Source organism: Streptomyces sp. CWNU-52B, assembly GCF_047444975.1.
Taxonomy (GTDB): Bacteria; Actinomycetota; Actinomycetes; order Streptomycetales; family Streptomycetaceae; genus Streptomyces.
Genome location: NZ_JBLFJV010000007.1, coordinates 1 through 57,474 on the forward strand (window position 1 = coordinate 1; position 57,474 = coordinate 57,474).

Here is a 57,474-nt window from a genome sequence, read left to right on the forward strand (position 1 = left end):
GATTTCCTCGGTGCTTTCCAGGTTTTCGCTTTCGCGTTTCCCTTTCCGGCGGTTCCGACTCTACCAGAACCTTTCGGGCCTGATTCCCAGTCGAAGTGGGCTGTCCTCCCGGCTGTTGGGCCGTTCCGACGAGTGAGACTTTAGCGGAATCCTGGCCCCCGAGCTAATCGGGGTTGCGCCCTTTCGAACGCGGATTCCTCATTCGCAAACACACATCAGAACGAACCGACGACGGATCGTCGATCGCTCTCTGCTTGTTGCGGAATGGCTGTCCGGGGACCCACCGAAGCAGGCACTCACGTCGGACAACTCGGAGGACACTACGCAGGGGTCAAGGGCGTGTCAACTTGAGGCCAGGGACCACTCCGGAGGCGTAGCCTGGCTGTCATGACTACACACGCGTGCACCCAACTGTGGTGGGCCGCCTGACGGCGGCCGTACATACGCGTGTACTCAACGGCCGCCGCCTCGGCGGCCGTTCTTGTCTCTCCTTCCTGGAGCGCCGGCCGGCGGTGGTGGCGGTCCCGACCAGGAGGTAGCGGAATGAAGCGGGTCTTCAGCGGGATCAAGCCGACCGGGCATCTGACACTGGGCAACTACCTGGGGGCGATGCGGCGCTGGAGCGCGGTCGACCAGCACGAGGCCGACGCGCTGTTCTGCGTCGTCGACCTGCACGCGCTGACCGTGGACCACGATCCCGGGCGCGTACGCAGGCTCAGTCGGCAGGCGGCCACCCTGTTGCTGGCCGCGGGGCTCGATCCTGCGCTGTGCACCCTCTTCGTACAGAGTCATGTGGATGAGCACGCGCGGCTGTCGTATCTGCTGGAGTGCGTGGCGACCGACGGCGAGATGCGCCGGATGATCCAGTACAAGGAGAAGGCGGCCGCCGAGCGGGCCCGCGGCGGGAGTGTGCGGCTGTCGCTGCTGACGTACCCCGTGCTGATGGCGGCGGACATCCTGGCCTACGGGACCGACGAGGTGCCGGTGGGGGACGACCAGTCGCAGCATGTGGAGCTGACCCGGGATCTGGCGGTGCGGTTCAACCAGCGGTACGGGCAGACGTTCGTGGTGCCGCGCGCCACGCATCCGGAGGTGGCCGCCCGGGTCATGAACCTCCAGGACCCGACGTCGAAGATGGGGAAGTCCGACGACGTGGGGCCCGGGGTCGTCTATCTCCTCGACGAGCCCGACGCCGTCCGGAAGAAGATCCTGCGGGCCGTGACGGACAGCGGCCGGGACGTCGCCTACGACAGGGCGGCCCGGCCCGGGGTCGCGAACCTGCTGGAGATCCTCGCGGCCTGCACGGGCGGGGACCCGGACGGCCTCGCCGGTGCGTACGCGTCGTACGGAGCCCTGAAGAAGGACACCGCCGACGCCGTGGTGGAGCTGCTGCGGCCCGTGCAGCGGAGGCATCAGGAGCTGTGCGCCGATCCCGCGTATGTGGAAGGGGTGCTGCGGGAGGGTGCCCGGAAGGCCAGGGACCTGGCGCGGCCCAGGGTGGACGCGGCGTACCGGGCGATCGGGCTGCTGCCTGCCGGTGATCTCTAGCTGTTGCCGGAGGCCAGCTCGCGGCTGCGGTCGCGGGCGGCTTCCAGGGCGGCGATGAGAGCGGCTCGTACGCCGTGGTTCTCCAGTTCGCGGATGGCGTTGATCGTGGTGCCCGCGGGTGACGTGACGTTCTCGCGGAGCTTCACGGGGTGCTCGCCGCTGTCGCGGAGCATCACGGCGGCGCCGATCGCGGACTGGACGATGAGGTCGTGCGCCTTGTCGCGGGGCAGGCCGAGCAGGATGCCCGCGTCCGTCATGGCCTCGACCAGGTAGAAGAAGTACGCCGGTCCCGAGCCGGAGAGCGCGGTGCAGGCGTCCTGCTGCGACTCGGGGACGCGGAGCGTCTTGCCGACGGCGCCGAAGATCTCCTCGGCGTGGGCGAGGTGCCCGGCGGTGGCGTGGCTGCCGGCGGAGATGACGGACATGGCCTCGTCGACTAGGGCGGGCGTGTTCGTCATGACGCGGACGACGGGGGTGCCCGGGGCGAGGCGCTCCTCGAAGAATGAGGTGGGGATGCCCGCGGCGCCGCTGATGACCAGGCGGTCGGCGGGGACGTTCGAGGCGAGTTCGTCGAGGAGGGTGCCCATGTCCTGCGGCTTGACGGTGAGGATCAGCGTGTCCGCCGACTTGGCCGCCTCCTGGTTGGTGACCGCGGTGACACCGTGGCGCTCCTCCAGTTCCCTGGCGCGCTCGGGGCGGCGGGCCGTGACCAGCAGGTCGGTGGGGGCCCAGCCGGCTCGGATCATTCCGCTGAGCAGGGCCTCGCCGATCTTGCCGGTGCCGAGCACTGCGACTTTCTGGGTCATGTTCGGTTGCCCTCCGGGGTGCGTCGTCCGGGGCCCATCCTCGCACCGGGGCCCGGGTGCGGGCCGTGGTGTCCGCTGGGCGGGACACGTTTCTCCTCCGGAGCCGGGACCGGAACCGGGGTCAGGTCGTGCGGCGGCGGAGCGTCGCCGCGCCCAGGGTCAGCACGAGGACGGCGCAGGCCGCGACGATCAGGGCGTCACGGATGAAGTTGGCCGTGACGTCGGTGTGCTTGAGAACCTCGTTCATGCCGTCGACGGCGTACGACATGGGCAGGACGTTGGAGACGCCCTCCAGTACGGGGTGCATGGCGGGGCGCGGGGTGAACAGGCCGCAGAGGAGCAGCTGCGGGAAGATCACGGCCGGCATGAACTGGACGGCCTGGAACTCCGAGGACGCGAACGCCGAGACGAACAGGCCGAGAGCGGTGCCGAGCAGGGCGTCGAGCAGGGCGACCAGGAGGAGCAGCCAGGACGAGCCCGTGACGTCGAGTCCCAGGGCCCACACGGCGAGACCGGTGGCGAGGACGGACTGGACGATGGCGATCGCCCCGAAGGCGAGGGCGTAACCGGCGATGAGGTCGCCCTTGCCGAGCGGCATGGCGAGGAGGCGTTCCAGGGTGCCGGAGGTGCGTTCGCGCAGGGTGGCGATGGAGGTCACCAGGAACATCGTGATGAGCGGGAAGATGCCGAGCAGTGAGGCGCCGATGGAGTCGAAGGTGCGCGGGCTGCCGTCGAAGACGTAGCGGAGCAGCAGAAGCATCACGCACGGGATGAAGATCATCAGCGCGATGGTGCGCGGGTCGTGACGGAGCTGGCTCAGGACCCGGGTCGCGGTGGCGGTGGTGCGGGCGAGGCTGATCGCGCTCGGCTTGGAGCGCGCGGCCGGGCCCGTACGCGCGGTGGTGGTCGTGCTGCTCATCGGGCGTGCTCCTTGCGTGGCTGGTGGCCGGCCGCGATCGCTTCGTCGACCAGGTGGAGGAAGGCGGCCTCGACGGTGTCGGAGCCGGTCCGGGCGCGCAGGGCGTCCGGGGTGTCGTCGGCGAGGATCTCGCCCTCGCGCATCAGGAGCAGGCGGTGGCAGCGCTCGGCCTCGTCCATGACGTGGGAGGAGACGAGGAGGGTGGCGCCCCGGTCGGCGGCGATGGTGTGGAAGAGCTGCCACAGGTCGCGGCGGAGTACGGGGTCGAGGCCGACCGTGGGTTCGTCCAGGACGAGCAGTTCCGGGGTGCCGAGGAGGGCCACGGCGAGGGAGACGCGGCTGCGCTGGCCGCCGGAGAGGTTGCCCGCGAGGGCGTCGGCGTGGGAGCCGAGGTCGACGTCGGAGATGGCGTGCGTGACGTTCTCGTGGCGGCGGCCGGCGGCCGTGTGGCCGGGGTCGAGGATCGCGGCGAAGTAGTCCAGGTTCTGGCGGACCGTCAGGTCGTCGTAGACGGAGGGCGCTTGGGTGACGTAGCCGATACGGGAGCGCAGGGTGGCGTGGCCCGCGGGGAGGCCGAGGACGTCGAGGGTGCCGGTGACCTTGGCCTGGGTGCCGACGATCGACCGCATCAGGGTGGACTTGCCGCACCCGGAGGGGCCGAGCAGGCCGGTGATCTGGCCGTGGGGGACGTCGAAGTCGAGTCCGCGGAGGACCTGGCGGGGGCCTCGGACGACGGTGAGTGCGGCGGCGTGGATCGCCGCGGCGTGGTCCGGATTCGGCTCCGGGCCCGGGTTCTGCGGTGTGGGGTCCGGGGGCCCGGGAGGATTATTCATCATGCGATGAATAATCCTCCCGGGCGCTGGAGCCGTCAAGCCTGGGCGCCGTGTCGTTTCAGGGGCGGCTCGGGTCCGGGTCAGGAGCGGCTCGGGTCCGGGTCGGGTCCGTGTCCGTGTCCGTGTCCGGGTCAGGAGCGGGGGACGACGAGCAGGACGACCTCGTACCTCTCCTCCACCAGGCCGTCCGGGAAAACCCTCAGCAGGTGTTCGCGCTCCTCGGCGAAGAACGCGGCCGTCGCCTCTTCTCCCAGGACCAGGAAGACCGAGTGGCTGCCGATGTTGGCCAGGTGGGTGTCCAGCGGCACGGTCCGGCTCCAGCGGACTTCGTACCGGGTGCACGGCGGTACGTACGGGGCATCGGCGAAGACGACCTCCGTACGGGCGCGCCGGCCGGAGGCCCGCCGCTCGGAGACGTCACCGCCGATGAACTCCTCTATGCGCAGGCTCTGTTCCGCCTGCCAGGGGACGTCGGGGGAGGACATGTTCCACCACAGGGCCAGCGCGCCGGTGGGGCGCAGCACGCGCATGGCCTCCGGGAGGGAGCGGGCCGGAGCCGTCCAGTGCCAGGACTGGGCGTACGTGACGAGGTCGACGGAGCCGGTCGCCAGGGGCAGCGAGTCGCCGTCGCCCCGGACGATCGGGATGTCGGGGAGCCCCTGGCGGAACTGGGCCGCCATGCCCTCGCCCGGCTCGACGGCGATGACCTCCGCGCCGCGCGCCCGCAGGAGGGCGGTGGAGATGCCCGTACCGGCGCCCACGTCCGCGACCCGGGCGCCCTTGAGGGGACGGGCCGCCGCTCGCTCGACCGTGTCGAGGAGCGCGGGGGGATAGGAGGGGCGGTTGGCCGCGTACTGGGCCGCTGCGGTGTTGAAGGAGTGGGCGTGGGCGGTGTGCGAGGGGGAGGCGGTCATGGATACATCGTGACCGGGGTGCGGGGGTGGGGACAGTGGGGCGTACTCGGCTGTCCGGAGCGGTGTGACCGGCGAGGGGGTCCGGCGAGGGGGTGTCCGGCGGGGAAGCCGGCCCCGTCAGGAGTTGCGGCCGTAGGGCGGCTTCCCCTCAGCGGCGGGAGTTCTTGCGGGAGTCGCGGCGGGACGTGCGGCGTTCGTACGCGGTACGGGCCGTCTCGTACTCGGTGCGGTGGAGCCGCTCGCCCGGGGCCTCCGACAGCGTGCGGAGGAAGTACGCGGCGAGGGTGCCGACGAACCCGATGGCCAGCAGGCCCCGCAGGGCGGACCGGGTGTCCGGGTCATGGCGCCGTGAGTAGCCCGCCCAGGTGTGCCGGAACGCGAGCACGCCGCAGACGGCGAACATCACCACGACCAGCAGGGCGACGAAGCCGCCCACGGCCGCGATCTCCAGACCCTCGTACGCGAGGCGCAGGATCAGGCAGCTGACCGCGATCGCGACGAGCGAGCCGAAGGACACGGCCGCCCGGCGGGCCGCGTAGCCGCCGTCGTGGTCCACCCAGGTCGCTCCGAAGAAGCGGATCGGTTCGGGGCGGGGGCCCACGGCGGGACCGGCGGCCGGGGCGGGGCCGTGGCCCGCGGGGGTGGTGTCTGGTTCGTCGCTCACGGCTCGATTGTCGCCTCGGGCCGCCGGCGGCGACGCCCCGGCCCGCCGTTTCGCGGTCGGTGGGCCGGGGCGCGCGGTGGGATCAGGCGCAGCGCGGGGCCACGTAACCGTCGCTGCCCGTGCGGACGTACGCGTCGGAGACGTACTGGCCGTTCGCGATGTTGTCCCAGATGTTCGTCGTGCCGTACGTGCCGGTCACCCACTCGCCGGGCTTCTGGCAGTTGATCGGGACGCTGGCGTCCAGCGGCAGCACCTTGATGAGCTGGTACTGCGTGCCGGGGCCGCTGCGGACGTTCAGCCGGACGCCCGGAGCCACCGGGTAGCGGACCGCCAGCGTCCCCACGCCGGCGGTGCTCTCGGCGCTGTCGGCGCTCTGTGTGTTCCCGGCGGTCCCGGTGGTCTCGGTACTCCCGGTGGTCTCGGCTCTTTCTCCGACTGTGCTCGTGCCTTCGTCAACAGCCATGGCTGCTCCCCCAGTTGGTGTCGTTCCTGCTCGGTGATCTCCTGCGTTTCGCGGTTCTCACCCGCGACCCGCGCAGGCTAGCAAGCGCGTCCGACATCAACCGCACCATCGACTAGGCTCCGTGCGTCGCGCTTGGCGGACACAGACACGGGGGTGGGCCATGGCCCCGCTGCGCAGTTTCGGACCCGGACCAGAAGCGGAACACCCGGACCACGCCGGGCAGTACCGCCTGGAGTCCTGCCTGGGCGCGGGCGGCATGGGAGTGGTGCACCTCGCGACGTCCGCTTCCGGGCTACGGCTCGCGGTCAAGGTCGTGCACGCCCAGTACGCGGCGGATCCCGAGTTCAGGGCACGCTTCCGGCAGGAGGTGAGCGCCGCCCGGCGGGTGAGCGGGGCCTTCACCGCCCCCGTGGTGGACGCCGACCCGAATGCCGAACTGCCGTGGATGGCGACCCTGTTCATCCCCGGCCCCACCCTCTCCGAACAGGTGAAGCGGAACGGCGCGATGGAGTCGCGCGAGCTGCGCAGGCTCGGGGCAGGACTGGCCGAGGCGCTCCGTGACATTCACCGGGCCGGCGTGGTCCACCGCGATCTGAAGCCGAGCAACGTGCTCCTCGCGCCCGACGGCCCCAAGGTCATCGACTTCGGCATCTCGCGTCCGACGGACAGTGATCTGCGTACGGAGACCGGGAAGTTGATCGGCTCGCCGCCGTTCATGGCGCCCGAGCAGTTCCAGCGGCCGAGGGAGGTCGGACCGGCCGCCGACGTGTTCGCGATGGGTGCCGTGCTGGCCCACGCGGCGACCGGCCGGGGCCCGTTCGACTCCGACAGTCCGTACATCGTCGCGTACCAGGTGGTGCACAACGAACCGGATCTGGCGGGCGTCCCGGACGACCTGGTGCCGTTGATACTGCGCTGCCTCGCGAAGGATCCGGACGAACGGCCCCTGCCGGCCGAGGTGATGGACGCCCTGCGGCAGCCGGTGCCGGCCCCCGTGCCCGCTTCGGGACCTGGCTCCGCGCCCCGCATACCGGCCCAGCGACGCCCTCCGGAGGAGACACACCTCACCGGGAGACCGCCGCGGGAACCGGCGGACACGCCGGCCGACGCATCGGCCGGCCCGGCGGGCGAGGCGCCGGTCGCCGTGGCGCGTGCCCGCCGCCGCCTCAGAGCCGGCCTGCTGGTCGGCGTCGCACTGGTGCTGACCGTCACGGGTGCCCTCAGCCTCCAGGAGCTGACCTCCTCCGGCACGCCCGCGGCCGATTCCGCCAAGGCGGGCCCCGAGGACTTCCGGCCCTGGAGCACGTCACTCGACGGCGCGGCGGCGGCCGGGGCACGGGACACACCGCCTGTCTGTACGTCGGGTGGGGGCGCCCTCTACTGCTCGGCCCCCGGGATCCGGGCGGCGCGGCTCGACCCCGCGAACGGCCGGGTCATGTGGTCGTACAAGTCCGAGGGCGCCACGGACGCGGCGGGCACCGGCGGCGGTGCTGTCGGCAGCGGTGCCGGTTCGGCCGAGACGAAGGCACCGCCTGCGGTGTCGGGCGGACTGCTGCACGTCACGAGCGGCGACCGCCTCGAAGCCCTCGATCCCCGGTCGGGGGAACCGCGCTGGGACGTGGACGTGTCCGCGTACGCGGCCGTCGTGCACGGTGCGGACACCACGCTCCTCGTCGGTCAGCACGGCGCCGTGCGGGCGTTGGGCAGTGCGACGGGCAAGGAGCGCTGGAGCGAGCGGATCGGCGGCGTCGGCACCCAGTGGATCGGCGGCCCGGCCGGGTCGGGGGTCTTCTACGCGGTGACGCCCTCCGACGACGGGACCAGCACGCGGGTGAGCGCGGTGTCCGCGGAGCGCGGCGCGGTGCTGTGGACGAGGTCGGCGGCCGGGAACCTGAGCCCGTTCTCCGCGCCGGCGGGGGCCCTGTACCTCCTGTCGACGAACGGCGCCCAACTGGTCGACGCGGTCGTCCGGTTCGACAGCGGGAAGCGGACAGCCCGCAGGGTGTCCCTGCCGACCCCGCTCGACCGGGCCTCCGCCGCACAGAGCGGCGGAGTCGTGTACCTCAGCGATGTGGGCGGCTCGCTCGTGGCCGTCGACACGGGCCGGGGCGGGCCGGGCTCGGAGCTGTGGCGGCTGGAGACGTCGGTGAGCCGCCCGTCGCGGCCGGTGGTGTCACTCGCGGGCGACCAGGTGTACCTCACCGCTCCTGACGGCCGCCTGCTCGCCACGGACGCCCGCAACGGTGAGCCGCTGGGCCAGACCCGCCCCCGCCTGGGCGGCGACACGGCACGGGTCGTGTCCGAACTGCCCGTGCCGGTGGTCATGGCCGACAAGGTCTTCGCAGGCGCCCCGGACGGCACGGTCTTCGCCTTGACCGACCACAAGCCCGCCGACTGGTAAACGGGAATCCGAGCACGCGGGGAATTGCGCGACCAACCCTCACCGCGGCAATCCGAGCAGCGGCCCCGCCCCGTCAGGGGCGCGAGGAACTACGCGACCAGCCCCCACCGACCCGCACCCTCAGACGACCACCAGACGACCACGAACCCGCCGCCCGGTACACCGGAATCAGCACCCCGCCCAGCCCCGTCAGGGGCGCGAGGAACTGCGCGACCAGCCCCCACCGACCCGCACCCTCAGACGGCCAACCCCGCGGCGCGGCACGGCAGCGCTCAGCCGAGCTTGGAGACGTCGCGGACCGCCCCCCGGTCCGCACTCGTCGCCATCGCCGCGTACGCACGCAACGCCGCCGAGACCTTGCGCTCGCGCGCCACCGGGGCGTACACACCCCCGAGCGCCTCGCGTCGCACGGCCAGTTCCTCGTCGGAGACCAGGAGCTCGATACTGCGGCCCGGGATGTCGATACGGACGCGGTCGCCGTCCCGGACGAGGGCGATGGTGCCGCCGGACGCCGCCTCGGGCGACGCGTGCCCGATGGACAGACCGGACGTGCCACCGGAGAAGCGTCCGTCGGTGACCAGGGCGCAGGTCTTGCCCAGACCGCGGCCCTTCAGGAACGAGGTCGGGTAGAGCATCTCCTGCATACCGGGGCCGCCCCTGGGGCCCTCGTAGCGGATGACCACGACGTCGCCGTGCGTGATCTCCTTCTTGAGGATCTTGTCGACGGCCTCCTCCTGCGACTCGCAGACGACCGCGGGTCCCTCGAAGGTCCAGATCGACTCGTCCACCCCGGCCGTCTTCACGACACAGCCGTCGACGGCGAGGTTGCCCTTGAGGACCGCGAGGCCGCCGTCCTTGGAGTACGCGTGCTCCGCCGAGCGGATGCAGCCGCCCTCCGCGTCCTCGTCGAGGGCCGCCCAGCGCTCGGACTGGGAGAAGGCCTCGGACGAGCGGACGCCGCCGGGCGCCGCGTACCACAGCTCCACGGCCTCCGGGGAGGGCGAGCCGGCGCGGATGTCCCAGGTCTTGAGCCAGTCCGAGAGGGAGGGGCTGTGCACCGCGTGCACGTCCTCGTTCAGGAGGCCGGCGCGGTGGAGCTCGCCGAGCAGGGCGGGGATGCCGCCGGCCCGGTGCACGTCCTCCATGTAGTACGTACGGTCCTTCGCCACGTTCGGGGCGACCTTGGCCAGGCACGGCACGCGGCGCGAGACCGCGTTGATCTCGTCCAGGCCGAACGGGACGCCGCCCTCCTCGGCGGCGGCCAGCAGGTGCAGGATCGTGTTGGTCGAGCCGCCCATGGCGATGTCGAGGGCCATGGCGTTCTCGAAGGCCGCGATGGTGGCGACGTTGCGCGGCAGGACCGACTCGTCGTCCTGCTCGTAGTAGCGCAGGGTGATGTCCATGACCGTGCGCGCCGCGTCCTCGTACAGGCCCTTGCGGGCCGTGTGCGTGGCGAGGACCGAGCCGTTGCCGGGGAGGGACAGGCCGATGGCCTCGGTCAGGCAGTTCATGGAGTTGGCGGTGAACATGCCGGAACACGAACCGCAGGTCGGACAGGCGTTCTCCTCGATACGGAGAATGTCGTCGTCCGAGATCTTGTCGTTCACGGCGTCGGAGATCGCGTCGACCAGGTCGAGCGTGCGGACCGTGCCGTCGACCAGCGTGGCACGGCCGGACTCCATGGGGCCGCCGGAGACGAAGACCGTCGGGATGTTCAGGCGCAGGGCCGCCATCAGCATGCCGGGGGTGATCTTGTCGCAGTTCGAGATGCAGATCAGGGCGTCGGCGCAGTGGGCCTCCACCATGTACTCCACACTGTCCGCGATCAGGTCGCGGGACGGCAGGGAGTAGAGCATGCCGCCGTGGCCCATCGCGATGCCGTCGTCGACGGCGATCGTGTTGAACTCGCGCGGAATGCCGCCCGCGGCCGTGATGGCCTCGCTCACGATCCGGCCGACCGGCTGGAGGTGGGTGTGGCCGGGCACGAACTCCGTGAAGGAGTTGGCGACCGCGATGATCGGCTTGCGGCCGATGTCCGCGCCCGGTACACCGGAGGCGCGCATAAGGGCGCGTGCGCCCGCCATATTGCGGCCGTGGGTGACTGTGCGGGACCTCAGCTCGGGCATCGTCGCTCGCTCCTTCGGAGAGTGTTGACTGCGGTCGAGCGTACGCCGGTCATCCAGGGTTCGGACATGGCGTCCGGAATGCGGGACCGCGGTCTCGGCTTTCGGTTCGCCGGCAGTGGGGGGCCGTGGCGGGGGCGCGGGCGGGGGTGGTTCAGGGGTCGGTGAGATGGCCCTGGACGACCGGGCCCACCCTGGCGATGATCTGTTCCAGGTCCACCGAGGCGATGGGCTCCAGTTTGATCACGTAGCGCATCATCGCGACCCCGATCAGCTGCGCGGCCGCCAGCTCGGCGCGCAGCTGGGCGTCGGGCAGGTCGAGCTGTCCGGCGACCCTGCGCAGCAGCTGGCCGGCGATGAGCCGGCGGAAGACCGCGGCCGCGACGTCGTTGTTCACGGCGGAGCGCACGACCGCGAGCAGCGGGGTACGGGTCACCGGGTTCTCCCAGACCCCGAGGAGGAACCGGGCGAAGCGCTCGCCGAGCTCGTCGGACGGCCCGTTGAAGATCACGTCGGGGGCTCTGAGCGCGGGGGCGAAGACCGTCTCGACGGCCTCCTGGAAGACCTGCTCCTTGGTACCGAAGTAGTGGTGCACCAGCGCCGAGTCCACGCCGGCCGCCCTGGCGATGCCGCGTACGGACGTCTTCTCGTAACCGCGCTCGGAGAACTCCTCGCGGGCCGCCGCCAGGATGCGGTCGCGGGCCGCGGGGGCGTCCGCGGAGTCCGTACGGGAGGGGCGGCCCCGTCTGCGGGGGGCGGCGGCGGTCATGGACGCGGGACCCTGACCGCCGAGGCCAGGTGGAGCCGGGTGAAGGCGAGGGCCTCCGCCAGATCGGCCTCGCGCTCGGCGCTGGACATGGCGCGGCGGGTGTTGACCTCGATGACGACATGGCCGTCGTAGCCGGACAGGGCGAGGCGTTCGAGCAGCTCGGCGCAGGGCTGGGTGCCGCGGCCTGGGACGAGGTGCTCGTCCTTGATGGAGCCGCTGCCGTCGGCGAGGTGGACGTGGCCGAGGCGGTCGCTCATGCGGTCGACCATCTGGAGCGCGTCCGTACGGGCCGTCGCGGTGTGGCTCAGGTCGATCGTGAAGTGGCGGTAGTCGTCCTTCGTCACGTCCCAGTCGGGCGCGTACGCGAGCATCTCGCGGTCGCGGTAGCGCCAGGGGTACATGTTCTCGACGGCGAACCGTACGTCCGTCTCGTTCGCCATCTGCCAGATACCGGTGACGAAGTCACGGGCGTACTGGCGCTGCCAGCGGAACGGGGGGTGTACGACGACCGTGCTCGCCCCGAGTCTGTCGGCGGCGACCCGGGCGCGCTGGAGCTTGGTCCACGGGTCGGTGGACCAGACGCGCTGGGTGATGAGCAGGCAGGGGGCGTGTACGGCGAGGATCGGGACGTGGTGGTAGTCGCTGAGGCGGCGCAGGGCCTCGATGTCCTGGCTGACCGGGTCGGTCCACACCATGACCTCGACGCCGTCGTAGCCGAGGCGCGCGGCGATCTCGAAGGCCGTCGCGGTCGACTCCGGGTAGACGGAGGCCGTGGACAGCGCGACCTTCGCATCCGGGATGCGCACGACTGGTTCTGCCACGGGGACAGGTTACGGGGTGGCTTCGGCGGGTGTGGCGGGGCGGGGTTGTTTGGGGCGGGGACCTGGGCTCGGGTTGTGTGTGTCTGCGGGTGGGTGGGGGTTGGGCGCGCAGTTCCTCGCGCCCCTTAGGGGGTGCCGGGCTGGGGTTGCGTGTGTCTGCGGGTTTGTGGGGGCTGGGCGCGCAGTTCCCCGCGCCCCTTAAAGCTTATTGGGGGGTCATCTGGTCCAGGTTGCGGAGGATTACTCCCTCCCTCAGGGCCCAGGGGCAGATTTCCACGGTTTCCACGCCGAAGAGGTCCATCGCTCCCTCGGCGACGACCGCGCCCGCGAGGAGCTGGCTCGCCCGGCCCTCGGACACCCCGGGCAGTTCCGCGCGCTCGGCGGCGGTCATGGAGGCGAGGCGTGGGACCCAGTCCTCCAGCGAGCGGCGCTTGAGTTCGCGCTGGACGTACAGGCCGTCGGCCGAGCGCGCGGCACCCGCGAGCCGGGCGAGCTGCTTGAAGGTCTTGGAGGTGGCCACGACATGGTCGGGCGCGCCGAACCGGCTGAACTCCCCGACCGTACGGGCGATCTGCGCCCGCACATGGCGGCGCAGGGCCTTGATGTCGGCGGGGTCCGCCGGGTCGGTCGGCAGCCACCCCGCGGTCAGCCGGCCCGCGCCGAGCGGCAGCGACGCCGCCGCGTCGGGCTCCTCGTCCATCCCGTACGCGATCTCCAGCGAACCGCCGCCGATGTCCAGGACGAGCAGCTTCCCCGCCGACCAGCCGAACCAGCGGCGGGCCGCGAGGAAGGTGAGCCGGGCCTCCTCGGCGCCGGTGAGGACCTGGAGCTCCACCCCTGTCTCGGCGCGCACCCGGGTCAGCACCTCGTCCGCGTTGCGGGCCTCGCGCACGGCGGAGGTGGCGAACGGCAACAGGTCCTCGACGCCCTTGTCCTCGGCGGCCTCCAGCGCCTCCTGGACGACGGCTATCAGCTTGTCGACGCCCTCGGAGTCGATCGCGCCGCTCTCGTCGAGGAGTTGGGCGAGCCGCAGCTCCGCCTTGTGCGAATGCGCGGGCAGCGGGCGCGCGCCGGGGTGCGCGTCCACCACCAGCAGGTGCACCGTGTTCGAACCCACGTCCAGGACACCGAGTCTCATGTACGGCACGCTACTGCGCTCGGGCCGCCCGGCCGTCCTCAGAGTGGTCGCGGGCGTCTTACTCTGGACTGGTGCCAAAGACGAAAAAGGCGAAGAGCGACAAATCGTCCAAGGATTCCGCCGCCGGATCCGTACCCGGAGAACTTCCGAAGCCCGCGAAGTCCACGAAGTCGACGAAGTCCGTGAAACCCACGAAGGCTCCGAAGCCGCCGAAGGGCGACGAGAAGGGGCTCGACTTCGCGCGAGCATGGGTGGAGTTCCCGGACCCGGCCGACGACGAGCAGATCTTCCGCTGCGACCTGACCTGGCTGACCTCCCGCTGGAACTGCATCTTCGGGAGCGGCTGCCAGGGCATCCAGGCGGGCCGCGCGGACGACGGCTGCTGCACGCTGGGCGCGCACTTCTCGGACGAGGACGACGAGAAGCGCGTCGCCGGGCATGTGGCGAGGCTCACGCCGGACATCTGGCAGCACCACGACGTGGGGACGGAGACCGGCTGGGTCTCGACGGACGAGGACGGCGACCGGCAGACCCGTCCGTACGAGGGGTCCTGCATCTTCCAGAACCGGCCCGGTTTCGCCGGTGGCATGGGCTGTTCGCTGCACATCCTGGCCGTCAAGGAGGGCCGCGAGCCCCTGGAGACCAAGCCGGACGTGTGCTGGCAGCTGCCGGTCCGGCGGACGTACGAGTGGATCGACCGGCCCGACGACACGCGCGTGCTGCAGGTGTCGATCGGCGAGTACGACCGGCGCGGGTGGGGTTCCGGCGGGCACGACCTGCACTGGTGGTGCACGTCGGCGACGTCGGCGCACGGCGCGGGAGACCCGGTCTACGTCTCGTACCGCCCGGAACTGATCGAGCTGATGGGCAAGCCGGGCTACGACCGCCTCACGGAACTCTGCGAACAGCGCCTGTCGTCCCAGCTCCCCCTACTGGCCCCCCACCCCGCAGACCCACCCACCCCGAACAACAAACACCGCTGAGACCGCCCCCCTGAGGGGTCGCCCCGTCAGGGGCGCCCTGAAGGGGCGCGGGGAACTGCGCGCCCAGCCCCCACAAACCCGCAGACACACACAACCCCAGCCCGGCACCCCCTAAGGGGCGCGGGGAACTGCGCGCCCAGCCACACCCGACCCGCACCGGCCAACCCACCCGCGGGAGCGGACCCGCTCAGCTTCCCGACGGACTCGGCTCTCCCCCGGTGGGAGCCGGCGGAGGATCCGGCTCCGGGTCCGAAGGACCGGGCCCAGGGCCGGGCGACGTGGGCCCGGGGCCAGGATCCGACGGCCCCGGCTCGGACGGCCCAGGTCCAGGGTCGGACGGCCCGGGATCGGACGGCCCGGGCCCCGGATGCGACGGACCCGGCTCGGACGGCCCCGCGGACCCGGACGGCCGGGGCGTGGGCGCCGGCGGATCCGGCCGAGGCCCCGGCCGCGAAGGCCCCGCCGTCCCGTACCCGTCGATCGTGACCACCGCCCCCGCCGGCGCGACCGACACCCGCGCGCTCCAGGCCCCGATCGGCTCGCGGAGATGGTCGACGTACACCTTGACCGTCAGCGACTCCCCCGGCGCGAGCGTCCCCGCCGACTGGCTCAGATAGAGCCAGGACACCCCGGTGGACGCGGACCACCGCACCGGTGAACCGCCGGTCGCCGTGAGTGTGATCAGCGTCGTGTCGCCACGGGAGCCGGCCGCCACGGAGAGACCGCCCCGCTGCTGCCCCGGGGTCACGCTGACGACCTCCACGGAGACGTCGGACGAGCCGCTGCGCGGGGTGAAGCGGGCGCCCGGCCGCGTACTGGCGTTGCCGGCGTTCTCGTACCCCGCGGCCCCGCTGCCGGGTTCCTCGGAGCCCTGCGCCTCGGTCGCGGTGGCCGGTCGCCCGTCGGCGCCCTCGCCGAGGAGAGGCGCGCCCCGGTAGGCCGCCCACAGGGCGAGCACGGGGGCCGCCACGACGGTGGCGACGACCGTGGTCGTGACGGCACGCGCGCGCAGCCGGTCACGGCGGGCCGCGTGGTCCTTCGGGTCCATCGGAAAACCGCGCCGGTCGAAGTGCGGACCGCCCCCGCGCCCGCGCGGGACGTGCGCCATCGCCATGTGGAGGGCCGTGCGCGGGGCCTCCAGCACGGGCAGCGCGGCGGGCGTGACGCTGGTGCCCGGCCAGGATCCGGGCACCGCGCGCTCGGCGGTCCGGCGGCAGCGCGGGCAGTCGTCCACGTGCCGCACCAGCTCATGGCGCAGGGCCGTGCCGAGGACGAGGTGGTTGTCGCCGGTGAGCCGGGCGACCCCCGGGCAGGTGCCGGTCTCGACGACGGCCAGGGCCGCGCGTGTGCGCTCGACCTCGCAGGCCGCCGCCGCGAGGAGTTCCCTGGCGGCGCCCGGGGCCGTGCCGAGGACTGCGGCGACCTCGTGCGCGGCGAGCTGGTGGCGCACGGCGAGTTCGAGCGCCTCACGCTGCTCCGGTGTCGTCCCCGCGGCCTCCGGCCAGGCCAGCAGGGCCAGTTCGCGACGGCGGCGGTGCGCCTCGTCCGCGAGGGGACCGGCGCTCCGGCCGGCCGCTCGGTCCGTAAGCCGATCCGCGGGCCGGTCGACGGGCCGGGCCGCGGTCCGGCCGGCCGTCCCGTCGACGGGGCGGGCCGTGGGCCGAGCCGCGTGGGCGGTGCCCGATCCATGGCTGCCATGACGTTTCTGCTTGGCCTCGGCGAGCTTGCGCAGGCATGACCAGCGGGCGAGCGCGTACAGCCAGGCCCTGCGGTCGTCCGGTTTCTCCGGGCCGCGCTGCCCCCGGCGCTCGGCGAGCGCGAGAGCGTCCCCGAGAGCGGCCGTCGCGGTGTCGTGGTCGCACAGGACGGACAGACAGTAGGTGAACAGGCCGTCCAGGTAGGGCTCGTAGCGGTTCGACGGGCGCCGCGCCAGTGTGCGCGCCGCCGCCCGGTCGCGCGCCTCGCGGTGCGCCCGGTGTGCGCCGGTGGTGCGGGTCGAGGTCTCGGGACTGCTGCTCATCACCCGTGCGACCGTAGGCGCCAGGCATGGGCCCCTTCTTCATGCTTGCGCACATTTAATCCGTACGGGTGAAACGATCCCTCATAAGAGGACAGGAACCCGGTATTCCGTGGCGCACCCCTGCCGAGACACGGCCCGGTTTGCGAAGGGTGCCCCGTTATCGGCGTCGGGTGGCGAACAGGCCGTCATCCCGTGTCAGTGGCGCCGGTTACGGTTCGTGTCATGGCTGCCCGTACGAAGACCGCGAAGGACCGGCCGTCCTACCGCTGCACCGAGTGCGGCTGGCAGACGGCCAAGTGGCTCGGCCGCTGCTCCGAGTGCCAGGCCTGGGGGACGGTCGAGGAGTACGGCGCGCCCGGGGTGCGTACGACCTCCCCCGGCCGGGTCACCACGTCCGCGCTGCCCATCGGCCAGGTCGACGGCCGGCAGGCGACCGCCCGCTCGACCGGCGTGCCCGAGCTGGACCGGGTGCTCGGCGGCGGTCTCGTACCGGGCGCGGTGGTGCTGGTGGCGGGCGAGCCGGGCGTCGGCAAGTCCACCCTCCTGCTGGACGTGGCGGCCAAGGCGGCGAGCGACGAGCACCGCACGCTCTACATCACGGGTGAGGAGTCGGCGAGCCAGGTCCGGATGCGCGCCGACCGCATCAAGGCGATCGACGACCATCTGTATCTCGCGGCGGAGACCGACCTGTCCGCGGTCCTGGGCCACCTGGACGCGGTGAAGCCGTCCCTGCTCATCGTCGACTCCGTACAGACGGTGGCCTCTCCGGAGATCGACGGAGCGCCCGGCGGCATGTCCCAGGTCCGCGAGGTGGCCGGAGCGCTGATCCGCGCCTCCAAGGAGCGCGGTATGGCCACGCTCCTGGTGGGCCATGTCACCAAGGACGGCGCCATCGCGGGACCGCGTCTCCTGGAGCACCTCGTGGACGTCGTCCTGAGCTTCGAGGGCGACCGGCACGCGCGCCTGCGGCTCGTCCGGGGCGTCAAGAACAGGTACGGCACCACGGACGAGGTCGGCTGCTTCGAGCTGCACGACGAGGGGATCACCGGGCTCGCCGACCCCTCCGGGCTGTTCCTCACGCGCCGGACCGAGCCCGTCCCCGGCACCTGCCTGACCGTCACCCTCGAAGGCCGCCGCCCCCTGGTCGCCGAGGTGCAGGCGCTCACCGTGGACACGCAGATCCCCACCCCGCGGCGGACGACCTCCGGTCTGGAGACCTCCCGGGTCCAGATGATGCTCGCCGTCCTGGAGCAGCGCGGCCGGATCAGCGCGCTCGGGAAGCGGGACATCTACACCGCGACGGTCGGTGGCGTGAAACTGTCCGAACCGGCCGCGGACCTCGCGATCGCGCTGGCGCTGGCCAGCGCGGCGAGCGACACCCCGCTCCCGCAGAACCTCGTGGCGATCGGTGAGGTGGGGCTCGCGGGCGAGGTCAGACGGGTCACGGGCGTGCAGCGCAGACTTGCCGAAGCCCACCGGCTGGGCTTCACCCACGCCCTCGTTCCGAGCGATCCCGGCAAGGTCCCCGCCGGTATGAAGGTCCTGGAAGTCGCCGACATGGGGGACGCGCTCCGGGTCCTCCCGAGGTCGCGTCGGCGAGAGGCCCCACGGGACGAGGAAGAGCGCCGGTAGACTTTGCCCAGGTCTCGCCCGTCCGTACGAACCGAGGGCGCCCTCAAAAGCCTGCGACCGGAGGAGTGCAGTGGCAGCCAACGACCGGGCAGCAGTTCCCGGCAAGTCCGGCGGGATTTCCGGTGCCGATGGCCTGATGCGCACGTCTCTCAGCGCAGTGGCACCCGGCACAGGGCTGCGTGACGGCCTGGAGAGAATCCTCCGCGGCAACACCGGCGGGCTCATCGTGCTCGGCTGGGACAAGACCGTCGAGGCGATGTGCAGCGGCGGATTCGTGCTGGACGTCGAGTTCACCGCGACGCGGCTGCGCGAGCTGTGCAAGCTCGACGGCGGCATCGTCCTGGACAAGGACATCACCAAGATCCTGCGGGCCGGTGTGCAGCTGGTCCCCGACCCGACGATCCCCACCGAGGAGACGGGCACCCGGCACCGCACGGCGGACCGGGTGAGCAAGCAGGTCGGCTTCCCCGTCGTCTCCGTGTCCCAGTCCATGCGCCTGGTCGCGCTGTACGTGGACGGGCAGCGGCGGGTCCTGGAGGACTCGGCCGCGATCCTCTCCCGCGCGAACCAGGCGCTGGCCACGCTGGAGCGGTACAAGCTCCGCCTCGACGAGGTCGCGGGCACGTTGTCCGCGCTGGAGATCGAGGACCTTGTCACCGTCCGGGACGTGTCGGCGGTGGCCCAGCGGCTGGAGATGGTGCGCCGGATCGCCACGGAGATCGCGGAGTACGTGGTGGAGCTGGGGACGGACGGGCGGCTGCTGTCCCTGCAGTTGGACGAGTTGATCGCCGGGGTCGAGCCCGAGCGGGAGCTCGTCGTGCGGGACTATGTGCCCGAGCCGACCGCGAAGCGTTCTCGCACGGTGGACGAGGCGCTCTTCGAACTGAACGCGCTCAGCCATGCGGAGCTGCTGGAGATGCCCACCGTGGCGCGGGCGTTGGGGTACACGGGGTCGCCCGAGGCGCTCGACTCCGCGGTGTCGCCCCGCGGGTTCCGGTTGTTGGCGAAGGTGCCGCGGCTGCCGGGGGCGATCATCGACCGGCTGGTCGAGCACTTCGGGGGGCTGCAGAAGTTGCTCGCCGCGAGTGTGGATGATCTGCAGACCGTGGACGGGGTGGGGGAGGCTCGGGCTCGGAGTGTGCGGGAGGGGCTTTCGCGGTTGGCTGAGTCGTCGATTCTCGAGCGTTACGTGTAGCCGTCCGGCGGTTTGGCAGGTTGGTGGGTTGGACCGGCCCGGGGTTGTGTTGTGACCGCCGGGTCGGTGGGGGTTGAGTGCGCAGTTCCCCGCGCCCCTGGGTGGGGGTGGCCTTGGGTGTGTTGTCACCACCGGGCCGGTGGGGGTTGAGCGCGCAGTTCCCCGCGCCCCCGGGTAGGCGGGCGTGCCGCTTGGGTTTTAAGCGTCGGCACCGTGGGGGTTGAGCGCGCCGTTCCCCGCGCCCCTGGGTGGGCGGGCGTGCCGCTTGTGTCTTAGGCGTCGGCAGCGTGTGGGCTGAGCGCGCCGTTCCCCGCGCCCCCAGGTGGGCGGGCGGGCCGCTTGGGTTTTGGGCGTTGGCGTCGTGGGGGTTAGTCCTTTTTCAGGACGAAGGATGTCTGGGACTTGGGGAGGTCTGAGGTCTTGGCTTCCACCAAGTACGTGCCCGGGGTGGCCGAGAGCGGCGGTGGGGTGGCGCATCGGGCCGCGCTCGCCTTGCGGTTCCATTCGACCGTGCGGATCACCTGGTCGTTCGCCGGGACGCGGAACAGGACCCGCGCGGCGCCCGTCGGGCAGTCGGACGAGGACCAGATCTCGTCGTCGCTCTCCGCCTGAGTGATCGTCAGGACCGCGCCCTTCGGCCCGAGATCGAGCTTGCAGTCGCTGTTGGACGAGTTCTTCGCGATCAGCTCGAACTCGGGCTTCTCGTCGGGCGAGTAGGAGTTGTGCACGCTGCGCAGCCGCAATGTGACCGAGCCGGCCGTGCAGTCGGGCAGGCTGGACCCCGCCGGGACCGTGTCCCCCGAGCCACCGCCGCCGGTGCCGCCGCCGGTGCCGCCCCCCGTGCCACCGCCGCCGGAACCCGAACCGGCTCCGCCGGAACCCGCCGAACCGCCGGAGCCCTCGGAGTCTCCCGAGCCGTCCGAGTCCCCGGAGCCGCCGGAGCCCCCGTCGCTCGACTCGTCACGCCCGCCCGGCGCTTGGCTGATCGCGGGGTCCGACCCGGCAGGGCCGGGGGTGATCGACGCGGTGGGGTTCTTGCCGTTGGCCCCGTCGGCGTCGTCCTTGCCGCCGCCACCGCCCCCGGAGGTGACCACCCACGTGATCAACAGTGCCAACACCGCGACCATGGACGCCAGAATGGCCCTCCGCCGCCAGTAGATGGAGGAGGGAAGCGGCCCGACCGGATTGCGCATAGATCCCACGCCGCAACCTTACGAGAGATCCGGCAGTTCACTGGCCCCACCCGCCGTCAACCACCCCAACTTTTTCCGATCATCAGCCCACGACGGACCCGGTGCCCGCAGCAACACACGACGCGCCCCGGCCGAACCTCCGCGCGCACCGCCGCATGGGAGAATCGGACGTGCCATGACTGCGCCCACGAAACCCTCATCCCACGCCCAGGCCGACCCCTCCGAGACCGTCGGCGACGACCTGCACGCGCCCGTCATCGACTGGTTCGAGGAGAACGCGCGCGACCTCCCGTGGCGGCGGCCCGACGCGGGACCGTGGGGGGTGATGGTCAGCGAGTTCATGCTCCAGCAGACACCGGTGAGCCGGGTGCTCCCCGTGTACGAGCAGTGGCTCGCCCGCTGGCCGCGGCCCGCCGACCTCGCCGCGGACGCGCCGGGCGAGGCCGTCCGCGCCTGGGGCCGGCTCGGCTATCCCCGCCGCGCACTGCGCCTGCACGGCGCCGCGGTCGCCATAACGGAGCGCCACGGCGGCGACGTACCCACGGAGCACGCGCAGTTGCTGGCGCTGCCCGGCATCGGCGAGTACACGGCGGCGGCGGTGGCCTCCTTCGCGTACGGGCAGCGGCACGCCGTCCTCGACACGAACGTGCGGCGGGTGTTCGCGCGGGCCGTCACCGGGGTCCAGTACCCGCCGAACGCCACGACCGCCGCCGAACGCAGGCTCGCCCGCACCCTGCTGCCCGACGACGACCGCACGGCCTCGCTGTGGGCCGCCGCCTCCATGGAACTGGGCGCGCTCGTCTGCACCGCGAAGAACGAGACGTGCGTACGGTGCCCGATCGCGGCCCAGTGCACCTGGCGGCTGGCCGGCAAGCCCGCGCACGACGGGCCGCCGCGGCGCGGCCAGACCTACGCGGGCACGGACCGGCAGGTGCGCGGCCGGCTGCTCGCCGTACTGCGGGACGCCTCCGCGCCTGTCCCGCAGTCGGCCCTCGACCGCGTCTGGGAGGAGCCCGTGCAGCGGGCCCGCGCCCTGGACGGGCTGGTCGCGGACGGACTGGTCGAGCCCCTCGCCGACGGCCTGTACCGGCTCCCGCAGAGCTGACCCGCGGACCGGCCCCCACACACATCCGGCCCACAGGTTCCGCCGGCTCCGTAACAGCCGCCCGGTGCCCGGCGCCGCCCCGCAGCGGGCAAATCACCCCGTACCCGCCCCAGTCACCAACCCGCTTTAACCATCTCCTACTTCCGTTACACAACCTATGGACAGCCGAGCGCTTCCCGAAGGCTCCCTCGGACAACCCCGTGACAACACGTCCGTAACTTCGGTGTCGTACCGCGGAACAGCGGTACGACAGACCACGGACAGCCGACAGCACACAGGTCGGAACGGGGACGGAGGCGGTTGGAATGGCGCACGGCGAGGTGCTCGAGTTCGAGGAGTACGTACGTACCCGGCAGGACGCGCTGCTGCGCAGCGCACGCCGCCTGGTCCCCGACCCTGTCGACGCCCAGGACCTGCTGCAGACCGCGCTGGTGCGGACCTACGGTCGCTGGGACGGCATCGCGGACAAGCGTCTCGCCGACGCCTATCTGCGCCGCGTCATGATCAACACACGTACGGAGTGGTGGCGGGCCCGCAAGCTGGAGGAGGTCCCCACCGAGCAGCTGCCGGACGCGAGCGTGGACGACTCCACCGAGCAGCACGCGGACCGCGCGCTGCTGATGGACATCATGAAGGTGCTGGCTCCCAAGCAACGCAGTGTGGTCGTGCTGCGACACTGGGAGCAGATGTCCACGGAGGAGACCGCCGCCGCCCTCGGTATGTCGGCCGGCACGGTCAAGAGCACACTGCACCGCGCGCTCGCCCGGCTCCGCGAGGAGCTGGAGCGCCGGTCCGGTGACGAGAACGACGACAACGAGCTCGGTGTACGTGTGCCGGAGCGTGAGGAGCGGGAGCGTTGCGCGGCCTAGACACGGACGCCCCCAGGGCGCGTGGGGACCGTAAGGCGGTGATCACGGCGGTGGCCGTGCTCGCCGCCCTCGGCCTTTTCGCGTCCGGCTGCGGTACGGGCGGAACCGGCGCCCGGGACGAGGGCCCGGCCCTCTCCGAGTCGGTCGCCGGGAGCGCCAGGACCCCCTCCGTCTCGCCCTCCACGACGCCCGACCGCGGGAACGCGATCCGTCTCGTCGAGGCCGACCCCGGGGTCAGCGAGGCGGTCAAGCGCGATCTGAAGCCGTGCGTCGGGGACGAGTACCCCGTCGACGTGTCGTACGGCAAGCTCACCGGCGGCTCCGCCGACGACATCGTGATCAACGTGATGACCTGCGGGGACGCGGTCGGCGTCGGCTCGTACGTGTACCGCGAGGAGAGCGGCGAGTACCGCAACGTCTTCCGGGCGGAGGAACCTCCGGTGTACGCGGAGATCGACCGGGGCGACCTGGTGATCACCCAGCAGGTGTACGAGAAGGACGACTCGGTGACGTATCCGTCCGGCGAGGTCGTGATCACCTACCACTGGACGGCGAAACGCTTCACGGAGCAGGACAGGACGCACAACGACTACAGCAAGGTCGTGGGCGGCGAGACGGTGGCTCCGGCCAGTTGAGCACGACCGAGACCGCGTCCGAGACCGCGATCGAGACCGAGAAACTGAGAGCACGGGATGGCAGAGCAGACCCATGTCCTGTTCGTCGAGGACGACGACGTCATCCGCGAGGCCACCCAACTCGCGCTGGAGCGCGACGGCTTCGTGGTCACCGCCATGCCCGACGGGCTGTCGGGCCTTGAGGCGTTCCGGGCGGACCGGCCCGACATCGCGCTCCTCGACGTGATGGTGCCGGGCCTCGACGGGGTGTCGCTGTGCCGTCGGATCCGCGACGAGTCGACCGTTCCCGTGATCATGCTGTCGGCCCGCGCCGACTCGATCGACGTCGTCCTGGGCCTGGAGGCGGGCGCCGACGACTATGTGACCAAGCCCTTCGACGGGGCCGTGCTGGTCGCGCGCATCCGGGCCGTGCTGCGGCGCTTCGGCCACGCGAGCGGTCCGCGGTCCGCCGACGGGACCGACGGCACCTCGTCCGTCCCGGCCGGCGGTGTGCTGACCTTCGGCGCGGGCACCGGCGTGCTGGAGATCGACACGGAGGGCATGGAGGTGCGCAGGGGCGGTGCCCCGGTGGCCCTGACACCCACCGAGATGCGTCTGCTGCTGGAGTTCTCGTCCGCACCGGGTACGGTCCTGTCGCGCGACAGGCTTCTGGAGCGGGTGTGGGACTACGGCTGGGGCGGCGACACCCGGGTCGTCGACGTCCATGTGCAGCGGCTGCGTACGAAGATCGGCCAGGACCGGATCGAGACGGTCCGCGGCTTCGGCTACAAGTTGAAGGCCTGAGCGGCCGGGCGGGCGGAGCGGAGCGGACGATGCGGGACGCAGACGGACACCGTCGGGCCGGTGAGGTGGGTCAGGTCGGTCAGGTCGACGAGGTGGGCAGGGCCGGGCCGCGTGAGAGATTCGGGCATCTGATGCCGCGTACGGGGATCCGGTGGAAGCTCAGTGCCGCGATCGCCGCGGTCGGAGCGCTGGTGGCCGTCGCGCTGAGCCTCGTCGTACACAACGCCGCCAGGGTCTCGATGCTCGACAACGCGCGCGACCTGTCGGACGAACGCGTCCAGATCGCGCAGCGGAACTACGAGGCGTCCGGGCGGCCGAACTTCCCCGGCGTCAAGATCGACGACCCCGAGCTGCCGAAGGACCTGCTGGCGAAGGCCAAGTCCGGGCGCCGGGCGACCTATGTCACGGAGCACTCCGACGACGTGCCCGACATCTGGGCCGCCGTGCCGCTCAAGGACGGCCGGATCCTGTCGCTGCACACGAACTTCACCGACCGCAGCACGACCGTCCTCAAGGACCTCGACGAGGCGCTGCTCATCGGCTCGATCGCGGTCGTCTTCGGCGGCTGCGCGCTCGGCGTGCTCATCGGCGGCCAGTTGTCACGGCGGCTGCGCAAGGCGGCCACGGCCGCCCGGCGGGTCGCGCAGGGCGAGCCGGACGTGCGGGTGCGGGACTCCATCGGCGGGGTCGTGCGCGACGAGACGGACGATCTGGCGCGGGCCGTGGACGCGATGGCCGACGCGTTGCAGCAGCGCATCGAGGCCGAGCGGCGGGTGACCGCCGACATCGCGCACGAGCTGCGTACGCCGGTGACCGGGCTGCTCACCGCGGCCGAGCTGCTGCCGCCGGGGCGTCCGACGGAACTCGTACGGGACCGGGCGCAGGCCATGCGTCAGCTGGTCGAGGACGTGCTGGAGGTGGCCCGGCTGGACAGCGCGTCCGAGCGGGCCGAGCTGCAGGACATCGTGCTGGGCGAGTTCGTGAGCCGGCGGGTGATCGCGCGGGACCCGGAGAGCGTCGTACGGGTGGTGCACGAGTCGGCGGTCACCACCGATCCGCGGCGGCTGGAGCGGGTGCTCATCAATCTGCTGGTCAACGCCGCCAAGCACGGCAAGCCGCCGATCGAGGTCACCGTGGAGGGGCGGGTCATCCGGGTCCGCGACCACGGGCCCGGCTTCCCGGACGCGCTGCTCGCGGAGGGGCCGAGCCGGTTCCGCACCGGGAGCAGTGACCGTGCGGGGCACGGGCACGGGCTGGGCCTCACGATCGCCGCGGGGCAGGCGCGGGTGCTGGGGGCACGGCTCACGTTCCGGAACGTACGGGCGCCGGGTGCGCCGTCCGGCGCGCCGGCGGAGGGGGCGGTGGCGGTCCTGTGGCTCCCGGAACACGCACCCACGAACACAGGCAGCTACCCAATGATGCCAACCTGACCAACCAGCCTCACCCGTCCCCGGGAGCTACCGCCCCCGAAAAGCCGGGGCGCAGCCCCGCTTTTCAGGGGCGCGGGGAACGGCGCGCTCAACCACACACAACCCGCACCCGACAAACGGCCCGCCTCCAAGGGGCGCGAGGAACAGCGCGACCAGCCACACCCGACCCGCACCCGACAAACGGCCCGCTTTCAAGGGGCGCGGGGAACTGCGCACCCAGCCCCCACCCACCCGCACCCCGCATCCCGCATCCCGCCCCCGCCCCACCCCCGAAGGGCACAGCCGACGAAAAAGGCCCCCAGTCTCGGACACCGTCCGAAACCAGGGGCCCTGGGGCCAGGGTCGGGCAGACCCAGGCGGCCTCTGCAACCGCCTACTTCACACCCACGGCGTCCCCAGCCGTATCCCCGGCCGGCTTCTCCCCAGCACCACCGCCGGAGGCCCCCCGCAGGGGAACCTCCTTCACGAACAACGCCCCAGCCAACGCCACCACCGCGACAACCGCCCCCAGCAGGAACGCGGAGTGCGTCCCGGACGCCACCGCGTGCTGGTACGCCTCCCGCGCCGCCACCGGCAACTTCGCCAGACTCGCCGCGTCAAGCTGCGCCGACTGCTCGGTCACCTTGGACCCCAGCGCCCCGGCCCGCTCGGTCATCACGTCCTGGACGCGGTGGTTGAACAGCGCCCCCATGATGGCGACACCGAAGGACGAGCCGAGCGTACGGAACAGCGTGGTGCTGGACGACGCGACGCCCATGTCCTTCATCTCGACGCTGTTCTGCGAGACGAGCATCGTGATCTGCATCAGACAGCCCATGCCCGCACCGACCACGGCCATGTACACACCGGACGTCAGCCGCGACGTGTCGGTGTCCATCAGCGACAGCAGGTACAGCCCGACGACCATCAGCGCACTGCCCACGATCGGGAAGGCCTTGTAGCGCCCGGTGTTGGTGGTCACCCGTCCCGCGACCATCGAGGTCACGAGCATCGCGCCGAGCATCGGCAGCAGCAGCAGACCCGAGTTGGTCGCGGACGCGCCCTGCACGGACTGCTGGTAGAGCGGCAGGAACAGCACCGCGCCGAACATCACGAACCCGGCGACGAAGCCGACGAGCGACATCAGCGTGAAGTTGCGGCTGCGGAAGATGTGCAGCGGCATGATCGGCGCGGCGGCCTTGGTCTGCACGAACAGGAAGCCGATGAGCGCGGCGACGCCGATCCCGATCAGCTCCATGATCCTGGCGGAGCCCCAGGCGTACTCGGTCCCGCCCCAGGTGGTGACGAGCACGATCGAGGTGATGCCCACGGTGAGCAGCCCGGCGCCCAGGTAGTCGATCCGCGCGTCCACCCGCTTCTTGGGCAGGTGCAGTACGGCGCTGATGGCGATCAGCGCTATGGCACCGAGCGGCAGGTTGATGTAGAAGGACCAGCGCCAGCCCCAGTGGTCGGTGATGGTGCCGCCGACCAGCGGTCCGCCGATCATGGCGAGGGCCATCACGCCGGCGATCATGCCCTGGTACTTGCCCCGCTCCCGCGGCGGGATCAGGTCACCGATGATCGCCATGACGCCGACCATCAGACCACCCGCACCGAGGCCCTGGACCGCGCGGAACCCGATGAGCTGGCCCATGTCCTGGGCCATTCCGCTCAGCGCCGACCCGATCAGGAAGAGCACGATCGACGTCATGAAGACGCCCTTGCGCCCGTACATGTCGCCGAGCTTGCCCCAGATCGGGGTGGAGGCGGCGGTCGCGAGCGTGTAGGCGGTGACGACCCACGACAGGTGTTCGAGGCCGCCCAGCTCGCCCACGATCGTCGGCATCGCGGTGCCGATGATCATGTTGTCGAGCATCGCGAGCAACATCGCGATCATCAGCGCGAGCAGGACGACCCGTACGCTCCTGGGCTGCTTCCCCCCGTCCGCGACGTCCACGGCGTCCACGACGTCCGCGGGCGCCTCTGGCCCGTCCACATCCACATCCGCATCCACTGTTCCAGCCGCCCCGGCCGGCTCGGCCGTTTCGGCCTTCCTGGCCGTCCTGGTGTCCGCCACTCTGCCCACTCCCCTGTGGTACCCGCATTGCTACTTACTTGCCGACCGGCAAGTTGGCTACACTGGGGAAAGTAGACCCGTAACTAGCCGGGCGTCAAGTAAGTTTTTCTTTGCCCATGCCACGGGCGTGCGACCAGGACGAAGGGCGGCCACGATGGACGGCAGCAGCAGGCAGCGGAGGCGCGGGGACACCCGCCAGCGCATCCAGGACGTGGCTGTCGAGCTCTTCGCCGAGCAGGGCTACGAGAAGACCTCCCTGCGCGAGATCGCCGAACGGCTGGACGTCACGAAGGCGGCCCTCTACTACCACTTCAAGACCAAGGAAGACATCCTCATCAGCCTCTTCGAGGACCTGACGAGGCCGATGGACGAGCTGATCGAGTGGGGCAAGGCCCAGCCGCACACCCTCGCCACCAAGCAGGAGATGCTGCACCGGTACAGCATGGCCCTCAACGACGCGGCCGTCCTCTTCCGCTTCATGCAGGAGAACCAGGCGACGGTCCGCGAGCTGAGCGTCGGCGAGTCCTTCAAGGGCCGCATGATCAAGATGCTGGACATCATCAAGGACCCGGACGCCCCGCTGACCGACCAGGTCCGGTGCGTGAGCGCCCTGTTCACCATGCACGCCGGGATGTTCGCCCTCAAGGACGTCGAAGGCGACCCCGAGGACAAGCGGAAAGCCGTCCTGGAGGTCGCCATCGAGCTGGTCACGCGAGCGCACTCGGGCACGCACGAGTAGCAGTAGCGGTCAGAGGTTCAGGCCCTTGGAGTGCAGGAAGGCCACCGGGTCGACCGCCGTGCCGTAGTTGGCCGACGTACGGATCTCGAAGTGCAGGTGCGGCCCGCTGGAGTTGCCGGTGTTGCCGGACCGCGCGATCGCCTGGCCGGTCTTGACGACCTGGCCGGGCTTCACGTCCACGCGGGACAGGTGCGCGTACTGCGAGTACGTACCGTTGCCGTGCTTGATCACGACGGCGTTGCCGTACGCGGGACCGTCGCCGGCGCCGTTGCCGCCGGTCTTCACGACGGTGCCGCCGTGGGCGGCGACGACCTGGGTGCCGGTGGAGACGGCGAAGTCCTGGCCCGAGTGGGTGGACGACCACAGCTTGCCGGCCTGGGCGAAGCCCGCGGAAAGCTTGTACTTCTTGACCGGATCGACCCAGGAGGCGGCCTTCTTCGCCGCAGTCGGCTCGGCCGCGGTCTTCTTCGCGGCCTCCTTGCTCTTCGACTGGGCGGCCTTGGCCTGGACGTCGGCCTGCTGCTGCACGGAGACAGCAGCCGCGCCGGGCAGGGCGACGGGGCTCGACTGATCGTCGGCGGCGACCGCGACCCCGGCTCCGACGGCGGCCGTGACTCCCAGGCCGAGGGCCAGGGAGGCCGCCCTGGCGCGGAGCTGGGACGTGCCGGGGATGCGGGACTTGGTGCGCTGCGACATGGGGACTTACCTCCGGGGGGACGGACATCGGGCCACCCGGCACGCTGACGATGCGCCGGGCGGAGTCATCCCTTGGTAACCCGGACCCCCACCATCCCCCAAAACCCCCATCTACGACCCCAAGTCGTACTTGAGGACGTAACTTCCGACTCCTTGACACATCAGCCGTCCAGCACGGAATTCTTCCTGTTTTTCACAAGAAGTCCCGTTTACTCCCACTTCAGGCAGGCCCTCCCCCGCCCTGACCCCACCTCGCCGGCCCCGCCGTCAGCCCCGGGGGACTCCAGTCCCACCCCCAGGGTCAAAGGTCCTTTTTGTCCACCTGGCGTTCCCCACTATCCCTCCTAGTAGGGGCGAAAACGCCTGTGCCTCATGTCACCGGGGCCAAGATCCACGGGTCGCCGGATGTGACCGGCGCTACAGCCTCACACCGGTCCGACCAGCGGCAGCGCCCCGAAGACGTGCTCCCGCCACAGCGCCCGTGACACCGCCTCGGGGTACGCGGTCACGGTCGACCGCGCGTCGAAGAGCCGCACCAGCCGCCGCTCGACGTCGTACGCGGGCCACCCCGGCCCCTCCCCCGCCGCGAACCCGGTCCACGCGGACCGGAACAGCCCCGACAGCTCCTCCGCCGCCGCCGGCGGCGCCTCGCCCAGCAGCAGCGCGGGCAGCCCGCCGTCGAGGTTCCCGAAGACAAGCGGCACGTCCAGCCCGTGGCAGGCCCCGAGCGTCCCGCCCATGCCGGGCGCCTCCCAGGCGAGCTCGTAGAAGTGGACGCGGCCGCCGCCCGCGATCTGGGCCTCGGCCAGATGCAGTGACGGCATACGGAACAGCCAGTCGGAGTGGACCAGCTCGTACAGCCCCTCCGGGTCCTGGCCGGGAACGGCGTCCCGGTACGCCTTGCCACCACCAGCACCGTCCGCGCCACCGGCACCGTCCGCGCCATCTGCGCCCTCTGCGCCCTCTGCGCCATCGGGCGAGAACGTCCGCAGCGCCCGCGCCGCCCGGTCCTCCGTCACCTCGCCCAGCGTTCCGTCGAGCGCCATGAAGAGCCGGTACTCGTCCCGCGTGTGGCCCGCCACCAGCTCGACGCCCCGGGCCGCCCCGGCGGCGAGCGCCGCCCAGGGCGCGACCGGCAGCACCTCGCCGTCCACCACGGGTGCCAGCGGGATCGAGGTGTGCGCGAGCGCTCCCCACCGCTGCTCGTAGCGCCCCATCCGCGCCCCTACGGCGTCCCCCGCCGCGGGCAGCCGCTCCGGCGCCACCGTGCCCAGGTCCGCCGCCGTCGGCCGCAGCCCCAGCTCCGCCGCGAACTCACCTGCGATGTCCGCGGCCAGCGCGGCCGAGAAGAACGTACCGGGCACGCTCTGCGCGATCGCCCGCCCGAAGAGCCCCGCCGCGCGTGGCATCGCGAGCAGCGCGGCGAGCGAACCCGCGCCCGCCGACTGGCCGAAGACCGTGACACGGTCCGGATCGCCGCCGAAGGCACGGATGTTGTCCCGCACCCAGGCGAGGGCGGCGACCTGGTCGAGGAGTCCTCGGTTGGCCGGGGCGCCCTCGATGAGCGCGAACCCCTCGATCCCGACCCGGTAGTTGAGCGTCACCACGACGACACCGCCCTCCCGTGCCAGCCGGGCGCCGTCGTACTCGGGCAGGCCGGACATGCCGATGACGTACGCGCCGCCGTGCAGCCACACCATCACCGGCAGCCCGGCACCGGGATCGGAATCGGGACCGGGACCGGGACCGGGACCGGGTGTCCAGACGTTGAGTGTCAGCCAGTTCCCGTCGTCCTCGCCGGCGCCCGTCCGCGCCAGCGCGTCCATGCCGAACGCCGCGGACTGCGGAGGCGGCGGCCCGTACCGTGTCGCGTCCCGTACGCCGTCCCAGGACCGCACGGGGCGCGGTGCCCCGAACCGCAGCGGTCCGACGGGTGGTTCGGCGAAGGGGACACCCCGGAACACCGCCGCACCCGCCGCCCCTTCCGTGCCCGGCAGCGCCTCGCCCCGCACCACCCCCGCCTCCGTACGGACCTCAGGTCGTTCGGCATCCATCGCGGCTCCCTCCGGGGACAGTTCGGGACACCGCGGATCCTCCCGCCGAACCGGTCCACGGGGCCACCGCATTTCGCGCCTCGGCGGATACCGCGGCCGCCGTCGTCGCCCGCCTTCCCGAGGACGACCCGTAGACCCGTACCGCACGGCGCATTCGCCGGGACATCCGCGGACGCCGCGCCCTGTGGATTCCCTTTCGTCGCTCCGGCGGCTCAGGCATCCGGAAATCAGCGGCAGTCCGTACGTCGAGGATCTGGGCCCGTCGGCCGGGCTTCCGCTGGAATGGCTGCCGTCGAGCCTTGCGCGGGGCCTGGAAAGGCCGGAAGACCGCGAAGAGGTCGCGTCGCCACCGGAGTTGACGGAGCCGCGCCTCGACCGGAACACGCCTTCCCTGGACCGAGGGCCCCGTTCTGCCGCGCGTCACGTTCCCGCGGTTCAACGAATTCGCCGGATTCGAAGGCCCGGTCACATTCGTACGCGCCCCGGAGACACCGTTCTCCAAGGGCCGGTCCCGTAATCCCGCACCTCGGCGACAACTCGGCGCCAACCCCGGTGTCCCAGCATGCTGATGGGGCCGGTGCTCGAAAGCACCGGCCCCATCAGCCGCTCAAAGAGCGGTCGTTCTCAGGCGGACCCGAGGGTCACGCCTCCTTGCTCAGGTTGGGGCCTGCCCCACCGGCCGCCTGCTCGATCGGCGGGACGTCCGGCAGCGCGGACTTCTCCTCGCCGCGGAAGGTGAAGGTCTTGGTCTCACCCTCGCCCTCGGTGCCGACGACCACGATGTGACCGGGGCGCAGCTCGCCGAAGAGGATCTTCTCCGAGAGCGTGTCCTCGATCTCGCGCTGGATGGTGCGACGCAGCGGACGCGCACCCAGCACCGGGTCGTAACCCTTCTTGGACAGCAGCTCCTTGGCGGACTGGGAGAGCTCGATGCCCATGTCCCGGTCCTTGAGGCGCTCGTCGACCTTGCCGATCATCAGGTCGACGATCGTGAGGATGTCGTCCTGGGTGAGCTGCGGGAAGACGACCACGTCGTCGACGCGGTTGAGGAACTCGGGCCGGAAGTGCTGCTTGAGCTCGTCCGAGACCTTGTTCTTCATGCGCTCGTAGTTGGTCTTCTTGTCGCCCGAGGCCGCGAAGCCCAGGTTGAAGCCCTTGGAGATGTCCCGGGTGCCGAGGTTGGTCGTCATGATGATGACCGTGTTCTTGAAGTCCACGACCCGGCCCTGGGAGTCGGTCAGACGACCGTCCTCCAGGATCTGCAGCAGCGAGTTGAAGATGTCCGGGTGGGCCTTCTCGACCTCGTCGAACAGGACCACCGAGAACGGCTTGCGGCGGACCTTCTCGGTGAGCTGACCGCCCTCTTCGTACCCCACGTAGCCGGGGGGCGAGCCGAAGAGGCGCGAGACCGTGTGCTTCTCGCTGAACTCCGACATGTCGAGGGAGATCAGTGCGTCCTCGTCGCCGAAGAGGAACTCGGCGAGCGCCTTGGACAGCTCCGTCTTACCGACGCCGGACGGGCCCGCGAAGATGAACGAGCCGCCGGGACGCTTCGGGTCCTTGAGCCCGGCGCGCGTACGACGGATCGCCTTCGACAGCGCCTTGACGGCGTCGATCTGGCCGATGACCCGCTTGTGGAGCTCGTCCTCCATGCGCAGCAGACGCGAGGACTCCTCCTCGGTCAGCTTGAAGACCGGGATGCCGGTGGCGGTCGCGAGGACCTCGGCGATCAGCTCGCCGTCGACCTCCGCGACGACGTCCATGTCGCCGGCCTTCCACTCCTTCTCGCGCTTGGCCTTGGCGGCCAGGAGCTGCTTCTCCTTGTCGCGCAGCGAGGCGGCCTTCTCGAAGTCCTGCGAGTCGATCGCGGACTCCTTGTCGCGACGCACGCCGGCGATCTTCTCGTCGAACTCGCGCAGGTCCGGCGGCGCGGTCATCCGGCGGATACGCATCCGGGAGCCGGCCTCGTCGATCAGGTCGATCGCCTTGTCCGGCAGGAAGCGGTCCGAGATGTACCGGTCGGCGAGCGTCGCCGCCTGCACCAGGGCCTCGTCCGTGATGGACACGCGGTGGTGCGCCTCGTAGCGGTCGCGCAGGCCCTTGAGGATCTCGATGGTGTGCGGCAGCGACGGCTCCGCGACCTGGATGGGCTGGAAGCGGCGCTCGAGCGCGGCGTCCTTCTCCAGGTGCTTGCGGTATTCGTCGAGCGTCGTGGCACCGATGGTCTGCAGCTCACCGCGGGCGAGCATCGGCTTCAGGATGCTCGCGGCGTCGATGGCGCCCTCGGCGGCACCCGCACCGACCAGCGTGTGCAGCTCGTCGATGAACAGGATGATGTCGCCGCGGGTGCGGATCTCCTTGAGGACCTTCTTCAGCCGCTCCTCGAAGTCACCGCGGTAGCGGGAGCCGGCGACCAGCGCGCCGAGGTCCAGGGTGTAGAGGTGCTTGTCCTTGAGGGTCTCGGGCACCTCGCCCTTGACGATGGCCTGGGCGAGCCCCTCGACGACGGCGGTCTTGCCGACGCCGGGCTCACCGATCAGGACCGGGTTGTTCTTCGTGCGGCGGGACAGCACCTGCATGACCCGCTCGATCTCCTTCTCGCGCCCGATGACCGGGTCGAGCTTGGACTCACGAGCGGCCTGGGTGAGGTTCCGGCCGAACTGGTCGAGGACCAGGGACGTCGAGGGCGTGCCCTCGGCAGGACCGCCACTGGCGCCGGCGGTCTCCTTGCCCTGGTAGCCGGAGAGCAGCTGGATGACCTGCTGCCGCACCCGGTTGAGATCGGCACCCAGCTTGACCAGGACCTGGGCGGCGACGCCCTCGCCCTCACGGATCAGGCCGAGCAGGATGTGCTCCGTGCCGATGTAGTTGTGACCCAGCTGAAGGGCCTCGCGGAGCGAGAGCTCCAGGACCTTCTTGGCACGAGGGGTGAAGGGGATGTGCCCGGACGGGGCCTGCTGGCCCTGCCCGATGATCTCCTCCACCTGCTGGCGGACCGCCTCGAGCGAAATCCCGAGGCTCTCCAGGGCCTTAGCGGCGACACCCTCACCCTCATGGATCAGGCCCAGGAGGATGTGCTCGGTGCCGATGTAGTTGTGGTTGAGCATCCGGGCTTCTTCCTGAGCCAGGACGACAACCCGCCGCGCGCGGTCGGTGAACCTCTCGAACATCGTTAATCGCTCCTCAGAGCGGTCAGGCAGTAAGGGGACGCTCCCCTCCCTGTCCTTCCGCAGCTTAGTCCCGCAAGCGGGGACCGCTCATTCCAACTGCCGACACCGGACCGAAACCAGCACTGCCTTCTGACTCCGAACGCCGACATCTCTCCAACCTGATGGTGCGAGACGATGTTCCCGCAGGCCAGACAGATACCCCCACCATCTGTACGCCGATGGCGAACGTGAGATGCCCGAGCCATGCGTGTCGCCCCTCCCACTAGGGATGTCTTACCCGTACGCACGGACACTCCATGCCGAGCGCGCCGGTTCCCTCCGCTACGGGCGAACACCCTTGCGTCGCCGGCCGCCCCCGGACGCCCTCTTTCCCGGCCACCCTTCGCGCACGCCGGACCACCCAGCGTAACTCGAACGCCCTTCTGGCGGTTGGCCTTGCATGGTCCCCACAGTCCCCTTCCCTCGCCGGCCGGCCGGCGCCCACGGCCCACACGTCACTCCGTACGGCACGCGGTACAGCACTCGGTACGGCACGATCCGGCACTGGTACGAGAACGAACTGGGGTGGGCGACGGTGCCCGGCACCCCCGTGCACCTGCTGACGGGGCTGCGCTTCGACGTCCTGGAGGTGCCCGCGGAGGCGGGGTACGCGGCGCTGCGGCACCTGGGTCCGGGCTCTCCGGTGGCCGTGCGGGCGGACCGGATGCGGCTGTTCGTCGCCGCGGGGAGCGCGGAGGAGCTGCCGGGGCTGCTCGACTGGCTGGAGTGGGGCTCTGTGGCGCTGGACCTGAGGGCGACCGGCTCGGGCGGGCGCGTCGAGGCGCCACTGCCGCCGGGCCCGGTCCGCGGGAGCCGCGGTGACGTCCGCCTGACGGGGGACGCGGGTGACGCGGATGTCGTGGACGACGAGGGTACGGACGCAGGAACAGAGGTGGGGGAGATGCTGCGGGCTGGAACGGGAACGGGGACGAGAGTGGGGGCGGGGACGCGGTCCGGCCCGTGGAGAAGGGCCCGGCCGCAGGGCACGGCCCCCGTGAGCACCCCTGCCACCGCCTCGCAGGGGGCCGCCGTCTGGCTGCGGCCCCCTGAGCTCGGCTGCGAGGTGGAGTCGTCGCTGCCGACGCTGTCGGCCCTTGACGGGGGCGGTGGGGGCGCCCCCGATCTCGTACGACTCGTGGAGACGATGGCGAACGAGTGCCACCGCATCCGGCTGCGCCACTGCTGTGCTCAGCCGTTGGCCTTCTCGTAGGCCTCACGAATGGACGCCGGAACGCGGCCGCGGTCGTTGACCTCGTAGCCGTTGCCCTTCGCCCAGGCGCGGATCTGCGCGGTGTCCTGGCTGCCGCCCGAAGCCGCGCGCGCCTTTCCACGGCCGCCCGAGGCACGGCCTCCGGTACGACGACCACCCTTGACATAGGGCTCGAGAAGTCCACGGAGCTTGTCCGCATTGGCAGTCGTGAGGTCGATCTCGTACGTCTTGCCGTCCAACGCGAACGTCACGGTCTCGTCCGCTTCGCCGCCGTCGAGGTCATCGACAAGAAGGACCTGAACCTTCTGTGCCACCGGATTTCCTTTCATCGATATCTTCAGGGCCGAGGGTCCACGGCGGCTGCCGCAGTTTCGTGTCCCCTGTTATATGCACTACTGCAGTACGTCGGAAAGCAAACCGCTTTTGCTGAGAAAACACAAACCCTCGGGAGAGACCGGCGGACCCGAGAAGCCCGAAAACGTGCGCGTTTCGGACATAGGACCCCTGGGCATGGGCCGACGAGCCAGTGCCGGAGGTATGTCCGGAGTATTACGCGGAGGCGATCACAGATGCAGAAGCATCCGGCTGTTGCCCAAGGTGTTCGGCTTCACTCGTTCGAGCCCCAGGAACTCGGCCACGCCCTCGTCATAGGAACGCAACAGCTCGGCGTAGACATCGGTGTCAACAGGCGTCTCACCGATCTCCACGAAGCCGTGCTTCGCGAAGAAGTCCACTTCGAAGGTCAGGCAGAATACCCGGCGAACACCGAGCCAGCGGGCCGTCTCCAGCAACTTCCCCAGCAACTGATGGCCGACGCCTGAGCCCTTCATCACGGGGTTCACCGCGAGAGTACGGACTTCCGCGAGGTCTTCCCACATGACGTGCAGAGCGCCGCAGCCCACGACCTCCGAACTCGATCCGGTGCCGCGTTCCGCCACCCAGAACTCCTGGATGTCCTCGTAAAGCGTGACCGTCGCTTTGTCGAGCAGGATGCGGCCGCGGACGTAGGAGTCAAGGAGGCTGCGAACCGCCGGGACATCGCTGGTCCTGGCCCGGCGGACGGTGAGGGCATTAGTACTGACTTCGGGCTGCTCTGCTGGCATGTCCGGGACGCTATCGCCCGGTCTCGCCCTCGGCGGCGGCGGGGTTCTGCGCGGCGGGCGTTTCCGGCCCTTGGACGATACGCACGGCATCGCGCAGCGCTTCGCGCTCTTCCGGGGACATCATGCCGAAGAAGGCGACGAGAGCGGCGGCCGGGTTGTCGCTCTGGGACCAGGCCTCGTTCATCAGCGCGGCGGCGTAGGCGGCGCGGGTGGAGACCGCCTCATATCGATAGGCCCGGCCTTCCGCCTCACGGCGCACCCAGCCCTTCTGATGAAGATTGTCCAGAACCGTCATCACCGTGGTGTAGGCGATGGACCGCTCCTGCTGAAGGTCTTCCAGGACTTCTCGTACGGTCACCGGGCGGTTCCACTTCCACACCCTCGTCATGACCGAGTCTTCGAGTTCTCCCAATGGGCGAGGCACAGTTCAGAACAATAGGGGGAGATGCGGCCGATCACGTGCTGGACGTGGCTTTGAGTGACAAACACCTACAAAAAGGGCGTACGACTCGAAAAGCTGATGAGTCGTACGCCGTGGAGGTGGCTACGGGCCGGGTCCGGACGGGGTCCGGTGCGGAGCTCAGGCCTCGGTGTCGCGGGGGGTCTGGCGGGTGTGCTCGGCGCGGGCGAGGACCGCGTCGACGGCCGCGTCCTCCTTGGCCTTGTTGGCGCCGCCCTGGGTCTTCACGATCGTCATGATCAGACCGACGAAGAACACGGCCATCACTACCGGGGGCACGAGCGCGGAGACGTATTCCATGCCGTCCAGAGTAGCCAGCGCGGCGGGGTGGACGGGGGCCGGGGTCGCGGACCGGGCGGGTCGCGGACCGGCGCTACACGGCGGCGAGCTGCCGTGCGGGGCTCGCGGGTGCCGCGGACGGTTTGCGCTTCGGCGGGAAGACCTCGCCCGGGGTGGGGATGGGGCGGTCCCGGCGCGGGGACCGCGGGGCGGGGCGGGAGGGGGGATCGCCGGCGGGCTTGTCCACGGGGTCCCTGCCGGGTTCCTCGGTGACGGCGGTCGCGGTGACCGCCGCGTCCGTAGCCGCCGGGGCCGGTGTGACCGGAGTGGCCGGGGCGACCGGGGCGAGGCCGCCGGGGAGGGCCGTCAGGCGCGTCGTACGGGCGCGGGTGCGGGTGCGTGAGGCGGGGACCGGGTGGAGGGCGAGTCGCATGCGCACGTCCTGTTCCGCGAGCGTGTGGCAACGGTCGAGCAGGGCGGCGGCGACGGGGTTGCCGCGCAGGGCTCGCAGGGCGGTGAGGTCGTCGGGGACCGGGTGGTAGCCGGCACCGAGGGCCTCCTCCAGGAGGGTCAGGAAGCCGGCCGCCGTGCCCGGCAGCGCGGCGCGGTAGCGGGCGAGGTCGGCCAGCAGGAAGGCGCGCAGCCGGACGCCCTCGCGGGCCGCCTCGTCGACGCTCTCCGCGAGGCGGAGGCAGTCCTGGACGTCCTGGGCCTGGGCGGGGGCGGGGCTGGGGTGGAGGGCGAGAGCGAGGGCGCGGCGGAGCACGCGCAGCTCCTCCGCGCCGAACGCCATGCCGCCGCGGGATCCGTAAGGCGTGGGCATGTTCGCGACGATACGCGCTAATCAGACAAAACCTACAGAGCGGGTGGCGTGTGGCGTGGCTTTAGTGTGCGGGTGCGATGGGGCTGGTCCGGTTGCGCAGTTCCCCGCGCCCCTGGGGTGCGTGAGGGTAGAGGTATGCGGTTCCTGCGGGTGCGTCGTGGCTGAGCGCGCCGTTCCCCGCGCCCCTGGGGTGCGTGGGGGTAGAGGTATGCGGTTCCTGCGGGTGCGTTGTCGCTGAGCGCGCCGTTCCCCGCGCCCCTGGGGTGCGTGGGGTGCGGGGATACGTGTTGCCTGCGGGTGCGTTGTCGCTGAGCGCGCCGGTCCCCGCGCCCCTGGGGTGCGTGGGGTGCGGGGATACGTGTTGCCTGCGGGTGCGTTGTCGTTGAGTGCGCTGGTCCCCGCGCCCCTGGGTGGGTGGGGTGCGGGGTGTTGTCCTGTGGGGCTATGTGCGGGAGATGTTTCTCTCGTAGACCAGGCGGAGGCCGATCAGGGTCAGCCATGGCTCGTGTTCGTCGATCACCGATGCCTCGCCCAGCACCATCGGTGCCAGGCCGCCCGTCGCGATGACCGTGACGTCGTCCGGGTCGTCGGCCAGTTCGCGGGCCATCCGGTTGACCACGCCGTCGACCTGGCCCGCGAAGCCGTAGACGATGCCGGACTGCATGGCCTCGACGGTGTTCTTGCCGATGACCGTGCGGGGCCGGGCGATCTCGATCTTGCGGAGCTGGGCGCCGCGGACGCCGAGCGCCTCGACGGAGATCTCGATGCCGGGCGCGATGACCCCACCGGCGTACTCCCCGCGAGCGGACACCGCGTCGAAGGTCGTCGCCGTACCGAAGTCGACGACGATGGCGGGGCCGCCGTAGAGCTCGACCGCCGCGACCGCGTTGATGATGCGGTCGGCGCCGACCTCCTTGGGGTTGTCCATCAGGATCGGGACGCCCGTCTTGATGCCCGGCTCGACGAGGACGGCGGGTACGTCGCCGTAGTAGCGGCGGGTCACCTCACGCAGCTCGTGCAGGACCGAGGGGACGGTCGAGCAGATCGCGATGCCGTCGATGCCGTCGCCCAGTTCGTCGCCGAGCAGCGGGTGCATGCCCATCAGGCCCTGGAGGAGCACGGCCAGTTCGTCCGCGGTGCGGCGCGCGTCCGTGGAGATGCGCCAGTGCTCGACGATGTCCTCCCCGTCGAAGAGCCCCAGAACGGTGTGCGTGTTGCCGACGTCGATCGTGAGCAGCATGCCTACTCAGCCTCGCTCGTGGGCGCGCCGTCGGCCTCGCGCAGGTCGAGGCCGATGTCCAGGATGGGCGAGGAGTGCGTGAGGGCCCCCACCGCGAGGAAGTCGACGCCCGTCCTCGCGTACGCCGCGGCGGTGTCCAGGGTGAGCCGGCCCGAGGCCTCCAGGAGCGCGCGCCCGGCCACCAGGGCCACCGCCTCCTCGCACTCGCCGGGCGTGAAGTTGTCCAGGAGGATCAGGTCGGCGCCCGCGTCCACCACCTCGCGCAGCTGGTGCAGGGTGTCGACCTCGACCTCGATCGGCAGGTCGGGGAAGGTCTCCCGGACGGCCTTGAAGGCCTGGGCGACGCCGCCCGCCGCGACGACGTGGTTGTCCTTGACGAGGGCCGCGTCCGAGAGCGACATGCGGTGGTTGACACCGCCGCCGCTGCGGACCGCGAACTTCTCCAGGGAACGCAGCCCCGGCGTCGTCTTGCGGGTGTCCCGCACGCGCGCGCCGGTGCCCTCCAGGACGTCCGCCCACGCGCGCGTGGCCGTCGCGATGCCGGAGAGGCGGCACAGGAGGTTCAGCGCGCTGCGCTCGGCCGTCAGCAGGTCCCGGGTGCGGGTCGTGACGCTCAGGAGGCGCTGGCCGGCCTCGACGCGGTCGCCGTCCTCGACGTGCCGCTCGACCTCGAACTCGTCGGTGCAGACCACGGAGACGACCGCCTCGGCGATCCGCAGGCCCGCCACGACGCCGGCCTCACGGGCGGTGAAGTCGGCGGTGGAGACGGCCTCCTCGGGGATGGTCGCGACCGTGGTCACGTCCACGCCGTGGTCGAGGTCCTCCTCGATGGCCAGGTGCGCGATGTCCTCGACCTCCACGGGGTCGAGCCCGGCGTCGGAGAGGAGCTGTGCGAGGGCGGGGTCGAGGCCGCACTCGGCGTACGCCGCGTACGCGGCGTCGTCCGCGTCCTCGAAGGAGGTCGTGCCGTCGGCTCCGCAGGCGCAGCCGGCGCCGCAGCCACCGCCGTCGACGAGGGGAAGGTCCGGGGTGCTCACTTCTGTCACTGCTCCTGGGGGCTGGGCGGGGAGGGCGTGGGGGTCCCACCGGCTCGAACGGGGTCGGATGCCTGCGGGAGTGTCGGGGGGAAGTCTGGGGTCCCGGTGGTGTGCGCGGCGAGCGTCCGGTCGGGATTGAGCCGTACGACGATGTGGCGCCGCCAGTTGTCGTCGTCCCGTTCGCCCCGGTCCTCGCGCCAGTGGCAGCCGCGGGTCTCCTCGCGGAGGAGGGCGGCGGCCACCAGCACGCGCGCCACGCACAGCAGGTTGGTCGACTCCCAGGTGTCGACGCCCGGTTCGGCCGTCTTGCCGTTCTCGTCGAGCGCGTCGCGGGCCTGGTCGTGCAGCGACTGGAGGCGGCCGGCCGCGGTCTCCAGGGAGCCGGCCGAGCGCAGCACACCGGCGCCGTCCGTCATGATCCGCTGGATCGCGAACCGCGCCTCGGCGGCGAGCAGCGGGTGGGCGGGCTTCTCCGGCCGGTCGACCGGCTCGGCCGAATCGACCGGCGACGCCACGCGCGTGGGGACGTCTTCCCCGTCGGGACGACTCTCGTGGCGGGCCGCGACGTCCGCCGCGATGCGCTCCGCGTAGACGAGGCCCTCCAGGAGGGAGTTCGAGGCGAGCCGGTTCGCGCCGTGCACACCGGTGCAGGCGACCTCGCCGCACGCGTACAGGCCGGGGACGGTCGTACGGCCCCGGGAGTCGGTGCGGACGCCGCCCGAGGCGTAGTGCGCGGCCGGGGCGACCGGGATCGGCTCGGTCACCGGGTCGATGCCGTGGGCGCGGCAGGCGGCCAGGATCGTCGGGAAGCGGTGCTCCCACATGTGCGCGCCGAAGTGCCGGGCGTCCAGGTACATGTGCTCGGCGTCCTGCTCCTGCATGCGCCGCGTGATGCCCTTGGCGACGATGTCCCGGGGCGCCAGTTCGGCGAGTTCGTGCTGACCCACCATGAACCGCTCGCCCTGCGCGTCGACGAGGTGGGCGCCCTCACCGCGTACCGCCTCGGAGACCAGGGGCTGCTGGCCCTCGGCGTCCGGGCCGAGGAACAGCACGGTCGGGTGGAACTGCACGAACTCCAGGTCGCTGACCTCGGCGCCGGCCCGCAGCGCGAGGGCGACGCCGTCCCCGGTGGACACCGGCGGGTTGGTGGTCGCCGAGAAGACCTGGCCCATGCCGCCGGTCGCGAGGACCACGGCGGGCGCGTGGACGGCGCCGACGCCGTCGTGCTGGCCCTCTCCCATGACGTGCAGGGTCACTCCGGCCGTGTGTCCGCCGGCGTCCGTGAGGAGGTCGAGGACGAGCGCGTTCTCGACCGTGCGCAGGCCACGCGCGCGGACCGCCTCGACGAGGGCCCGGGAGATCTCCGCGCCGGTCGCGTCGCCGCCCGCGTGGGCGATACGGCGCCGGTGGTGGCCGCCCTCGCGGGTCAGCTGCAGGTCGCCCTCCTCGGACTCGTCGAAGTGGGCGCCGGTCTCGATGAGGCGCCGTACGGCGTCGGGTCCCTCGGTGACGAGGATGCGGACGGCGTCCTCGTCGCACAGGCCCGCGCCCGCCACCAGGGTGTCGTCGAGGTGCTGCTCGGGGGTGTCGCCCTCTCCCAGGGCCGCGGCTATGCCGCCCTGGGCCCAGCGGGTGGAGCCGTCGTCGAGGCGGGCCTTGGTGACGACGACGGTCCGCAGCCCCGCGGCGTCGCAGCGCAGGGCGGTGGTGAGTCCGGCGACTCCGGAGCCGACGACCACGACGTCGGCGGTGAGGGACCAGCCGGGTGCGGGCGCGTGCAGGCGTATGCCCGTACTGGTGCCTGTACTGGTGCCTGTGCTGGTCACGAGGCGGCTCCGAAGGTCAGAGGAATGTTGTCGATCAGCCGGGTCGCCCCGACCCGGGCGGCGACGGCGAGGACCGCCTCGCCGGTGTAGCCGTCCGGGATCTCGGTGAAGTCGGACGGATCGACCAGTGCCAGGTAGTCCAGGGCGAGCGGCGGGCTGAGCCGGGTCGCGTCGTCGAGGACCAGGCGGGCGGCGGCCCGGACCGCGGCGGGGCCGCCGGGGGCCGCCTGGGCGACGGCGTGCGTGTCGGCGGCGGCGCGGGCCTCGCCCATGGCGTCGAGGGCCTCGGCACGCGCGTGTGTGGCGGGCACCTCACGGGCCCGCGCGCACAGGGCCTCCTGGGCGGCGTGCCGGTCGCCGCCCGCGAACAGGGCCCGGGAGAGGGCGAGCGCGGTACGGCGCTCGGTGGGCGACAGATAGCGGTTGCGGCTGGACAGGGCGAGGCCGTCCGGTTCGCGCACCGTCGGGACGCCGACGATCTCCACGCCGAAGTTCAGGTCGCGCACCATGCGGCGGACCAGGGCGATCTGCTGGGCGTCCTTCTGCCCGAACAGCGACACGTCGGGCCTGGTGAGGTGCAGCAGCTTGGCGACGACGGTGAGCATGCCGTCGAAGTGTCCGGGCCGTGTCGCGCCCTCCCAGTGCTCCCCCATGGGTCCCGCGCTGATCCGGACCTGGGGTGCGCCGCCCGGGTAGACCTCGTCCGCGGACGGGGCGAGGACGACGTCGGCGCCCGCCTGCTCGGCGATCTTGAGGTCCGCGTCCAGGGTGCGCGGGTAGCGGTCGAGGTCCTCGCCCGCGCCGAACTGGAGGGGGTTCACGAAGACCGTCACGACGACCTCGCCGTCGTCGCCCGCGGTCTCCCTGGCGGTACGGATCAGGGTCGCGTGGCCCTCGTGCAGGGCGCCCATCGTCATGACGACGGCACGCCGTCCCGTACGGACGCGCGCGTGGAGCTCGGCGGCGGTGCTCACCAGGGCCGTGGTCATCGGGCATCCCCTTCGGATCCGCCGGGGCCTTCGGGATCACCGGAACCACTGGGACCGCCGGGACCACTGGGGCCGGGGCCGCCGGGCCCGCTGGAGACCGCGGGGCCGTTGGCGAGTACGCCCAGCAGGTCCTCGGCGAGTTCCGGCTTGAGCAGGCCGTGGGCGAGGGCCCGGTCGGCGGTCGCGCGGGCCATCGCCAGATAGCCGGCGACGGTCCCCGGCGCGTGCTTGCGCAACTCGGCGACGTGCACGGCGACCGTGCCCGCGTCACCGCGCGCCACCGGTCCTGTGAGCGCCGCGTCGCCCGACCTGAGGGCGTTGTCCAGCGCCGCGCCGAGCAGCGGGCCCAGCATCCGGGCCGGGGCGTCGACACCCGCCGCGCGCAGCAGGTCCATGGACTCGGCGACCAGCGTCACCAGGTGGTTGGCGCCGAGCGCGAGGGCCGCGTGGTAGAGCGGCCTGGCCTCCTCGGCGATCCACTCGGGCTCGCCGCCCATCTCGATGACCAGGGCCTCGGCGGCCAGCCGCAGCTCGTCGGGGGCGGTGATCCCGAAGGAGCATCCGGCGAGCCGCTGGACGTCCACCGGGGTGCCGCTGAAGGTCATCGCGGGGTGCAGGGCGAGCGGCAGTGCCCCGGCGCGCAGAGCGGGGTCCAGGACCCTCGACCCGTACCGCCCCGAGGTGTGCACGAGGAGCTGGCCCGGCCGGACGGAGCCGGTGTCGACGAGCCCCTCCACCAGGCCCGGCAGGGCGTCGTCGGGGACCGTGAGGAGCACCAGGTCGGCCCGCTCCAGGACCTGCTCGGGTGTCATCAGCGGCACGTCGGGCAAGAGCTGCGCGGCGCGGCGCCTGGAGGCGTCGGAGACCCCGGACACGGCCACCGGGCGGTGCCCGGCGAGCTGCAGCGACGCGGCCAGGGCGGGGCCCACGCGGCCGGCGCCGACGACACCGACGGTGAGCCGCGCGGGGCGGTCCTTGGGATCTGGCTGGGGGAATGTACTCACTCGACGGGGGCCTTCCGTTCCAGTCCGCTCCGGGTACCGGACGATTTCTCGTCATGCTAACGCGATCGGCCCGAGGGCCGTTTCCCCGTCCACAGGCTCCGCGCGCTCCACGGGCCTTCTGTCCACAGGCTGTGGGAAATCGGCCGCCCCCGAGAAGCCGGACCTCAGGGAAGGGGCTTCCGTCGAGAAGCAGGAAGCTTCCGTCGAGAAGGGGTGGCCGTCGAGAAGAGGCCCCGGCCGGAAACCCAGGTGACCGCCCGCCGTGGGTCCTGCATGATCCGGAGCATGAGCGAGACGACGACGCAGGCATGAGCGACAGCGCACGATCCGCGGACCGGACGGCCGGACAGCGGCGCGAGCGGCGCAGACTCGCCGTGCGCGGGGCACGGCGGGTGTTGTGGCAGCCCGGGTTCCGCTTCACGGTCGGTGAGCTGCTGACCGGGCTGACGGACGCCGCGCCGGACGTGTACGACCTGGACCTGCCGGTGGACATGTACGGCGACGGGATCGTGGAGACCCTGGAGGAGCGCGTCGCCGCTCTGCTCGGCAAGGAGGCCGCCGCGTTCTTCCCGTCGGGCACCATGGCCCAGCAGGTGGCGCTGCGCTGCTGGGCGGGCCGTACGGGCAACGCGACGGTGGCGATGCATGCCCTGTCGCATCCGGAGGTCCACGAGCGGCACGCCCTGAGCACCCTCAGCGGTCTGCGCACCGTCCGTCCCACGGACGAGCCGCGGATGCCCTCCGCCGACGAGGTGCACGACCTGGACGAGCCCTTCGGGACGCTGTTCCTCGAACTGCCCCTGCGGGAGGCCGGTTTCGTGCTGCCCTCCTGGGAGGAGCTGGTCGCCGTCACGGACGCGGCACGCGCGCGTGACGCCGTGGTGCACGTCGACGGGGCCCGGCTGTGGGAGTGCACCGCCCATTTCGGCCGCTCCCTGGCCGAGATCGCGGATCTCGCGGACAGCGTCTACGTGTCCTTCTACAAGTCACTGGGCGGATTCGGCGGCGCCGTGCTCGCGGGTCCGCGGACGCTCGTCGACGAGGCGAAGGCCTGGCGCCACCGGTACGGCGGGCAGCTCCTCCAGCAGTTCCCCACCGTCCTGTCCGCGCTGATCGGCCTGGAGAAGGAGCTGCCCCGGCTCCCGGAGTACGTGTCCCACGCGCGCGTGGTCGCCGCGGCGCTGCGTGAGGGGTTCGCCGGGGCCGGGCTTCCCTGGGCGAGGGTCCACCCCGAGGTGCCGCACACGCACCAGTTCCAGGTGTGGCTGCCGTACGAGGCCGACGCCCTGACCGAGGCCGGGACGCTGCAGGCGGAGGAGACGGGGGTGTCGCTCTTCCCGCAGGTCTGGGACCGGGGCGGGCCCGCTCTGGCGTTCACCGAGGTCACGGTGGGCGCGCCCGGTCTGGAGTGGACGGCGGACGACGTACGGGCCGCGGTCACGGAGTTCGTGGCACGGCTCCCCGACTGACCGGCTCACCGACCGACTCCTCACTGACCGACTCCTCACTGACCGGCTCCCCCGCCCACCGGCTCCCCCGCCCACCGGCTTCCCCGCTCACCGGCCCGCCTCCGGGTGTCGGCCCCCGGATTCAGCCCGGCCCTGCGGTCAGCCCTGCCCTCCGGCCCGTACCAGACCGGTCTCGTACGCGAGGACGACGACCTGGACGCGGTCGCGCAGGCCCAGCTTGGTGAGGATGCGGCCCACGTGGGTCTTGACGGTCGCCTCGGAGAGGACGAGCCGGGCCGCGATCTCGCCGTTCGACAGGCCCTGCGCGACCAGGATCATGACCTCGCGCTCCCGGCCGGTGAGCCGCTCCAGCTCCTTGCGCTGGGGCTCCTTGCCGGCGCTGGGCAGCAACGGCGCGAACCGGTCGAGCAAGCGCCTGGTCGTCGAGGGCGCCACCACCGCGTCGCCGCTGTGCACGGAGCGGATCGCGGTGAGCAGCTCGCCGGGCGGCACGTCCTTGAGCATGAAACCGGAGGCGCCCGCCTTGAGCCCCGAGAACGCGTACTCGTCGAGGTCGAAGGTCGTCAGGATCAGCACCTTCGGCGGGTTCGGGTCCGAGCAGATGCGGCGGGTCGTCTCGACGCCGTCCAGCTTCGGCATCCGGACGTCCATCAGGACCACGTCGACGTCCGCCCCGCGCAGCTCCTGCAAGGCCTCCACACCGTCGCCCGCCTCCGCCACGACCTCCATGTCCGGCTGGGCGGCGAGCACCATCCGGAACCCGGTGCGCAGCAGCGCCTGGTCGTCGACGAGCATCACGCGGATCGGCATGGGGAGGTCCTCCGGTCGGTTCATGAAACGTGCACGTGTCAGTGAGCGGGCTTGAGGGGGAGCAGGGCGCTGATGCGGAAGCCTCCGCCCGGACGCGGTCCCGCGTCCAGGGTTCCGCCGACCATGCCGATGCGCTCACGCATACCGATCAGGCCGTGGCCCTGGCCGTCGACCCCGCCCTCCTCGTACAGCTCGTGCGGGGCGCCCTTGCCGTCGTCCTCGACGAGCAGGCCGAGGCCGTCGTCGAAGTAGACCAGGCGCACGCTCGCGCCCGCGTTCGGCCCCCCGTGCTTGCGGGTGTTGGTGAGCGCTTCCTGCACGATGCGGTACGCCGTCAGCTCGACGCCGCTGGGCAGCGGGCGCGGGGTGCCCTCGACCTTGAAGTCGACGGGCAGCCCGGAGGTCCGGCACTGCTCGATCAGGTCGTCGAGCTGTTCCACGTCGGGCTGCGGCACGTACTCGCCGGACTCCTGGTGCTCGCCGGTGCGCAGTACGCCCAGGAGGCGGCGCATCTCGGCGAGGGCCTGCCTGCCGGTGCCGGAGATGATCTCCAGGGCCTTCTTGGCCTGGTCGGGCGCGGCGTCGAGGACGTAGGCGGCGCCGTCGGCCTGGACGACCATCACCGAGACGTTGTGCGCGACCACGTCGTGCAGCTCGCGGGCGATCCGCGCGCGCTCGGCGGCGACCGCGACCTTGGCCTGCGCCTCGCGCTCCTTCTCCAGACGGGCGGCCCGCTCCTCCAGCTGCGCGAAGTAGGCGCGGCGGGTCCGCAGGGAGTCGCCGAGGACCCAGGCGAGGGCGAAGGGGACCGTCTGGAAGACCACTATCGCCACGTTCTCGGCGGCGCTCGCGCCGTCGTTCGGCCAGCGCAGCTGGGCCAGCGGCGCCGCGAAAAGGCCCGCGGTCAGCGCGAACCGGGAGGCCCAGCGGGTGCCGTTCGAGGCGACGGTGTAGAGGATCACCAGCAGCGCGAAGTCGGCCGGGACCGCCGCCATGTCCAGCGCCAGCTGTGCCATGCCCAGGCCCGCGGCCAGCAGCAGCATGGTCTCGGGCATACGCCTGCGCAACGCGATCACCAGGCACAACAGGAGGGTGATCGGGATCGTGATCGCCGCAAGGTCGGTCCCGACGCTCTCCTGCCTGGCTGTTCCACTCACGAACGAGAGCCCGAGCAGGAAGACGGCCCAGAAGCCGTCGACCCATGTCGGGTGCCTGCGGAGAAAGTCATAGAGGCGCTGCACGTAACCCAGCGTAGGGAAGCGTGCTGTGTGCAGGGGTCAACCGGAGGGTCGATCCGTGACGGCCGCGTGTACTCCCCAAGGTGGAGGCCGCCGTGAACTCGGCACTTAACCTGGCGCGGTGACGGCGACGGGAAGCAGGGGTGGCGCAGTGGGGCGTGCGGCGGCGGGCGGGATGCGCGGGTGGCGCCCGGCGACCGAGGAAGCGCTGTACGGGCCCCGCGGTTTCTATCGCGGTACCGAGGGTCCCGCGGCCCATTTCCGTACCTCGGTGCATGCGTCGACGCTGTTCGCGGGGGCGGTGGCCCGGCTGCTCCGGCTCGTCGACGAGGCGCTCGCCCACCCCGCCGAACTCGCCTTCGTCGACCTGGGCGCGGGGCACGGTGAGCTGGTGAGCGCCGTACTGAGGGCGCTCCCCGCCGAAGTGGCCTCCCGCGCGCGCGGGTACGCGGTCGAGCGCGCCGCCCGCCCCGCCGGGCTGGACGACCGGATCGAGTGGCTGCCGGAGCCCCCGGCGGGCGTCACGGGGCTGCTGTTCGCCAACGAGTGGCTCGACAACGTGCCGGTGGACGTGGCCGAGGTGGACGCGCACGGGGTGGCACGCCTCGTCCTCGTGGGCCCGGACGGGACGGAGTCACTCGGGGCGCCGGTGCGGGGGCCGGAAGCGGAATGGCTGGAGAGGTGGTGGCCGCTCACCGGCCCGCGCACGGACCCGCGTGTCCCGGCCCCTCCAGGCACCCCCCGGCTTCCCGCCGAAGGTCTGCGGGCCGAGATCGGTCTCCCCAGGGACACCGCCTGGGCGTCCGCCGTGGCCGGTCTCGGGCGCGGTCTGGCCGTCGCCGTCGACTACGGGCACCGCGCGGGGGCACGGCCGCCCTTCGGAACGCTCACGGGCTTCCGGCAGGGCCGGGAGACGGCACCCGTGCCGGACGGTTCCTGCGACATCACCGCCCATGTGGCGCTGGACGCGTGCGCCCTGCCCGGCGGCCGGCTGCTGAGCCAGCGGGAGGCGCTGCGGACGCTGGGCGTGCGCGGGGACCGGCCGCCGCTGGCCCTGGCCTCCACGGACCCCGCGGCCTACGTACGGGCTCTCGCGGGAGCGGGCGAGGCCGCCGAGCTGACCGCCCGGGGCGGCCTCGGCGACTTCGGCTGGCTGGTGCAGCCGGTGGGAATTCCGGACCCGCTGCCGGACCCACCGCTGGAACCGTCACCGGACCCGTCACCGGACGGAAAACAGCCCTCTCCGTAGAGCGGCGGCTGGGTCATTACTTGTCGATGTCGCCCACCACGAAGAACAGCGACCCCAGGATCGCCACCATGTCCGAGACCAGCGTGCCCGGCAGCAGCTCGGTGAGCGCCTGGATGTTGTTGTACGAGGCCGACCGCAGTTTCAGCCGGTACGGGGTCTTCTCACCCTTGCTGACGAGGTAGTAGCCGTTGATGCCGAGGGGGTTCTCGGTCCAGGCGTACGTGTGGCCCTCGGGCGCCTTCAGCACCTTGGGGAGCCGCTGGTTGATGGGCCCCGGGGGCAGTTCCGCGAGCCGGTCCAGGCAGGCGTCCGCGAGGTCGAGCGCGTTGTAGGTCTGCTCCAGGAGGCACTCGAACCGGGCCAGGCAGTCGCCCTCCTGGCGCGTGACGACCTTCAGGGTGTCCTGGAGGTCTCCGTACGCGAGGTACGGCTCGTCGCGGCGCAGGTCGAAGTCGACACCGGAGGCCCGCGCGATCGGCCCGCTCACCCCGTAGGCGTGCACCGCCTCGGGGGAGAGCACTCCGACGCCCCGGGTACGGCCCCGGAAGATCTCGTTGCCCAGCACCAGGTCGTCGAACCGGTCCATCCGGGAGCGCACCCCGGCGACGGCAGCACGCGCGCGCGTGGCCCAGCCGGCCGGCAGGTCCTCCTTGAGGCCCCCCACCCGGTTGAACATGTAGTGCATGCGCCCGCCGGAGACCTCCTCCATGACGTGCTGGACCTCCTCGCGCTCCGTGAACGCGTAGAAGATCGGGGTGATCCCGCCCAGTTCCAGGGGGTACGAACCGAGGAACATCAGGTGGTTCAGGACCCGGTTCAGCTCCGCCAGGAGCGTGCGGGTCCACACCGCGCGCGGGGGCACCTCCATGCCGAGCATCCGCTCCACACCGAGGACCACGCCCAGCTCGTTCGAGAACGCGGAGAGCCAGTCGTGGCGGTTGGCCAGCATGATGATCTGCCGGTAGTCGCGCGCCTCGAAGAGTTTCTCCGCGCCGCGGTGCATATAGCCGATCACCGGTTCCGCGTGCTGGATCCGCTCACCGTCGAGGACGAGCCGCAGTCGGAGTACGCCGTGTGTGGACGGATGCTGCGGCCCGATGTTGAGCACCATGTCGGTGCTCTCCGCGGCGCCGCCGATACCGACCACGGTCTCCGTGGGAGGAGTCATGGGGACAGTGTCTCGTACGTACGCTTGCGGCATGGAAACGGGGACCTCGCAGAACGCGGGACGGACAGCGGGGCAGCCGACGGGCCCGCGGGCGGAGCCGGCTGCCGCGCGCACGACGGACGAGCCGGAGTGGATCGGGCTCCCGCCGGGACTGCTGAGAATGCGCCGGCTGCTGCTGGTGGTGTGGCTGGGACTGCTGGCCATCGGCACGGGCCTGCTGCTCGGCCTGCTCGCGGGGCCCGGCTGGGCGGCGTTCGCCCTGCTGCCCCTGGCGCTGCTGCTGGGCGGCTGGCCGATGCTGGGGCGCAACTGGCGGTCCTGGCGCTACGCCGAGCGGGCCGACGACCTGCTGATCAGCCGGGGCGTCCTGTGGCACGAGGAGACCGTCGTGCCGTACGGGCGCATGCAGTTGGTCGAGGTCACCTCCGGTCCCGTGGAGCGGCACTTCGGACTGGCGAGCGTGCAGCTGCACACGGCGGCCGCGGCGACGGACGCCCGTATTCCGGGGCTCGACCCGGCGGAGGCGGAACGTCTGCGCGACCGGCTCACCGAACTGGGCGAAGCCCGATCGGCGGGGCTGTGACCACGCCACCGGACGCCACCGACGGCGTGACGGACGTACGGGAAGAGGCCGACCCCGTGACGGGAGCGGCAGGAGCGGCAGGAGCGAAGGAAACCGGGGGAAGGGCCGTGCCTCGGGAGCGGCGGCTGCATCCGGTGACGCCGTTGCGGCGCGCGTGGGCGCCGGTCGCGGTGATCGCCGGCTGGGCCGTGCACGATCCCGACCAGGCGCAGCGGCAGCTGACCCGGCTCACCACGACCATGCTGCTGTCCGCCCTCGCCGTGGCCGTGGTCGGAGCCGCCCTCTACGGCTTTCTGAGCTGGTGGTTCACCCACTTCGCGGTGACCGACACCGAACTGCGCATCCGTACGGGCCTGTTGTTCCGGCGCACCGCGCACATCCGGCTCGAACGGCTCCAGGCCGTCGACGTCACCCAGCCCCTGCTGGCCCGCGTGGCCGGGGTCGCCAAACTCAAACTCGACGTCGTCGGCACCGACAAGAAGGACGAGCTGGCCTATCTGGGCCAGGAGGAGGCCCGGGTGCTGCGGGCCGAACTGCTCGCGCGGGCCGCCGGTTTCGCGCCCGAGACCGCCCACGAGGTGGGCGAGGCACCGGTCCGGCAACTGCTGCACGTCCCGGCCGGGGTGCTGGCCGTCTCGCTCGTGCTGACCGGGGCCACCTGGGGGACGCTGGCCGCCTCACTCGTCGTACCGCCGCTGCTGTGGTTCGCCACCCACAGCGTGTGGACCGTGCTCGCGACGGCGCTTCCCCTGCTGGGCGCGGCGGGCGCGAGCAGTGTGGGCCGGTTCGTCAGCGAGTACGACTGGACCGTGGGCGAGTCGCCGGACGGGCTCCGGATCGACCACGGCCTCCTCGACCGCACGCACGAGACCGTGCCCCCCGGCCGCGTCCAGACCGTACGCGTCGTCGAGCCGCTCCTGTGGCGGCGGCGCGGCTGGGTCCGGGTCGAGCTGGACGTGGCGGGCTCGTCCAACTCGGTGCTCGTGCCGGTCGCCACGCGCGAGATCGCCGAGGCGGTCATCGCGCGCGTGCTGCCGGGGGTGACCGTGCCGGGCACGCTGGCCAGGCCACCGCGCCGGGCGGGCCGGTGCGTGCCGCTCTGGTGGCGGGGTTACGGGATCGCCGTGACCGACACCGTCTTCGTGGCCCGGCACGGGCTGCTGCGCCGCAGCACCGCGCTCGTACCGCACGCCAAGGTGCAGAGCGTGCGCCTGGAGCAGGGGCCGTGGCAGCGCCACCAGGGGCTCGCCGACGTCCGGGTGGACACCGGGGCCAACAAGACCGTGACAGCCCGCCTACGGGACGCCTCAGAGGCAGCGGAACTGCTCTACGCCCAGGCGGACCGATCACTCACCGGCCGCCGAGAGGCACTACCGGACCGCTGGATGGCCTGAGAACGGCACCCGAACGACCCAGGACGGGCCTGACGGGACCCCGGACCGACCCGTTCTACGGGTGCCTCGAAGGCGGCGGAACCGCTATACGCCCAGGCGACCGTCACTCATCGGCCACCGGAAGACGCCGCCGGACCGCTGGATGGCCTGAGAACGGCACCCGAAAGGGCCGGTCGGACGGGTCAGGGCCGGACAGGCCGGAGCAGACGGGCGGGCTGGAACAGGCCGGACCAGACCAGTCGGCGGATCGGACCGGCCGGGTCGGGCAGGTCGGACCGGACGGGCGGGCGGGCTGAACAGCCGGACCGGACGGACCGGACGGGCCCGGACCGGTCGGACCCGTCGGACCCGTCGGGTCGGTCGGCAATGGCCGGCCGGGCTCAGGAGACCGCGCTGCGCAGGCCCGCCACGTCGATCTGCTCCGTCTCGTCGTGTGCGGTCAGGTCGATGACCTGGCCGATGCCGCGGGACTCCTCACCCGCGGGCCTGAACTCGGTCTCGGCCTCCGACTTGTGCAGCGCGAGCGCCTCCTGGCCCACCACGTCGGCCAGGTCCTCGTTCTGCACGGCCTCCAGCGTCTCCGCGCCCTTCTGCGTACCGAAGAAGTCGAAGCCGCCCTCACCGGCGGGGCGCCGCACGGGCGTGGCCGGGGCGACCGCCACGGCGGTGGGCACGGTGAAGTGCCCTGCGGGGCGCCGGGGCCGCGCGGCGGGCGTCAGTTCGGCCGCGCTCGTCGCGGACGGCTGCTCCACGCGGGCCACCTCGGACGGGGTGGGCCGCGCCAGATCGGTGCCCGGCGACCGAGGCGCGGCGGACTTCGTGGCCGACTTCGCGGCGGACTGCAGGGAGGTCACACCGACCCCGGTGGAACGCTTACGGGCCCGTACGGGCTCGGTCCCGGTCCCGGTGGACCGCGCGGGCGCCGACGCCTTCGACGCCGCCGCGGCCGGGCGCTCGTGCCCGCCGGCCGCCTCGGGCTTCGCCGGTGTCCCGCCCTCCTGCCAGGTCTCGCCCTTGGCCGGAGCGGTCGTCGTGGTCCCGCCCGCCGCGGACGCGCCCTTCGGGGAGCCGCCCGGCCGGGGCGCACCCTTGCCGGGGCCGCCCGACGAAGACGAACCCTTCCGGGCGCCGCCCTTCGCGGGAGTGCGCTTGACCGGGCCGCCCTTGGGAGGCGTGGTGGGCGCGGGGTCGTCCGGATCGGGGCTCTTCTTCGGCGCCTCGGCCTCAGTGGAATCCGCGTCCGCGTCGACATCGACATCGGCGTCAGCATCGCCATCGGCGGCGGCTATGGACTCGGCCGGGTGCTCGTCCGCCGGAGCCGTGTCGTCGGCCGGGTCGGCCTCGACGGCTCCCGAGAGCCGCTCCAGCGCCGCGTTGGCCTTCACGTAGAGGACCGAGGCCGCCGCGGACGCCGCGAGGGCCGCCTGGACCGTCGCCGCCGTCGCCTCGGGCTCCGCCGTGTCGACGGACCCCTCGGCCACGGCGTCCTCGGCCGTCGACGCCGTGGCCGACAGCTCCGGGACCGGCTCGGCCGCCTCGATCTCAAGGAGCCGGCGACCCTCAAGCGCGGTGGCCCGCTCGGTCTCCGCCGTGGCGTACCGCCGCAGCAGCGCCGCGTGTTCGTTGCGCAGCCCGGCCAGCTCGGCCCGCTTCGCACGGAGCCGCTGCTCCAGCTTGGTACGGAGTTCGCGCGACTCGTCCACGTCGCTCTCGAGTTCCGCGACCCGCTCCTCGTAACGCCACTCGTCACTGGCGCGCCCACGTGCGAGGTCCGCGACCCGCCTGCCCGCCGAGGCGTCCCAGCGGCGCATGACGATCGCACCCACGACAGCCGTCACCGCGGCGCCCGCGGCCAGCCCGCGCAGCACCATCGGTTCGGAGAACAGCCATGGCCCCACGGCGCAGACGACGGATACGCCTGCGATCGCCGAGGGGGGCAACAGCCGGTGCAGAGGCGGGGAATGGCGGTGACGTCCTCGTGGCATGGCCAGAAACTTACCGCGCGTGGGCGAATGATGGTGCCCCGCATGACAAAAACGCAGCCACACCGAAACCTTCTCACCGCCCCTTCACCGGACAATCCCCGCACCAACCGCTCCCGGACCACCAGTTCGGCCCCGTACCGGCACTCCCACCGGTCCCACACCGCCCGTCGATTCGAAGGCGGCCGGGCCCTCCTCCCCAGGTGTCCCTTCGGTCCGGCGCGTCGCGGCAGCGGCTCCGGAACACCGCGCCGTTCCCCTGCCGTTCTCCCGGCTCGTTCTCCCCGGCTGTTCTCGCGTGCCGTTCTCGCGTGCCGTTCTTCCGGGCTGTTCTCCGGACTCCTGAATCTTCTTCAAACCCGGCAAAAGAATCTTCGGGCCGGGAATTCCACGAACTCCCGCCCGTAGACGCGTATTCGGTTACGGGACCGGCCACGGCATCCGGTCCCACGGACGTCAGCGGGCGGCTCAGCCGCCGCTGAGCCGCCCGCTGAGCCACTGGAGGGTCGCCGGGATCTCCCGCCGCCAGGTGTTGAAGTTGTGCCCGCCGCTGTCCAGGATGATCGACGAGATCCGGGTCGGCCTCCTCTCCTCGACCAGGTCGATGAAGCTCAGCGTCTCCTCGTAGTTGCTCTCCCCCTGCCTGCTGCTGCTGACGAGCAGCGAGGTGTCGGGCGCGGGCCGGTGCTTCAGGCACCACACCAGGTCGGCGCTGTCGCGCAACTCCTCGTCCCCGTGGAAGAGATCGCCCGTCGTGCGGTCGGTCGGCGCCCGGTAGTACGGGGACAGGCCCGCCCCGGCGGCGTACGTCCGCGGGTGGTGGATGGCGAGCTTCAGCGCGCAGTAACCGCCCGTCGAGTCACCGACGACGCCCCAGCTCCCGGGTTCCCTCCCCACCCGGTAGTGATGCGCCACGGCCTCGGGGAGGTCCTCGGCGAAGAACGACTCGGTCTGCGGGCCGCCGGGGACGTCGACGCACTCGGTGTCCCGCGGCGGCGCGACCGTCGGCCGCATCATGACCAGGATCATCGGCCGCGTCCTGCCGTCCTTGGCCAGCGCGTGGGCGGTCTGCGGATAGTGCAGGCCCTTGATCAGCGCCTCCGCGGTGCCCGGGTAGCCGGTGAGCACGACGACGGCAGGGAAGGTACGGGTGCGGTACTGCGGCTGGAAGTACTCCGGCGGCAGATAGACGTACGCGGGACTCGCGATGCGCGTCCGCCGCCCGACCACGTCGACCTTCTGGAGCTGGCCGCCGATCTGCGGGCGGGCCCCGCCGGACACGTTGACCTGCCGGGTGCCGACCACGTCGAGCGGCCCGGCCGCGTCCCCGGCGTCGTGGTCGACCACGACGCCCTGTTCGGACTCCTGCCCGAAGAGGTCGGCCCAGCTCGCGTAGAAACCGAAGGCCTGGTTGGCGCCGAGGCCGACCGACGCGAAGATCGCGAGCTGGGTGGCCGCCAGCAGTGCGACCCTGCCCGCCACCACGGCCGGGCCCCGGCGGGCGAGCCGCGGCCAGAACCACACCGTGCCGACGAACAGCAGCACGGCGAGGAGGACCGTCAGTGCCAGCACCTTGTTGCTCGTGAGACCCATGGGCTGTTCCCGCCTGCGCTTTCCGGCCGCCGCCTGCCCCGCTTCCGTCACGGCGCCCGGCCCGGCCTGTCCTTGCCCCGGTCTTTCCTTGCCCTTTGGAGCGGTTTTCCGCAAGGGAGTGAACCTCGCTCCTCAAGACACCGTCCTAGAGGGCGCAATGTCGCCGGATGCCGGATTGGCACCGGATTCAAGGTCTCTCGCAGAACCACGGGATGCGATGTCTGTCAGGATAGATGGGGAAAAGTCGGGCGAGGTTCCGGAACGGGCGAGTCGAACAGACCTGACGGACCGAACTGGCCGAACCGACCGGACGGGTGGGACCGGCCGACCGGACGGAGCGGCTCGAACATCCCGACCGAACCAACCGAGCCAACCGGGCCGGTCGACCCTGCCGACCCGACCGGCCCGGCAGGCGCGACCGACCCGGCAGGCTCGAACCGCCGGGCTGCGGGGCGTACTGCGCGGTCCGCGCCCCGAGGCCGTCCCCGCCCTGGTCGCCAGGGCCTGCCTCCTCGTCGGCGCCCTGGACATCGCCGCGGGCGTCTTCCCGCGGTTCCGCCACAGCCGTATGCACACGCTCGCGGAGGTGCTGCCCGGCGCGCTCGGCCCGTTCGCCGCCGCCCTGTCGCTCAGTGCGGGCGTTCTGCTGCTGCTCCTGGCCCACGGGCTGCGCCGGCGCAAGCGCAGGGCGTGGCGGGCCGCGGTGGCGCTGCTCCCGGCGGGCGCCCTCGCCCAGTTCACGTACCGGCACTCACTCGTCGGCGTCCTCATCTCGCTGGCGCTGCTGGCCCCGCTGCTGCGTCACCGCGGTGAGTTCACGGCGCTGCCCGACCCGCGCAGCCGCTGGCGGGCGCTCGCCAACTTCGTCCTGATGGGCGCGGGTTCGCTCGTCCTCGGCCTGGTCATCGTCAGCGTCCACCCCCACCGCATGGTCGGCGACCCCAGCCTCGCGGACCGTATCGCCCATGTGCTGTACGGCCTGTTCGGCCTGGAGGGCCCCGTCGACTACACGGGCACCACGTCCTGGACGGTGGCCTTCTCGCTCGGCGCGCTCGGGCTGCTGACCGCCGTGACCACGGCCTACCTGGCCCTGCGCCCCGAACATCCGGCGGCCCGCCTCACCGAGGACGACGAGACGCGGCTGCGGGCCCTCCTGACCAAGCACGGCGGACGCGACTCGCTCGGCCACTTCGCGCTCCGCCGCGACAAGGCCGTCGTCTTCTCACCGAGCGGCAAGGCGGCCGTGACCTACCGGGTCGTCTCCGGGGTGATGCTCGCGAGCGGCGACCCGATCGGCGACGTGGAGGCCTGGCCCGGCGCGATCGAGCGCTTCATGGACGAGGCGGGGGCGCACTCCTGGACGCCCGCCGTCATGGGGTGCTCGGAGACGGGCGGCGAGGTCTGGACCCGCGAGACCGGCCTCGACGCCCTCGAACTGGGCGACGAGGCGGTGGTGGAGGTCGCGGATTTCTCCCTCGCCGGACGCGCGATGCGCAACGTACGCCAGATGGTGACGCGCATCGAGCGGTCCGGCTACGAGACCCGGGTACGGCGCGTCCGTGACCTGAGCGCGGGCGAGCTCGACCGGATCCGCGCGGCCGCGGAGGACTGGCGCGGCACGGACGCCGAGCGCGGCTTCTCCATGGCGCTCGGCCGCATCGGCGACCCGGCGGACGGCGACTGCCTCATCGCGACGGCGCACGGCCCGGACGGCCCACACAGCGCGCACGGCGCACACGGCGCGGACAGCGCACGGGGCACGCACCGCGCGCGGAACGCCCAGGATGTCCAGGCCCCCCAGAACACGCAGGCCGTACGAGGCCCGGACAGCCCGTACGGCGATCTGAAGGCCGTTCTCCACTTCGTCCCCTGGGGGACGGACGGCGTCTCCCTCGACCTCATGCGCCGCGACCGCTCGGCGGACCCCGGCATGAACGAACTCCTCATCGTGGCGGCCCTGCGCGCGGCCCCCCGCCTGGGCATCACCCGTGTCTCGCTCAACTTCGCGATGTTCCGCGC

The 57,474-nt window shown here is 71.9% G+C and carries 48 protein-coding genes (1 of these 48 only partly in view); 17 read left to right on the forward strand and 31 right to left on the reverse strand.

Annotated features, from left to right (window positions below):
- The first annotated feature begins 543 nt into the window (after window positions 1-543).
- Complete coding sequence (gene trpS / locus ACLVWQ_RS09505; RefSeq protein WP_414107840.1) at window positions 544-1,548, forward strand: tryptophan--tRNA ligase; 1,005 nt, start codon at window positions 544-546, stop codon at window positions 1,546-1,548.
- On the opposite strand, the gene proC is transcribed toward trpS, so the two are convergent.
- The 6 genes from proC to ACLVWQ_RS09535 form a co-directional block, all read right to left on the reverse strand.
- Complete coding sequence (gene proC / locus ACLVWQ_RS09510; RefSeq protein ID WP_414107841.1) at window positions 1,545-2,354, reverse strand: pyrroline-5-carboxylate reductase; 810 nt, start codon at window positions 2,352-2,354, stop codon at window positions 1,545-1,547. The genes trpS and proC overlap by 4 nt on opposite strands.
- Before the next feature lie 121 nt (window positions 2,355-2,475).
- Window positions 2,476-3,273 carry an ABC transporter permease gene (locus ACLVWQ_RS09515; protein WP_414107843.1) on the reverse strand — a complete coding sequence of 266 codons (798 nt, stop codon included), beginning with the start codon at window positions 3,271-3,273 and terminating at the stop codon, window positions 2,476-2,478.
- Window positions 3,270-4,109: an ABC transporter ATP-binding protein gene (locus tag ACLVWQ_RS09520; RefSeq protein WP_414107844.1), complete on the reverse strand. Its 840-nt coding sequence runs from the start codon at window positions 4,107-4,109 to the stop codon at window positions 3,270-3,272. The genes ACLVWQ_RS09515 and ACLVWQ_RS09520 overlap by 4 nt, the downstream gene beginning before the upstream one ends.
- 128 nt (window positions 4,110-4,237) lie before the next feature.
- Entirely contained in the window at window positions 4,238-5,020 is a 783-nt protein-coding gene (locus tag ACLVWQ_RS09525; RefSeq protein ID WP_414107846.1) for a class I SAM-dependent methyltransferase, read from the reverse strand.
- 148 nt (window positions 5,021-5,168) lie between these two features.
- Window positions 5,169-5,684, reverse strand: coding sequence for an EamA/RhaT family transporter (locus ACLVWQ_RS09530; protein WP_414107847.1), 516 nt, complete (start codon window positions 5,682-5,684; stop codon window positions 5,169-5,171).
- A gap of 82 nt (window positions 5,685-5,766) precedes the next feature.
- Entirely contained in the window at window positions 5,767-6,147 is a 381-nt protein-coding gene (locus ACLVWQ_RS09535) for a peptidase (RefSeq protein WP_414107849.1), read from the reverse strand.
- A 160-nt stretch (window positions 6,148-6,307) separates the two neighbouring features.
- Between ACLVWQ_RS09535 and ACLVWQ_RS09540 the strand changes: the two genes are divergently transcribed.
- Window positions 6,308-8,548 carry a protein kinase domain-containing protein gene (locus tag ACLVWQ_RS09540; protein WP_414107850.1) on the forward strand — a complete coding sequence of 747 codons (2,241 nt, stop codon included), beginning with the start codon at window positions 6,308-6,310 and terminating at the stop codon, window positions 8,546-8,548.
- Window positions 8,549-8,820: 272 nt separating this feature from the next.
- On the opposite strand, the gene ilvD is transcribed toward ACLVWQ_RS09540, so the two are convergent.
- The 4 genes from ilvD to ACLVWQ_RS09560 form a co-directional block, all read right to left on the reverse strand.
- Window positions 8,821-10,674, reverse strand: a complete 1,854-nt coding sequence (gene ilvD, locus ACLVWQ_RS09545; RefSeq protein ID WP_414107852.1) for a dihydroxy-acid dehydratase — start codon at window positions 10,672-10,674, stop codon at window positions 8,821-8,823.
- 151 nt (window positions 10,675-10,825) lie between these two features.
- A complete protein-coding gene (locus tag ACLVWQ_RS09550) occupies window positions 10,826-11,440 on the reverse strand; it encodes a TetR family transcriptional regulator (protein WP_414107853.1) in 615 nt (204 codons plus the stop codon).
- Window positions 11,437-12,261, reverse strand: coding sequence for a sugar phosphate isomerase/epimerase family protein (locus ACLVWQ_RS09555; RefSeq protein ID WP_414107855.1), 825 nt, complete (start codon window positions 12,259-12,261; stop codon window positions 11,437-11,439). Before ACLVWQ_RS09555 ends, ACLVWQ_RS09550 begins: the two co-directional genes overlap by 4 nt.
- 205 nt (window positions 12,262-12,466) lie before the next feature.
- Window positions 12,467-13,399: a Ppx/GppA family phosphatase gene (locus ACLVWQ_RS09560; RefSeq protein WP_414107856.1), complete on the reverse strand. Its 933-nt coding sequence runs from the start codon at window positions 13,397-13,399 to the stop codon at window positions 12,467-12,469.
- 71 nt (window positions 13,400-13,470) lie between these two features.
- On the opposite strand from ACLVWQ_RS09560, the gene ACLVWQ_RS09565 reads away from it, so the two are divergent.
- The gene (locus tag ACLVWQ_RS09565) at window positions 13,471-14,382 is read left to right on the forward strand and encodes a hypothetical protein (protein WP_414107858.1); all 912 of its coding nucleotides are present in this window, start codon (window positions 13,471-13,473) and stop codon (window positions 14,380-14,382) included.
- A gap of 187 nt (window positions 14,383-14,569) precedes the next feature.
- On the opposite strand, the gene ACLVWQ_RS09570 is transcribed toward ACLVWQ_RS09565, so the two are convergent.
- Complete coding sequence (locus tag ACLVWQ_RS09570) at window positions 14,570-16,405, reverse strand: BACON domain-containing protein (protein ID WP_414107859.1); 1,836 nt, start codon at window positions 16,403-16,405, stop codon at window positions 14,570-14,572.
- 219 nt (window positions 16,406-16,624) lie between these two features.
- Here ACLVWQ_RS09570 and radA point away from each other — a divergent pair, with 219 nt between their 5' ends.
- Both radA and disA read left to right on the forward strand, forming a co-directional pair.
- Entirely contained in the window at window positions 16,625-18,034 is a 1,410-nt protein-coding gene (gene radA, locus ACLVWQ_RS09575) for a DNA repair protein RadA (protein WP_414107860.1), read from the forward strand.
- A 70-nt stretch (window positions 18,035-18,104) separates the two neighbouring features.
- On the forward strand, window positions 18,105-19,229 hold the full coding sequence (disA, locus tag ACLVWQ_RS09580) for a DNA integrity scanning diadenylate cyclase DisA (RefSeq protein ID WP_414107861.1): 1,125 nt from the start codon (window positions 18,105-18,107) through the stop codon (window positions 19,227-19,229).
- A gap of 368 nt (window positions 19,230-19,597) precedes the next feature.
- Here disA and ACLVWQ_RS09585 read toward each other — a convergent pair whose 3' ends face one another.
- Entirely contained in the window at window positions 19,598-20,431 is an 834-nt protein-coding gene (locus ACLVWQ_RS09585; RefSeq protein ID WP_414107862.1) for a hypothetical protein, read from the reverse strand.
- A 166-nt stretch (window positions 20,432-20,597) separates the two neighbouring features.
- Between ACLVWQ_RS09585 and ACLVWQ_RS09590 the strand changes: the two genes are divergently transcribed.
- The 5 genes from ACLVWQ_RS09590 (at window position 20,598) to cseC (ending at window position 25,244) form a co-directional block, all read left to right on the forward strand.
- Window positions 20,598-21,527, forward strand: coding sequence for an A/G-specific adenine glycosylase (locus tag ACLVWQ_RS09590; protein WP_414107863.1), 930 nt, complete (start codon window positions 20,598-20,600; stop codon window positions 21,525-21,527).
- Window positions 21,528-21,832: 305 nt separating this feature from the next.
- Window positions 21,833-22,396 (forward strand): SigE family RNA polymerase sigma factor, encoded by a 564-nt coding sequence (locus ACLVWQ_RS09595; protein ID WP_414107864.1) that lies wholly within the window; start codon window positions 21,833-21,835, stop codon window positions 22,394-22,396.
- A complete protein-coding gene (locus ACLVWQ_RS09600; protein ID WP_414107865.1) occupies window positions 22,384-23,031 on the forward strand; it encodes a hypothetical protein in 648 nt (215 codons plus the stop codon). Before ACLVWQ_RS09595 ends, ACLVWQ_RS09600 begins: the two co-directional genes overlap by 13 nt.
- Window positions 23,032-23,088: 57 nt before the next feature.
- Complete coding sequence (gene cseB / locus ACLVWQ_RS09605; protein ID WP_414107866.1) at window positions 23,089-23,814, forward strand: two-component system response regulator CseB; 726 nt, start codon at window positions 23,089-23,091, stop codon at window positions 23,812-23,814.
- A gap of 29 nt (window positions 23,815-23,843) precedes the next feature.
- On the forward strand, window positions 23,844-25,244 hold the full coding sequence (cseC, locus tag ACLVWQ_RS09610) for a two-component system sensor histidine kinase CseC (RefSeq protein WP_414107867.1): 1,401 nt from the start codon (window positions 23,844-23,846) through the stop codon (window positions 25,242-25,244).
- Window positions 25,245-25,617: 373 nt separating this feature from the next.
- On the opposite strand, the gene ACLVWQ_RS09615 is transcribed toward cseC, so the two are convergent.
- Window positions 25,618-27,219 (reverse strand): MDR family MFS transporter, encoded by a 1,602-nt coding sequence (locus tag ACLVWQ_RS09615; protein ID WP_414107869.1) that lies wholly within the window; start codon window positions 27,217-27,219, stop codon window positions 25,618-25,620.
- A gap of 235 nt (window positions 27,220-27,454) precedes the next feature.
- Between ACLVWQ_RS09615 and ACLVWQ_RS09620 the strand changes: the two genes are divergently transcribed.
- Window positions 27,455-28,039 (forward strand): TetR/AcrR family transcriptional regulator, encoded by a 585-nt coding sequence (locus ACLVWQ_RS09620; protein WP_414107871.1) that lies wholly within the window; start codon window positions 27,455-27,457, stop codon window positions 28,037-28,039.
- 9 nt (window positions 28,040-28,048) lie between these two features.
- Here the strand turns inward: ACLVWQ_RS09620 and ACLVWQ_RS09625 are convergent, their stop codons facing one another.
- The 3 genes from ACLVWQ_RS09625 to ACLVWQ_RS09635 form a co-directional block, all read right to left on the reverse strand.
- Window positions 28,049-28,735 carry a M23 family metallopeptidase gene (locus ACLVWQ_RS09625; protein WP_414107872.1) on the reverse strand — a complete coding sequence of 229 codons (687 nt, stop codon included), beginning with the start codon at window positions 28,733-28,735 and terminating at the stop codon, window positions 28,049-28,051.
- 425 nt (window positions 28,736-29,160) lie between these two features.
- On the reverse strand, window positions 29,161-30,789 hold the full coding sequence (locus tag ACLVWQ_RS09630) for a carboxylesterase/lipase family protein (protein ID WP_414107874.1): 1,629 nt from the start codon (window positions 30,787-30,789) through the stop codon (window positions 29,161-29,163).
- A 641-nt stretch (window positions 30,790-31,430) separates the two neighbouring features.
- Entirely contained in the window at window positions 31,431-33,959 is a 2,529-nt protein-coding gene (locus tag ACLVWQ_RS09635; protein ID WP_414107876.1) for an ATP-dependent Clp protease ATP-binding subunit, read from the reverse strand.
- 439 nt (window positions 33,960-34,398) lie between these two features.
- Here ACLVWQ_RS09635 and ACLVWQ_RS09640 point away from each other — a divergent pair, with 439 nt between their 5' ends.
- The gene (locus ACLVWQ_RS09640) at window positions 34,399-35,208 is read left to right on the forward strand and encodes an SCO3374 family protein (protein ID WP_414107877.1); all 810 of its coding nucleotides are present in this window, start codon (window positions 34,399-34,401) and stop codon (window positions 35,206-35,208) included.
- Here ACLVWQ_RS09640 and ACLVWQ_RS09645 read toward each other — a convergent pair.
- The 10 genes from ACLVWQ_RS09645 to ACLVWQ_RS09690 form a co-directional block, all read right to left on the reverse strand.
- Window positions 35,187-35,522, reverse strand: a complete 336-nt coding sequence (locus ACLVWQ_RS09645) for a histone-like nucleoid-structuring protein Lsr2 (protein ID WP_414107878.1) — start codon at window positions 35,520-35,522, stop codon at window positions 35,187-35,189. The genes ACLVWQ_RS09640 and ACLVWQ_RS09645 overlap by 22 nt on opposite strands.
- Before the next feature lie 249 nt (window positions 35,523-35,771).
- A complete protein-coding gene (locus ACLVWQ_RS09650) occupies window positions 35,772-36,311 on the reverse strand; it encodes an amino-acid N-acetyltransferase (protein ID WP_414107879.1) in 540 nt (179 codons plus the stop codon).
- Window positions 36,312-36,321: 10 nt separating this feature from the next.
- On the reverse strand, window positions 36,322-36,735 hold the full coding sequence (locus tag ACLVWQ_RS09655) for a BlaI/MecI/CopY family transcriptional regulator (protein WP_414107880.1): 414 nt from the start codon (window positions 36,733-36,735) through the stop codon (window positions 36,322-36,324).
- A gap of 156 nt (window positions 36,736-36,891) precedes the next feature.
- Window positions 36,892-37,071, reverse strand: coding sequence for a hypothetical protein (locus tag ACLVWQ_RS09660; protein ID WP_414107881.1), 180 nt, complete (start codon window positions 37,069-37,071; stop codon window positions 36,892-36,894).
- Window positions 37,072-37,144: 73 nt separating this feature from the next.
- Complete coding sequence (locus ACLVWQ_RS09665; protein WP_414108093.1) at window positions 37,145-37,843, reverse strand: hypothetical protein; 699 nt, start codon at window positions 37,841-37,843, stop codon at window positions 37,145-37,147.
- Between the two features lie 472 nt (window positions 37,844-38,315).
- Complete coding sequence (locus ACLVWQ_RS09670) at window positions 38,316-39,113, reverse strand: type III pantothenate kinase (protein WP_414107882.1); 798 nt, start codon at window positions 39,111-39,113, stop codon at window positions 38,316-38,318.
- Between the two features lie 2 nt (window positions 39,114-39,115).
- Window positions 39,116-40,150, reverse strand: a complete 1,035-nt coding sequence (gene nadC, locus ACLVWQ_RS09675; RefSeq protein WP_414107883.1) for a carboxylating nicotinate-nucleotide diphosphorylase — start codon at window positions 40,148-40,150, stop codon at window positions 39,116-39,118.
- A 5-nt stretch (window positions 40,151-40,155) separates the two neighbouring features.
- Complete coding sequence (locus ACLVWQ_RS09680; RefSeq protein WP_414107884.1) at window positions 40,156-41,976, reverse strand: L-aspartate oxidase; 1,821 nt, start codon at window positions 41,974-41,976, stop codon at window positions 40,156-40,158.
- The gene (gene panC / locus ACLVWQ_RS09685) at window positions 41,973-42,965 is read right to left on the reverse strand and encodes a pantoate--beta-alanine ligase (protein ID WP_414107885.1); all 993 of its coding nucleotides are present in this window, start codon (window positions 42,963-42,965) and stop codon (window positions 41,973-41,975) included. The genes ACLVWQ_RS09680 and panC overlap by 4 nt, the downstream gene beginning before the upstream one ends.
- Window positions 42,962-43,969, reverse strand: coding sequence for a Rossmann-like and DUF2520 domain-containing protein (locus ACLVWQ_RS09690; RefSeq protein ID WP_414107886.1), 1,008 nt, complete (start codon window positions 43,967-43,969; stop codon window positions 42,962-42,964). The genes panC and ACLVWQ_RS09690 overlap by 4 nt, the downstream gene beginning before the upstream one ends.
- 308 nt (window positions 43,970-44,277) lie before the next feature.
- Here ACLVWQ_RS09690 and ACLVWQ_RS09695 point away from each other — a divergent pair, with 308 nt between their 5' ends.
- Window positions 44,278-45,438, forward strand: coding sequence for a threonine aldolase family protein (locus ACLVWQ_RS09695; protein ID WP_414107888.1), 1,161 nt, complete (start codon window positions 44,278-44,280; stop codon window positions 45,436-45,438).
- 138 nt (window positions 45,439-45,576) lie between these two features.
- On the opposite strand, the gene ACLVWQ_RS09700 is transcribed toward ACLVWQ_RS09695, so the two are convergent.
- Both ACLVWQ_RS09700 and ACLVWQ_RS09705 read right to left on the reverse strand, forming a co-directional pair.
- Complete coding sequence (locus ACLVWQ_RS09700) at window positions 45,577-46,248, reverse strand: response regulator (protein WP_414107890.1); 672 nt, start codon at window positions 46,246-46,248, stop codon at window positions 45,577-45,579.
- A gap of 38 nt (window positions 46,249-46,286) precedes the next feature.
- Window positions 46,287-47,489, reverse strand: coding sequence for a sensor histidine kinase (locus tag ACLVWQ_RS09705; protein WP_414107891.1), 1,203 nt, complete (start codon window positions 47,487-47,489; stop codon window positions 46,287-46,289).
- A gap of 172 nt (window positions 47,490-47,661) precedes the next feature.
- On the opposite strand from ACLVWQ_RS09705, the gene ACLVWQ_RS09710 reads away from it, so the two are divergent.
- On the forward strand, window positions 47,662-48,735 hold the full coding sequence (locus ACLVWQ_RS09710) for an SAM-dependent methyltransferase (protein WP_414108094.1): 1,074 nt from the start codon (window positions 47,662-47,664) through the stop codon (window positions 48,733-48,735).
- Window positions 48,736-48,751: 16 nt separating this feature from the next.
- On the opposite strand, the gene ACLVWQ_RS09715 is transcribed toward ACLVWQ_RS09710, so the two are convergent.
- Window positions 48,752-49,903 carry an NADH-quinone oxidoreductase subunit D gene (locus ACLVWQ_RS09715; protein WP_414107892.1) on the reverse strand — a complete coding sequence of 384 codons (1,152 nt, stop codon included), beginning with the start codon at window positions 49,901-49,903 and terminating at the stop codon, window positions 48,752-48,754.
- A 31-nt stretch (window positions 49,904-49,934) separates the two neighbouring features.
- Between ACLVWQ_RS09715 and ACLVWQ_RS09720 the strand changes: the two genes are divergently transcribed.
- Window positions 49,935-50,486 carry a PH domain-containing protein gene (locus tag ACLVWQ_RS09720; protein ID WP_414107893.1) on the forward strand — a complete coding sequence of 184 codons (552 nt, stop codon included), beginning with the start codon at window positions 49,935-49,937 and terminating at the stop codon, window positions 50,484-50,486.
- Complete coding sequence (locus ACLVWQ_RS09725) at window positions 50,483-51,880, forward strand: PH domain-containing protein (protein WP_414107894.1); 1,398 nt, start codon at window positions 50,483-50,485, stop codon at window positions 51,878-51,880. Before ACLVWQ_RS09720 ends, ACLVWQ_RS09725 begins: the two co-directional genes overlap by 4 nt.
- 380 nt (window positions 51,881-52,260) lie before the next feature.
- Here ACLVWQ_RS09725 and ACLVWQ_RS09730 read toward each other — a convergent pair whose 3' ends face one another.
- Together ACLVWQ_RS09730 and ACLVWQ_RS09735 are read right to left on the reverse strand one after the other, a co-directional pair.
- Window positions 52,261-53,865: a hypothetical protein gene (locus ACLVWQ_RS09730; RefSeq protein WP_414107895.1), complete on the reverse strand. Its 1,605-nt coding sequence runs from the start codon at window positions 53,863-53,865 to the stop codon at window positions 52,261-52,263.
- Between the two features lie 465 nt (window positions 53,866-54,330).
- Window positions 54,331-55,455: an alpha/beta hydrolase gene (locus ACLVWQ_RS09735; protein ID WP_414107897.1), complete on the reverse strand. Its 1,125-nt coding sequence runs from the start codon at window positions 55,453-55,455 to the stop codon at window positions 54,331-54,333.
- A 445-nt stretch (window positions 55,456-55,900) separates the two neighbouring features.
- Between ACLVWQ_RS09735 and ACLVWQ_RS09740 the strand changes: the two genes are divergently transcribed.
- On the forward strand, window positions 55,901-57,474 hold the 5' portion of the coding sequence (locus tag ACLVWQ_RS09740) for a phosphatidylglycerol lysyltransferase domain-containing protein (RefSeq protein WP_414108095.1). It continues 319 nt past the right edge of the window; only the first 1,574 of its 1,893 coding nucleotides appear in the window; it begins with the start codon at window positions 55,901-55,903; its stop codon lies off the right edge, out of view.

Coding starts and splice junctions, on each gene's coding strand:
- ACLVWQ_RS09535 (WP_414107849.1), bottom strand. CDS start 6,147: ATGGCTGTTGACGAAGGCACGAGCACAGTCGGAGAAAGAGCCGAGACC.
- ACLVWQ_RS09515 (WP_414107843.1), bottom strand. CDS start 3,273: ATGAGCAGCACGACCACCACCGCGCGTACGGGCCCGGCCGCGCGCTCC.
- ACLVWQ_RS09650 (WP_414107879.1), bottom strand. CDS start 36,311: ATGCCAGCAGAGCAGCCCGAAGTCAGTACTAATGCCCTCACCGTCCGC.
- ACLVWQ_RS09590 (WP_414107863.1), top strand. CDS start 20,598: ATGACTGCGCCCACGAAACCCTCATCCCACGCCCAGGCCGACCCCTCC.
- ilvD (WP_414107852.1), bottom strand. CDS start 10,674: ATGCCCGAGCTGAGGTCCCGCACAGTCACCCACGGCCGCAATATGGCG.
- ACLVWQ_RS09730 (WP_414107895.1), bottom strand. CDS start 53,865: ATGCCACGAGGACGTCACCGCCATTCCCCGCCTCTGCACCGGCTGTTG.
- ACLVWQ_RS09710 (WP_414108094.1), top strand. CDS start 47,662: ATGCGCGGGTGGCGCCCGGCGACCGAGGAAGCGCTGTACGGGCCCCGC.
- ACLVWQ_RS09630 (WP_414107874.1), bottom strand. CDS start 30,789: ATGGATGCCGAACGACCTGAGGTCCGTACGGAGGCGGGGGTGGTGCGG.
- ACLVWQ_RS09595 (WP_414107864.1), top strand. CDS start 21,833: ATGGCGCACGGCGAGGTGCTCGAGTTCGAGGAGTACGTACGTACCCGG.
- radA (WP_414107860.1), top strand. CDS start 16,625: ATGGCTGCCCGTACGAAGACCGCGAAGGACCGGCCGTCCTACCGCTGC.
- ACLVWQ_RS09715 (WP_414107892.1), bottom strand. CDS start 49,903: ATGACTCCTCCCACGGAGACCGTGGTCGGTATCGGCGGCGCCGCGGAG.
- ACLVWQ_RS09525 (WP_414107846.1), bottom strand. CDS start 5,020: ATGACCGCCTCCCCCTCGCACACCGCCCACGCCCACTCCTTCAACACC.
- ACLVWQ_RS09640 (WP_414107877.1), top strand. CDS start 34,399: ATGGTCCCCACAGTCCCCTTCCCTCGCCGGCCGGCCGGCGCCCACGGC.
- proC (WP_414107841.1), bottom strand. CDS start 2,354: ATGACCCAGAAAGTCGCAGTGCTCGGCACCGGCAAGATCGGCGAGGCC.
- ACLVWQ_RS09625 (WP_414107872.1), bottom strand. CDS start 28,735: ATGTCGCAGCGCACCAAGTCCCGCATCCCCGGCACGTCCCAGCTCCGC.
- cseC (WP_414107867.1), top strand. CDS start 23,844: ATGCGGGACGCAGACGGACACCGTCGGGCCGGTGAGGTGGGTCAGGTC.
- ACLVWQ_RS09635 (WP_414107876.1), bottom strand. CDS start 33,959: ATGTTCGAGAGGTTCACCGACCGCGCGCGGCGGGTTGTCGTCCTGGCT.
- ACLVWQ_RS09520 (WP_414107844.1), bottom strand. CDS start 4,109: ATGATGAATAATCCTCCCGGGCCCCCGGACCCCACACCGCAGAACCCG.
- ACLVWQ_RS09540 (WP_414107850.1), top strand. CDS start 6,308: ATGGCCCCGCTGCGCAGTTTCGGACCCGGACCAGAAGCGGAACACCCG.
- ACLVWQ_RS09550 (WP_414107853.1), bottom strand. CDS start 11,440: ATGACCGCCGCCGCCCCCCGCAGACGGGGCCGCCCCTCCCGTACGGAC.
- ACLVWQ_RS09660 (WP_414107881.1), bottom strand. CDS start 37,071: ATGGAATACGTCTCCGCGCTCGTGCCCCCGGTAGTGATGGCCGTGTTC.
- trpS (WP_414107840.1), top strand. CDS start 544: ATGAAGCGGGTCTTCAGCGGGATCAAGCCGACCGGGCATCTGACACTG.
- ACLVWQ_RS09720 (WP_414107893.1), top strand. CDS start 49,935: ATGGAAACGGGGACCTCGCAGAACGCGGGACGGACAGCGGGGCAGCCG.
- ACLVWQ_RS09695 (WP_414107888.1), top strand. CDS start 44,278: ATGAGCGACAGCGCACGATCCGCGGACCGGACGGCCGGACAGCGGCGC.
- ACLVWQ_RS09620 (WP_414107871.1), top strand. CDS start 27,455: ATGGACGGCAGCAGCAGGCAGCGGAGGCGCGGGGACACCCGCCAGCGC.
- ACLVWQ_RS09700 (WP_414107890.1), bottom strand. CDS start 46,248: ATGCCGATCCGCGTGATGCTCGTCGACGACCAGGCGCTGCTGCGCACC.
- cseB (WP_414107866.1), top strand. CDS start 23,089: ATGGCAGAGCAGACCCATGTCCTGTTCGTCGAGGACGACGACGTCATC.
- ACLVWQ_RS09665 (WP_414108093.1), bottom strand. CDS start 37,843: ATGGCGTTCGGCGCGGAGGAGCTGCGCGTGCTCCGCCGCGCCCTCGCT.
- panC (WP_414107885.1), bottom strand. CDS start 42,965: ATGACCACGGCCCTGGTGAGCACCGCCGCCGAGCTCCACGCGCGCGTC.
- ACLVWQ_RS09735 (WP_414107897.1), bottom strand. CDS start 55,455: ATGGGTCTCACGAGCAACAAGGTGCTGGCACTGACGGTCCTCCTCGCC.
- ACLVWQ_RS09670 (WP_414107882.1), bottom strand. CDS start 39,113: ATGCTGCTCACGATCGACGTCGGCAACACGCACACCGTTCTGGGGCTC.
- ACLVWQ_RS09560 (WP_414107856.1), bottom strand. CDS start 13,399: ATGAGACTCGGTGTCCTGGACGTGGGTTCGAACACGGTGCACCTGCTG.